Source organism: Parazoarcus sp. PS-13 R2A (assembly GCF_057621855.1).
On sequence record NZ_JBYEXN010000014.1, the window covers coordinates 56,479 to 112,120 of the forward strand.

The following is a 55,642-nucleotide window of genomic DNA, read 5'->3' on the forward strand; positions in this document are numbered from 1 at the left end:
CTCATGGTCCGGTTGGCCCGTTCCAGCGTGGTCTTGTGCAGGGTGCTGTCGACCGCACGCTGCAACTGGGCGACATGATAGGGCTTGCGCACGTAGTCGTCGGCGCCGCCGCGCAAGGCCCCGATCGCGGCATCGATGGCGTCCTCGCCACTGATGACGATGACGGCTTCTTCGCGCTCATGACCGGTGAGCCAGTCGAGCAGGTCGAGGCCGGTGGCGTCGGGCAGGCGGTAGTCGAGCAGGATCAGGTCGAAGTGCTTGTGCTCAAGTGCAGCAATCGCGTCGGCGATGCTGGCGCACTCTTCGAAGCTGCGTCCCTCGCGAGCGAGCACAAGCGGCAACGTACGACGCAGAGACGCATCGTCATCAACGACGAGGATGCGGCAGACGTCTGCGTCCGGTTGCGACCCGGCAATACTCGCGTAGAAGGGCTGTTCTCCCGGTATGACCATGCGCTCCCGGTTTGCGGCGATCCGCTGTAGCACTTTCAGGATAATGCAACAGTCAGGCGGAATGTTCCAGTGGGATGAAGATCTGGAAGCTGGTCCCGCTGCCTGGCTGGCTCCGGCACAGTATGGACGCGTGCCATTTCGTCAGGATTTCGTGCACGATCGACAGACCCACGCCTTGGTGCTGTCCCCCTTTCTGACTGGTCGCGGGGGCGAACAGATTGGCTGTACGCTCGGGCGGAAGCCCGGGGCCGTTGTCGATCAGGCGTAGTTCGGCGCAGGCGCGACCGTCGGCGATGATCTGGCCTGCGAAGGAGAGCGACAGGCGGCTACCCGGCTGCAAGGCTTCGGACGCGTTGCGCAGCAGGTTGAGCAGCACCTGCTTCAGTGCTGATGCCGGCATTGCGACGCTGGGCGTGCCGGCCACGGCACGAAGCTCGAACTGTATGTCGCGCTGCGCGAACAGCGTGTCGGCGTACAACGCCCGCATTTCATGCAGCAGATCGACGATGCGACAGCTCGGTGCCTCGGCATTCTCTTGCGGCAGATTGCCCGCCGAACGCAGCAGATTGCCGATGCGATCCAGTTCGGCGTTGAGCAGGCTCATGTCCTCCTGCAGCGAACTGTCGTCGGCATGACTCTGAACGAGCAGGCTGAGCCGGTTCTTGATCACGGTCAGCGGGTTGGTAGCTTCGTGGGCAATGCGACGAACGTGCTCACGGAAGCGTGCATGCAGTTCGGCTTCGCGGGCGGCGACGGCGGCGTGCTGGCGCTGGCTGGAGAGGATGTTGCGGGCGGCTGAAGATAGCAGCTCCTTGATCATCCAGTGCGCCGCGTCGCTCAGCGCCTGTTCGTGCGCCAGGCCGATCAGTGCCACGCCGCGCAGCGGCCCGAGTTGCAAGGGCTGGCAGCAGAAGCCGTGTTGCCCGAGCCAGCGCACCAGATGCCAGTCGGCCATGCTGCGTCCGGGGGCATTGCTGGCAGGAAAGCAGCTGGTGCGTTCGCCGCTGCGCAGTGCAAGGGAAACGCAGCTGGCTTCATCGTCTTCGCGCAGTGACAGCTCCTGCAGCCACGCAGCGGCCGAGCCGGGTGCGGCCTTGAGCAGCGGCAGCAACACTCCCTTATTGTTGGGAATCAGCACGATGGGCATTTCACAGCGGCCGAGCAGAGGGCACGCAATTGCCAGCCGCGCGGCGGTGGAGTCCAGGTCGAGCTCGGTAAAACCGGCAACGATCAGGCCATGCAGGGCGGCGGCCCGAAACGGTTCGTCCTCCATCAGTGCAGGCAGCCCCCGGCTCGCGACCAGCGCCGTGGCGTTGCCCGGCGGGGCCGGATAGGCGGCGTGGCCGGCGACGATGTAGCCAACGTCCGAGCGCAGGCTGATGAGGCTTGTCGATGGCAACCCGGTCAGGGATTCGATCCGGGGAATGCGTTCTTCCCAACCGTCGCCGGCGAGGCGATGTGCGGCTGCCAGCAGGCCGACGAGCGGGTGGGCGCCGCGCAATTGTTCGTCGAGCAGGTCGCCAAGTTCGAGCGCATCGGCGAGGGTGCCGGGCAAGCCGCAGCTGCGGACGAGCTGTGCAAGGTGCTGGCGGCCGTTGTCCAGCTGCAGCGCACCGGGCGCGGCGCACGCTTCGCGCGGGCGGGCAAAGAGCGCGTGCCACAGTCCTCCCAGATAGGCTTCGTCAGGCCTGGGGTAACGGGTTTCGAGCGCAAGATGGAGCGCACATTCAGCCACCACCAGCGCCTGCACACTGCCCGTGCTCATATCGGCGTACCCCTGGCTCAGCAGCCAGGCACGCAGCAGGTCCGGCCCAAGGGTTTCCAGCCGGTGCCGCAGCGCGGTATTCAGCCCTTGTTCGAGCTCATCCCGCTCCAGCGGTGCGGACGACAGCAGCAGCAGACACAAGGCCGGGTCGCGCGCAGCAACCAGCGCCACCTCGGGCCAGTTCGGCGAGTTGGCTGCGAGCAGGCGCAGCACGGTCGCGCCGCTTTCTGGCAGGGGGTGGAGGCTGGACGGTCCGGGCAAAGCCTGGGTCATGAATACGGGCGAACTGGATTGGCTGCGGTGAGGCGCATTCTAGGGCCTGCGCGCACGCTTGGATGTGAACGAATGCGCGCTGCGATCAGGCTTGCAGGCTGTCTGCAAAGCCCAGTGCGACGAGCTGGGCGCGGTTGATCTGCTCGGCAGACAGGTGCAGCTCTGCCGCAGCCTTGATCAGACCGCTGCCATCGAAGTTTTCACAGTGGCGTGCGAGTCTCAGGAAGGGGGCGAAGTCGCCCTCGTCGGAGAGCAGGGCGTCCGTTACCGATGCCGGCAGATGCATCTCGTCGAGCAGGGCCTGCATCGACGTGCCCAGCAGGACGTGCAGCAGCGAAAAGGCGCCGGTAATGAAGAGATTGTCGCGCTCCGACTTGTCGAAAAAGCCGCCGCCGATCTCCTCCATCAGCCGTCCGCGGGCGATTGCGGTCTGCATCATCGCGGGCGCGCCGGGGTCGCGGCTGGCGGTAACCAGCAGCAGAGAAAGCCACTTGTGCAGGTTCGAGTAACCGAGAATGCTGACCGCGTGGCGGAAGGACTGAATCTCGCACATCAGGCCGAAACCGGCCGAGTTGATATAGCGCAGCAGCTTGTAGGACAGTGCGACGTCCTGCTTGAGCACGGCTTCGATATCGCGGATCTCGCCATTGTTGCGCACCAAGTTCAGCAGCCTGACGATCTGCGCGTGGCCGGGCGAGAGTTCCTGTGCCGGTGGGTTGCCGTGCAGGAAGAACCAGCCCGAAGCACCATCGTATCCGGCCCCCACCGCCTGGCGGAAGGCCGGTACATCCTTGAGCCCCCAGGCCATGCTGAGGCCGGGCGAGCCGGTGGGTGCCGGATGCTTGCGTGCATCCATCAGGACGAAGCGCCAGTCGATACCCGGCGGCAGGACGGTACCGCTGGAAAACCAGGTCAGACAGACGCTGATGCCCGCTTCCTGCAGTTTTGGCAGCAGGGCCTGGGTCTGCGGATGGGGCAGTGCCTGGGCGGGAATCTCGATCATTGCGTTCGCCGGCGCAGCCCAGTCCATGAGCGCCAGTGTTGGCACAAGGCGACCGAGGCTGACAAAGACCGGGTGGTGGGTCGGCCACTGGTCGACGAGATCATTCAGGGTCTCGACCACCTCGCCGATATTCGGGCCATGCGCGATCAGGCGGTTCGCGGTGATCGCCCGGCTCTTGTTGACCACGGGTTCGCGGGTAATGAAGGTGGTCTGGTTCATGGTCCTGGCTCAGGCGTTCTGCGTGGCGAAGGTGAAAGCGTCGGCGAAGAAGGCGTCCTCGGCAAGGCCGCGTGCCTCCACGAAACTGCTGCGCGCTGCGTCGATCATCGGCGGTGCCCCGCAGGCATAGACCTCATGGGCGGACAGATCTGCGAAGTCGGCCAGCACGGCTTCGTGCACGAGTCCGCGGCGGCCGTCCCAGCCGTCGTCGGGGAGGCCGTCGGAAATCACCGGGACATAGCTGAAACCGGGCAGGCTTTTGCTCCAGCTCCGTGCAAGCGCGTCCATGTACAGCCCCTCGGGCTGACGCGCGCCCCAGTAAAGCGTGATCGGGCGCGTGATGCCGGCGTGAATGGCGTGTTCGATCATGCCCTTGATGGGGGCGAAGCCGGTGCCCCCGGCCACCATCACGATCGGGCGTGTGCTGTCGCGCAGCCAGAAGCTGCCGAGCGGTCCCTCGAAGCGCAGGATGTCACGCTCCTTCATGGTGCTGAACACCTGTCCGGTGAAGCGGCCGCCCGCGATCAGGCGCACATGGAGCTCGATGTGGCCGTTGTCGTGCGGGGCATTGGCGATCGAGAAGCTGCGGCGCGCGCCATCGGGCAGCAGAATGTCCACATACTGACCGGCATTGAAGCGGAATGGCTCGCTGGCCGGCAGCTTGAGCTCGAGCACGATGACGTCGTCCGCGACCCGGGTCAGCTTCTGCACCCTGCACGGCAGCTTCTTGACCGGGATGTCGCCCGCACGGCTGACGTTGCGTGCCTCGAGAACCATGCTCGAGTGCGCCCGCGTCCGGCAGAACAGGGTCATGCCGGCTTCGCGCTCGGCGTCGGACAGGGCGCTGGCGGAATAGCCGTCGACGTCGAATTCGCCGCTGATCACCCGGCCCTTGCAGGCGCCGCAGGCGCCGTCACGGCAGCTGTAGGGCAGCAGCAGGCCGGCCTCGAGTGCGGCTTCGAGGATGGTCTGGTCGGCATCGGCGGAGAAGGTCTGGCCACCGGGCTGGAGCGAAATCTGATACGGCATGGGGCGTGAGATAATGTACGAATGAAAAGAATTCTTGTCGTCGGATGCGGCGATGTCGCCCTGCGTGCGATTCCCTGGCTGGTGCGGCGGTTCCGCGTGTTCGCCCTTGTCCGCCGGACAGAGGCTGCCGAAGGCATGCGCCGGCTGGGTGCGGTGCCAGTGCTGGCCGATCTCGATGATCGCCGCAGCCTCGCCCGACTGGCCGGCATTGCCGACGCCGTGCTGCATTTTGCCCCCCCGCCGGCACAGGGCAAAACCGATCCCCGTACCCGCCATCTTCTCGCTGCGCTAGCAAGCCGGCCGAGTCTACCACAGCACCTCATATACATAAGCACGACAGGGGTTTACGGCGACTGTGGCGGCGCCCATATCGACGAGACTCGTCCCGCCAGGCCGCGTTCGCCACGTGCTGCGCGCAGGGTCGATGCCGAACGCCAGTTGCGTGCCTTCGGGCGTCGCTGCGGCGTGGGTGTCAGCGTGCTGCGGGCGCCGGGCATCTACGCGAGCGAGCGCCTGCCGCTGGAGCGCATCCGTCGCGGCGATCCGGTGTTGCGCGCCGAGGATGATGTCTACACCAATCACATCCATGCCGACGATCTCGCACGGCTTGCGGTGCTGGCCCTGTTCCGTGGCCGCAGTTGCCGGGTGTACAACGCAGTCGACGATACCGAGTTGCAGATGGGCGAATATTTCGATGCCGTTGCCGATGCCTTCGGGCTGGCGCGCCCGCAGCGTCTGAGTCGCGAAGAGATCGCGCTCAGGCTGCCGCCAATGACGCTTTCGTTCATGGCGGAGTCGCGTCGCATCGGCAATCGCCGCATGTCCCGGGAACTGCGCGCCCACCTGCGTTATCCGACGGTGCGTGCCGGCCTGCTGGCGGCGCGCCAGTCCTCTGCTCTTCAATCCCCCTTGCCCACCTGATTGTCCGGAGTTTTTTCGATGCTTACCGTGAAGGCGCTGCACATCATTCTTGTTACCAGCTGGTTCGCCGGTCTTTTCTATCTGCCCCGCCTGTTCGTCAACCATGCGATGGTCGAGGATGCGGCGACCCGCGAGCGTCTCGCGCTGATGGAATTCAAGCTCTACCGCTTCATGACCCCGCTGGGCATTCTGGCCGTCGGTCTCGGCTTCTGGTTGTGGTTCGGCTACGGTTTTGCCGGCGGCTGGCTGCATGCCAAGACCGCGCTGGTGGTGGGCCTCATTGGCTACCACCTCTATTGCGGCAAGCTGATGCGCGACTTTGCGGCTGGCAAGAACACGAAGAGCCATGTCTGGTTCCGGGTATTCAACGAGATTCCCGTCGTGGTGCTGCTGGTGGTCGTGTTTCTGGTTGTGCTCAAGCCGTTCTGAAGGGGGTAGCCGCAGGTGATGAGGAGACATGATGCAGCCTGAGACTGCAGTGCCGGCAACGGAGCCGGCGGACAAGCACGAGTTCAGCTGGCAGGCCCATTCGGTGCTGATCGTCGACGACGAGGAGGGCATGCGCCACTTCCTCGAGCGCACGCTCAAGCGCCGTTGCGGCATGGTGGAAGCCGCGGGCTGTGTCGAGCAGGCGGTCGAACTGATGGCGCGTCTGCACTTCGATCTGATCATTCTCGACATCGCCCTGCCGGGCAAGTCGGGCATCGAATGGCTGCACGAGCTGCGTGAGCAGGGCTTTGGCGGCGACGTGATCCTCATCACCGCCTTTGCCGACATGGAAACCGCGATCGACGCTTTGCGCGGCGGCGCGTCCGATTTCATCCTTAAGCCCTTCCGCATCGACCAGATCCTGAACTCGATCAAGCGCTGTTTCGAGCGCGCCCATCTGGCACGTGAAAACTTCGTGCTGCGCCGCGAGCTGGCCGAGCGTGCGACCGACGTCATCGGACTGGTCGGGCATTCGCCGGCCATCCAGCAGTTGAGCGCGATGATCCGGCGGGTCGGGCAGACGCCGAGTACGGTGCTGTTGCTCGGGGAATCCGGGACCGGCAAGGAGGTTGTTGCGCGAGCGCTGCATCAGACCAGCCCGCGTGCGCAGCGCCCCTTCGTGCCGCTCAATTGCGCGGCGATCTCGTCGGAACTGATCGAGAGCGAGCTTTTCGGTCATGTGAAAGGGGCCTTCACCGGCGCGAGCGAGAGTCGCAACGGCCTGTTCTATTACGCCCATGGCGGCACCCTGTTCCTGGACGAGATCAGCGAGCTGCCACTGCCGATGCAGACCCGGCTGTTGCGCGTGCTCGAGGAGCGCAAGCTGCGTCCGGTCGGCTCCGAGCGCGAGATCCCGGTGGATGTGCGCATCATCGCCGCATCCAACCGTGACCTGGCCGCCGAGGTGGCCGCAGGACGTTTCCGCCAGGACCTCTACTTCCGCCTGGCGGTGGTCGATATCCGCATTCCGCCGCTGCGCGAGCGGGTGGAGGACATCCCCGACCTGATGCGGCACTTCATGGAGATGCTGTCGCTGCAGCTCGGGGTTGCGCCGCTGCCGCTGTCGCACGGGCTGGTGAGCGGGCTTGCCGCCTATGCATGGCCAGGGAACGTGCGCGAGTTGCGCAACTTCGTCGAGCGCTCCCTGATTCTCGGCGCATTTCCCGCCGCGTCGCTGTCTTCGGCCAGCACGGCCGCGGCGTCCACAGACGATGACAGCCTGCCGCTGGAGGTGGTGGAGAAGCGCCACATCCTGCGGGTGGTCGAAGCCTGCGGCGGCAACAAGTCCGAAGCGGCGCGCCGTCTGGGCGTGTCGCGCAAGACGCTGGAGCGCAAGTTTGCCGACTGGGGCGAGGACACGCGTCCTGCGGCTGCCGAAGTCTGACGCCGTCACGCTCGATGCAAGTTCCCCGTTTTCTGAGGCCGCCGCTGGCGTATTTCCTCGGCTCGGTCCGTGCCAAGCTGCTCTTCCTCGTGCTGGCGCCGCTGATGCTCGGCTTTCCGATCATCATGGGGCTCACCTGGTACTGGAGCCACACCTATTACAACAAGCTGCTGGTGTTCAAGGTCGGCAGCGACCTGGTCACGGCCAATGAGTATTTTGACCGGGTCGTGGAAGGGGTCGGCATCCGGGTGGGCGGGCTTGCGACTTCGCGGCAGCTTGCGCAGGCGCTTGCCGAAGGCGGCTCAGAGGGTTTGCTGAAGGCGGCACAAGGCGAGCTCGGGCTCGATTTCATCAATGTGCTCGACGTCAATGGCCGGGTTCTGCATTCCACCGGGCATCTGCCCGCAGGCGCGGAGCGTGGCGAGTGGGCCATCGTGTCGCGCGCGATCCGCGAGGGTGCGGGCGAGCGGAGCGTGGTCGAGGTCTTCAGCGCCGACGCACTGGCCGCGATCTCTCCGGAACTGCGTGACCGTGCGCGCCTCGCGCTGGTCGATACGCCGCGGGCGGCGCCCGATTCGCGTACCCGGGAAGACCGCGGCATGGTGATTCACGCTGCGGCGCCGGTGTTCGACGCCCGTGGCAACCTGGCCGGCGTGATCGAGGGCGGGGTGCTGCTCAACGGCAACCTTGGCATTGTCGACACCATCAATGCCATCGTCTATCGCGAGGATTCCCTGCCGCTTGGCAGCAAGGGCACGGCAACGCTCTTCCTTGGCGATGCCCGCATTGCCACCAATGTGCGTCTTTTCGAGGGAGAACGTGCGCTTGGCACCCGGGCCTCGGCCGAGGTGAGCAAGCACGTCCTCACCGATGGAAAGCCCTGGCTGGAGCGGGCTTTCGTCGTCAACGACTGGTATGTGTCGGGGTATGAGCCGATCGTCGATAGCCAGGGGACGCGAGTCGGCATGCTTTACGTCGGCTTTCTCGAGGCGCCTTTCAGTGCGGCGAAGACGGTTGCCCTGCTGGTGATCTTCTGTCTCTTCCTCGCCATCAGCATCATCGGTGCGGTGTGGTCGCTGCATTGGGCGCGCAGCATCTTCCGCCCGATCGAGCGCATGCACGGCGCAATTCGCAGTATCGGCCGGGGTGACAATTCGGCGCGGGTCGGCCCGGTCGACAGTCGCGACGAGCTCGGTCTGCTGGCGCGCGAGTTCGATCGCCTGCTCGATGTGCTCGCGCTCAAGCGTGATCAGCTTGAGCAGCTTGCCGCTTCGCTCGACCGCAAGGTGGAGGCGCGCACCCGCGACCTTGAAACGGCCAACACCGAGTTGCGCGCTGCCCAGCGCCAGTTGCTGATGAGCGAGAAGCTCGCCGCGATTGGCGAGCTGACCGCAGGCGTGGCGCACGAGATCAGCAATCCGACGGCGGTCATCCAGGGCAACCTCGATCTCTTGCGCGAAGAGCTCGGGGCGCAGGCTGCGCCGGTGATGAGCGAGATCCGCCTGATCGACGAGCAGGTCAACCGCATCCGGCTGATCGTAACCAAGCTGCTGCAGTTTGCCCGCCCCGGGGAGTTCGCGGGCTATGTCGAAACGGTCGACCCGGCCACGGTGATTGCCGATTGTCTGGTGCTCACCCGGCAGCATCTGACCAGCCGCGGCGTGAAAGTGGTGCAGCATCTGCAGACCACGCGGCGGGTGGAGATCAACACCCAGGAACTGCAGCAGGTCCTGATCAATCTGATCGTCAACGCGGTGCAGGCGATGCCCGACGGCGGCACGCTGACCCTGAGTTCGACGCCGTGGGATGAACATGACATGCCCTGCGGGGTGTGCATCACGGTGAGCGACACCGGTCAGGGTATCCGCGAGGACGATCTCGCGCGTATATTCGACCCCTTTTTCACCACCAAGAAGACGCAGGGCACCGGGCTTGGGCTGTCGATCAGCTATTCACTGATCGAACGCTACGGTGGCCGCATCACGGTGGATAGCATCTATGGCAAGGGGGCGGCCTTCACCCTGTGGATTCGCGCCGAGCCGATGTATCGCAACGAACACGCAGAAGCGGCCCGCAACAGCGGTGGCTGACAGGAAAGAGACGATGAAAGTGATCGGATTCGCCGGCTGGTCCGGCAGTGGCAAGACGACGCTGGTCGAGCAGGTGATCGGCATCCTGTCGCAGCGCGGTCTCGCGGTGTCATTGGTCAAGCACGCCCACCATACCTTCGATATCGACCACCAGGGCAAGGATTCCTGGCGTCACCGCCACGCCGGTTGCCGCGAGGTGCTGATCAGCTCCGGTCTGCGCTGGTCGCTGATGCACGAGTTGCGCGGCGAGGACGAGATGTCGCTGGACGAGCTGCTCGGAAAGCTGTCGCACTGTGATCTGGTGCTGGTCGAGGGTTTCAAGCGCGCGGCGATCCCGAAGATCGAGGTGCATCGCGATGCGGTCCCCGAGCCATTGCTGTTTCCGGACGATCCCAATATCGTTGCGCTTGCAACCGACGTGGCGGTGAGCACGACCCTGCCCTGTCTCGACATCAACGATCCGCAGGCGGTGGCCGACTTCGTCGTCGACTTCGCTTTTAATCGCTGCCCAGCACCTGCCCAAGCGGGCTGAGGTCGTAGCCGCCCAGGCGTGTGGCCAGGCGCTGCATGTCGGCGCTGCCGTAGCACCGCAGCAGTTGCTGGAACAGTTTGCGGAACACGATTTCGCGTGGCAATGCGAGGTCGAAGGCTTCCCAGCCGAGGCTGATGAAGCCGAGACCGAACTCGGCCGCGGCGGCGCGGGTGCCCGGCGCGCAGTCGGCTTCTTCGCGCGCCAGCAGGCCGGCGGCCTCGCGTTCGGTGCGGGCTTCGGCGACCACGCTGCAGTCATCGGGTCGAAAGCCGCGACTGGCCAGTGCCGATTCAAGGAAGTGACGTGAGCCGGCGCCGGGCTGGCGCATCGCCCAGCGGTAGTCGAAGGCGGCGAGCGTCTCGATGCCGTCGATGCTGAGCTCGCGGCGAAGCATCACGCCCTGCTCGCGGTGCGCGAGACGCACCAGGGTCCATTGCGGGTGCTGACTGAAGCGGCGCAGCAGCATGCTGTGCTGGGCTGCGCTGGTATCGACGCCGCCCCAGTGCAGGGCGCAGATGTTGGCGCGGCGCCGGGCCAGCAGCTCCAGCCCCGGCAGGGTGCCGGTGGGGCTGTAGGCCACATAGGCTTCGCCGCCGAGTTGCGGGACCAGCGAGGTGACGACGGCCGCGAGCAGCGGGTCGTCGCTGCCGGTGATCAGCAGGCGGTCGGTGAGCACGCCGCCATGCGCCTGTTCGCGCAGCCACTCCTCCAGCAAGGGGCGCGGAAAAAGCCATTTGCCGCCGACCCGCACCGCGGGAATCTCGCGCGCATTGGCGAGCTCGTAGAGCTTCTTCTCGTTCAGGTGCAGGTAGGCCGCGGCCTGACGCGCGGTCAGGTTGGGGCTGTCTGCTGCAGCATCGCCGGCCGGGCGGGGCAGGTCGCGATCAGTCACGGCCACCGGGCAGGGTGCCGCTTGCGGCCGCGCTGAGTTCATCGCGGGTATTGATGTTGCGAAACGCTGCTTCCTCGTCGTCGAAGGGGACTTCGACGATGTTGAGGCTGCCGTACCAGCGGTCGATCTTGCGCCCGCCCCCGGCAAGGAAGGCGTGCAGGTGATCGGCCAGCGTGCGCCGGCACAGGCAGAACACCGGATGCGCCTGGTCGAAGGTCTTGGCGACAGCGAGGTCGGCTGCATTGGCGTGCAGCGCGGTCGCGAGCCGGGCAACGAGGTCGGCGGGCAGAAAGGGCGAGTCGCAGGGGGCGGTGACCACCAGCGGATGGCTGGCGCGCACCAGCGCCGCATGCAGACCGGCGAGCGGGCCGGCAAAGTCGGGGATGTCGTCGCCGAACACTGGGTGGCCGAAGGCCGCGTAAGCCTCGGTGTTCTGGTTGGCGTTGATCATCAGCTCATCGACCTGAGGGGCGAGCCGTGCCAGCACATGGGCGGCCATCGGTTTGCCGTCGAGTTCGACCAGGCCCTTGTCCACGCCACCCATGCGACGGCCCATGCCGCCGGCAAGAACGACACCGGTGATTTTCTCGGCGCTCATCGCTTGAAGTACTCCTCGCCGCTGAACAGCAGATAGTGTTTGCCCTGGGCGCGACCGATCATGGTCAGGCCGAGTTTCTGCGCGATGTCCCAGCCCATCTTGGTGAGACCGGAGCGTGAAACCAGGAAGGGGATGCCCATCTGTGCCGTCTTGATCACCATCTCTGAGGTGAGGCGGCCGGTGGTGTAGAAGATCTTGTCGCTGCCGTCGAGCCCGTCCAGCCACATGTGACCGGCGATCGCGTCCACCGCGTTGTGACGGCCGACGTCCTCGACAAACATCAGCACTTCGCTGCCTTCGGGCGTGGCGTGTGCGAGGGCACAGCCGTGTACGGCGCCGGCCTGTTTGTAGATGGATTCGTGATGCCGCACGGCGTCCATCAGTGCATAGAGCGTGGCCTGCGACAGGCTGCGCTGGGCAGGCAGTCGGATGTTGTCGATTTCGTCCATCAGTCCACCGAAGACCGTGCCCTGGCCGCAGCCAGTGGTGACGGTGCGGGTGCCGAGACGCTCGTCGGCGTCCTGCAGGCCATTGCGGGTGGTGATGGAGACCGCTTCGACCTCCCAGTCGACCTGTACCGAGGCGATTTCGTCCAGGCTCTTGACCAGGCGCTGGTTGCGCAGCCAGCCAATGGCCAGCGCTTCGGGGGCGGCGCCCAGGGTCATCAGGGTGACGATCTCGCGCTTGTCGACGTAGAGCGTGAGCGGGTGCTCGCCCGCAATCGCGGTGGGCACTGCCTCGCCGAGTTCATTGACGGCAGGGATGGTAACGGTAAGCGGACGGCTGGCGCTGCTGAGCACAGGGCGTCGGGCGGTCGGGAGATTCATGCGGGCCTTGCCATGGGGTGGAGCGGGGATTGTAGCCTCATCGTTCAAAGGGGTCAGAGTCGTTTGATCGGCGTTCAAACGACTCTGACCCCTTTGAACTGCCTGAGATGTCGGCGCGGGTGAGGCCGTTGTCGGGCGGGGCCAGGTTGAGCGCCACCAGCGACAGTGCGCGGTAGGCTTCGCCCAGCTCGGGGTCGAGGTCTGTGGTCGCGTCGATCTCGTCGCGGATGGTCTGCTTGTCGCCGCGTGCCACCGGTCCGGTCAGTGCGGCGCGGGTGCCGTTACGGTCGACGTTGGCGAGCGTGCCGGCGACCAGTGGTTGCAGTGCGGACCATGCGGTGTCGCGGTTCACGCCGGCGCCTTCCATGCAGCGCAGTGCGGCCTCCATCAGCGCGACGAGGTGGTTGCAGGCCAGTACGGCGGCGGCGTGGTATCGCAGCTTGTGTTCGGACATCACCGCAAAACGGCGGGCGCCGATGGCGTCGAACAGGGGGGCGAGGCGCTGCACGGCTTCGGGCTCGCCTTCGCAGGCGCAGAAGGTGCCGTCGAAGCTTGTGATTGCGGTGTCCGGGCTGGCGAAGGACTTGAGCGGGTGGATGCTCGCAGTGTGGGCGCCGCCTGCCTGCAGGGGGGCGAGGACGGCCGAGGCGAGCGCGCCGCTGCAGTGAAATGCGATGTCGCCCGGGCGCAGTGCAGCGTCTGCGGCGAGACGTGCGGCGACGCCGGCGATGGCGTCGTCCGGCGTGGCGATCAGCCACAGCTCGGCGGCTGGCAGCGGGCCTTCGACAATGGGCGTGCCTCCGCCGATGAATTGGCATGCGCTGCTGCAGCGTCCGGCATCGCGGCCGGCGACGGCGCCAATTCGCACCAGGCCCTTGTCCTGCCACAGACGGGCGAGGGTGCGCCCGAGGCGGCCGGGACCAATCAGGTTGAGCGTTGGAATGAGCATGGATCGATTGTATGTGAGGGCGGTCCACAATGCAGGGCAGTGGCGGCGGCGCGGAGTCTGCGCTGCGATGCGCGCGGCCGCTGGCTGACGTATTCTGTAAACGAGATTCGTACCCATCCAAGGAATGTCCGCATGCACCACTTTCCCGTAGCCGTGATCATGGAGCGTCGACGCTTGCAGAATCGCTGGGTCGATGAGGCCTGGGAGGCAGTGGGCGTGGTGCCGGCGTTCGATGCAGAGGCGCAGTCCGAGCCGGGCGCGCCGAGGCCGGCGCCGCGCCAGATCCTGAACGAAGACGATCGCGATCAGTGGCTGTTTGACGGCTTCCGGCTGGAGCTTTTTCGCGACGAGGTCGACAACTACTTTCTCAACATGAGTTCGCCGATCCCCAAGGTCTTCGTGATGTGGCGCAAGGAGGGCGAGATTGCAGCGCCCGAGGTCACTTCCGTAAGTTACGGCGAGGCGGCGCGCTGGCTGGATTCCGGCGAGCAGGTGGATGGCATTCCGATGTCGCGCGAGGTGGCCGACTGGGTGGGCGACTTCGTCAATACGCATTACAAGCCGGCGCCGCGCAGGAAGGTGCGGCGCAATGACCCGCTGGCGCAGGACAGGGGGCGGGCATGAGCACACCGGGACGGTTCCTGTCGCGCTGGTCACGCCTGAAGCTGGCACCGGTTGGGGAGACCGGGGTCGAGGCTGAACAGCAGGTCCCCGCGGCAACGGTTCCGCCCGCGGCCGCTGCGGCTGTCGAGGGTGGGTCGCCGGCGGGTGTCGATCAGGTCGCGGAGCCGGCAGCGTTGCCGGATATCGCCTCGCTTGCACTCGACTCCGATTTCACCGCCTTCCTCAAGGATGAGGTGAGCGAGGGGCTGCGTCGGCAGGCGCTGAAGAAGCTGTTCAATGACCCGCACTTCAATGTGATGGACGGGCTGGACATCTACATCGACGACTACTCCGTGTCGACGCCGATTCCGCCGGAACTGCTGGCCAAGCTGCGCTCGGCGGCCGAATGGCTGGCCGATCGCGATGAGAAGGAGGACGCCGACGCCGCTGCCGAGTCGACGTCGCAGCAGGTGGCGCAGACCCCGGACGAGCCGTCAGCGGGCGACGCCTTGCTGCCGGAAGCGGGCGCGACCGAGCCTGCGCCGACCGAGCCAAGCCAGTCCTGCCCTGCGGCAGCGGGGGGCGAAGCATCTTCTGCCGGCGGCGTCGAAGCCGCACCCATCGATCATGCTGCGTCTGCCGGGCGCTGAAGGTCCACCTCCGGTTTCCCGTTTCTGTCGCATTTGCTGCCAGTGAGCTCAGGCAAATGGCTCAATCATCGGGCATGAACTGCGCATTCCAATATTGCGCCGCAATAAATCAAGTTGATGCGACATATTGGCTCGACTGAGACATTTTGTCCTTTCGATGCGTTGATCTCCGTTCTGTTCAGGTGTTCTGGTTTCTTTTTGCGCTTATGAGGTGGATTGCATAGGCCCGGAGACTGCTTTAAGTCCACACCTCAAAGGATGTGGGCCAATGCGCAACAGCAGCAAACAGATCCGTCTTTGCGATTGCAATCGCAGCTTCGACCTCGACGCCGAGCGGCTGAGCGGACTTTCGTCCGGCGCCGGCGTTTCGGTTCATCACGAACTCTGCCGCCGCGAACTGCCGGTGCTGGAGGCTGACCTCGCTGCCGGGTGCGACGTGGCAGTCTCCTGTACGCAGGAGTCGGCCCTGTTCTCCGAACTCGCCGACTCCATTGATGCCGCCCGCCCGATCCGCTTCTTCAACGTGCGCGAGAACGCCGGCTGGTCGGACGAGCGCGCAGCGGTGACGCCGAAGATGGCGGCCCTGATCGCGGCAGCGACCACCCTGCCCGAAGTCGAGCCGGTGACCGGCGTGCAGATGCAGGCCGGCCGCGCCTTGCTGATCGTCGGCGAAGCGGGTGCCGCGCTGGGTTGGGCCGAGCGCCTGTCCGGCAGTTTCGAGGTCTCGGTGCTGATGACCGAGCGTGCGGGCGAAGTTGAATTGCCGGCCGAGAATGCGTATCCGGTATGGTCGGGCAGCCCGCTGGTGCTCAAGGGCCATCTGGGCGCCTTCGAGCTGAGCTGGACGCAGCAGAACCCGATCGATCTCGATCTGTGCGTACGCTGCAACGCCTGTATCAAGGCCTGTCCGGAAGGTGCGATCGGTTTCGATTTTCAGGTCGATGCGAACAAGTGCAAGAGCCATCGCGCCTGTGTCACCGCCTGTGGTGAGATTGGCGCGATCGATTTTTCCCGCAAGGATGTTGCACGCAGCGAGCAGTTCGATCTGGTGCTCGATCTGCAGGCCGAGCCTCTGCTCAAGCGTGTCGAACTGCCCGACGGCTATGCCGCGCCCGGTCGCGATCCTTTCGATCAGGCGCTGGCGGTTCAGGCCCTCGGCGAATGCGTCGGCGAGTTCGAAAAGCCGCGTTATGTGGCGTTCGAGTCCGGGCTGTGCGCACACAGCCGTTCGCGCAAGTCGGGCTGCAACAACTGTATCGAGGTCTGCTCCACCGAGGCGATCCGCAGCAACGGCGACGTGATCGCGGTCGATCCCTATCTGTGCAAGGGCTGCGGCACCTGCAGCACGGTGTGCCCGTCGGGTGCGCTCTCCTTCCAGTATCCACGGGTGCCTGACGTCGGCCTGCAGGTCAAGACCGTGCTGAGCGAATACGCGCGCGCCGGTGGCAGCGATGCCTGCGTGCTGTTTCATGCGGCCGATGCCGGCGGCAAGCTCATCGAGCGGCTGGCGCGCCGCGGTCGCGGCCTGCCGGCACGGGTGATTCCGGTTGAAATCTGGAGCGCCGACGCGATCGGCCTCGACCTGATGCTCGGCACCCTGGCGATGGGTGCCTGTCAGGTGGCCGTACTGACGGCCGGCAGCCACGATCCCGCGCCGCTGCAGGCTCAGGCCGGACATGCTGCGGCGATTCTCGGTGCGCTCGGCTATGCCGGCGAGCCGGTGCGTATCGTCGATGCAGCCGATGCCGACGACTGGCAGAAGCTCGAGCGCGCGCTGTGGGACTGGACCCCGGCAACGGCCGTGGGCCGGCCGGCGAGTTTCCGCCTGCTGCCGAAGAAGCGCGAAACCCTCGAGCTGGCGCTGCGGCATCTGGTCGCCGAAGCGCCTGCGGCGCGTACCGAAGCCGGTGTGCCGGCGATGGTGGCACTCAAGGCCGGGGCGCCCTTCGGCCAGGTCATGGCGAGCGATGCGTGTACCCTGTGCATGGCCTGTACCGGCGCCTGTCCGGCCGGTGCGCTGCGCGCGTCCAACGATTCCTACCGCCTCGATTTCATCGAACGCAACTGCCTGCAGTGCGGACTGTGCGTGAATGCCTGTCCGGAGTCGGCGCTCAGTCTCGAGCCGCGTTTGCTGTTCGGTGACGAGGCCCGCCGCGCGCGCAAGCTGCGCGAAGCCGACACCTTCCACTGCGTGAGCTGCGGCAAGGCGATGGGCGCCTCGCCGATGATCGAGGCGATGATTTCCCGCCTTACCGGTCACTCGATGTTTGCCTCGGCCACCGAACTCGGCCGCCTGCGCATGTGCGGCGACTGCAGGGTGATCGACCTGATGAAGAACGAGAAGAGCACCAAAGCCTGGGACATGACCGAATGAACGCACCGATGAGTTCCGATGCCCGCAGTCTGCAGCCCGCACCGGCGTGGTCGGATGAGGACCGTGCTCGTGCCGAACACTATGCGCTGCTTGCCCGTCTGTATTTTGCTGCGCCGGATGCAGCCCTGCTGGAGGGTCTGAGCCGGACTGCGCAGGTGCTGGGTGCAGGCAAGGGGGCGTTTCCCGAGGCCTGGGCGGCCCTTGGCGAAGCCGCGGCAGCGACCACGGCCGAGGCGGTGGCCGCCGAGTATTCCGCCCTGTTTCAGGGCGTGGGCCGTGCCGAAGTCATGCTCAATGGCTCGTGGTACCTGACCGGTTTCCTGCAGGAAGAACCGCTGGCGGAATTGCGCGAGGACCTGATCGAACTCGGGCTCGGTCGTCGCGAAGGCGTGGCCGAAACCGAGGACCACATCGCCGCACTGGCCGAAGTGATGCGGCATCTGGTGGTGACCGGTCCGGACGACGAAGGCCTGATGCGGCAACAGGCGTTTTTCAGTCGCCACCTGGCGCCGTGGTACGGCGCTTTCGTGGCAGAGGTCGCGGCAGCGCCGTCGGCCAGTTTCTATGTACGGGTCGGCAGCCTGCTGCAGGCCTTTTTCGATATCGAGCGCCAGGCGTTCGACATGGTGTGATCGGGCCGACCAAGGCCCGCAGTCCGTCTAATTGATGGGGAGAACGAGGATGAGCGAAAACAAGACCAAGCTGTCGCGGCGGAATTTCCTGCTGTCGCTCGGGGCTGGCGGTGCCGCGGGTGCGGCAGCGGTGGCCACGGTGGCGAGCGGGCCGGCTGCACCGGCAGTTGAGCAGGCGGTGAAGAGTGCCGCCTCCAGCGAGCGCGTCGGCACCAGCGAGCACATGCGCAACTACTACCGCACTGCGCGCATCTGAAGGAGAGCAAACGATGTTGACCAGGAAAAGTGCCGTCGCGAGCGGCAGCAGCAACCGGCGTTTGCGCAGCTCGGCCGCCCGCATCATGGGCAAGACCATGGACCGCCGCGCCTTCCTCAAGCATTCAGGCCTTGGCATGGGTGCCGGTGCGATTGCCACCCAGCTGCCCTACAACCTGATCGGTAGTGCCGAAGCGGCGGCACCGGCTGAAAACCGCATGGCCGGTGGCGAGGAAATCAAGCGCACCGTGTGTACCCACTGTTCGGTGGGCTGTGCGGTGGATGCGGTGGTGAAGAACGGCGTGTGGGTGCGCCAGGAGCCGGTGTTCGACTCCCCGATCAACCTCGGCGCGCACTGTGCCAAGGGTGCATCGGTGCGCGAGCACGGTCACGGCGAACATCGCCTGAAGTACCCGATGAAGCTGGTCGACGGCAAGTACCAGAAGATCAGCTGGGAGCAGGCCCTGAATGAAGTGGGCGATCGCCTGCTGAAGATCCGCGAGGAAAGCGGTCCGGACGCGGTGTACTGGGTGGGCTCGTCCAAGCACAACAACGAGCAGTCCTATCTGCTGCGCAAGTTCGTGTCTTTCTGGGGCACGAACAACTGTGACCACCAGGCTCGCATCTGCCACTCCACCACGGTGGCCGGCGTTGCGAACACCTGGGGTTACGGCGCGATGACCAACTCCTACAACGACATGCAGTTCGCCAAGGCGATGCTGTTCATCGGCTCGAACGCAGCCGAGGCGCATCCGGTGTCGCTGCTGCACATCCTGCACGCCAAGGAAAACGGCGCCAAGATGGTCGTGGTGGATCCGCGCTTCACCCGCACTGCGGCCAAGGCCGATTACTACGTCCGCATCCGCTCCGGTACCGACATCCCCTTCATCTGGGGCATGCTGTACCACATCTTCAAGAACGGCTGGGAAGACACCAAGTACATCAACGATCGCGTCTTCGGCCTGGAAAAGGTCAAGGAAGAGATCATGACCTGGACGCCGGAGAAGGTGACCGAGGTCACCGGTATCTCCGAAGAGCAGGTCTTCAGGGTCGCCGAGGCGATGGCGAAGAACAAGCCCTCGACCGTGGTGTGGTGCATGGGCCAGACCCAGCACACCGTCGGCAACGCCAACGTGCGCGCAATGTGCATCCTGCAGCTGGTGCTGGGCAACGTCGGCAAGTCCGGTGGCGGCACCAACATCTTCCGCGGCCATGACAACGTGCAGGGCGCGACCGACGTCGGCCCCAACCCCGATTCGCTGCCGGGCTACTACGGTCTGGCTGCCGGCTCGTGGAAGCACTGGGCCACGGTGTGGGGCGTGGACTACGAGTGGATCAAGGGGCGTTATGCCTCCGAGGCGATGATGACCAAATCGGGCATCACCGTGTCGCGCTGGATCGACGGCGTGCTCGAGGACAACGAACTGATCGACCAGGATTCGAACCTGCGCGCAGTGGTGTACTGGGGCCATGCGCCCAACTCGCAGACGCGTGGTGCGGAAATGGTCGAGGCGATGAAGAAGCTCGACACCATGGTGGTGATCGACCCCTATCCGTCGGCCACCGCATCGATGGCGGCGATGGTGCGCAAGGACGGCGTGTATCTGCTGCCGGCCGCGACCCAGTTCGAGACCTACGGCTCCTGCACCGCGTCGAACCGCTCCATCCAGTGGCGCGAGAAAGTCATCGAGCCGCTGTTCGAGTCCAAGCCCGACCACACCATCATGTATGCCTTCGCCAAGAAGTTCGGCTTTGCCGACGAGCTGGTGAAGAACGTCAAGCTCAACAAGGACAAGCAGGGCTGGGACGAGCCGGAGATCGAGGACATCCTGCGCGAGATCAACCGCGGCACCTGGACCATCGGCTACACCGGCCAGTCGCCAGAGCGTCTCAAGCTGCACATGAAGAACATGCACACCTTCGATGTGAAGACGCTGAAGGCTTCGGGCGGTCCGTGCGACGGCGACTACTTCGGTCTGCCGTGGCCCTGCTTCGGCACCCCCGAGATGAAGCACCCCGGTACGCCCAACCTGTACGACACCTCGAAGCACGTCATGGACGGCGGCGGCAACTTCCGCGCCAACTTCGGCGTCGAGCGCGATGGCGTGTCGCTGCTCGCCGAGGACGGTTCGGCCTCCAAGGGTGCGGACCTGCAGATGGGCTATCCCGAGTTCGACCATGTGCTGCTGAAGAAGCTCGGCTGGTGGGATGAACTCACCGACGAGGAAAAGGCACTGGCCGACGGCAAGAACTGGAAGACCGACATTTCCGGCGGCATCCAGCGCGTGGTGATGAAGAATCACGGTTGCCACCCCTTCGGCAACGCCAAGGCGCGTGCGCTGGTGTGGAACTTCCCCGATCCGGTGCCGCTGCACCGCGAGCCGATCTATTCGCCACGTCCGGACATGGTCGAGAAGTACCCGACCCACGCCGACAAGATGGCCTTCTGGCGTCTGCCCACGCTGTACAAGTCGCTGCAGGACAAGGTCAAGGACATCTCCAAGGAGTATCCGCTGATCATGACCTCGGGACGCCTGGTCGAGTACGAGGGCGGTGGCGAGGAAACCCGCTCCAACCCGTGGCTGGCCGAGCTGCAGCAGGAGATGTTCGCCGAAGTGAACCCGAAGGACGCCAACGACCAGGGCATCCGCAACGGCGATTACATGTGGGTCGAGTCACCGACCAAGGCCAAGCTCAAGGTGCGTGCCCAGGTCACGGAGCGGGTGGGTGCGGGCACGGTATTCCTGCCCTTCCACTTCTCCGGCTGGTGGCAGGGTGAGGACATGCTCAAGTACTACCCGGAGGGTGCGGCGCCAATCGTGCGTGGCGAGTCGGTCAACACCGCGACCACCTACGGTTATGACTCGGTGACGATGATGCAGGAAACCAAGACGACCCTGTGCCGGGTCATGAAGGCCTGAGGGGGAGGAGAGAATAATGGGACGCATGAAATTTCTGTGTGACGCAGAGCGCTGCATCGAGTGCAACGGCTGTGTCACCGCCTGCAAGAACGAGAACGAGGTGCCATGGGGCGTCAACCGACGCCGTGTGGTGACGATCAACGACGGTGTGCCGGGCGAGCGCTCGATGTCGGTGGCCTGCATGCACTGTTCGGACGCGCCGTGCATGGCCGTGTGCCCGACCAACTGCTTCTACAAGGCAGACGGCGGCGTGGTGCTGCACGACAAGGACATGTGCATCGGCTGTGGCTATTGCTTCTTCGCCTGTCCGTTCGGCGCGCCGCAGTTCCCCAACGGCCCGAGCGCCTTTGGCGAGCGCGGCAAGATGGACAAGTGCACCTTCTGTGCCGGTGGTCCGGAAGAGACCGGTTCCAAGGAGGAGTACGCCAAGTACGGCTCCAACCGTCTGGCCGAAGGCAAGCTGCCGGCCTGTGCCGAAATGTGCTCGACCAAGGCGCTGCTGGCGGGCGATTCGGCTGCCGTGTCCGACATCTTCCGCGACCGCGTGCTGCGTCGTGGCAAGGGTCTGGAAGCCTGGGGCTGGATGACGGCCTACGGTGAAGAGCAGAAGGAGGGCGCGAAATGAGCGCACGAGGCTTGATGTCGATGCTGGCCGCGGTCGCGCTGGCCGGCGGGCTGGCGGGCTGTGGCGAGCAGCCGCAGGTGGTCACTTACGAGCAGGGCAAGTATCAGGGCAAGGCCGACAGCCAGCCCTGGGACAACCCGGTGTTCAAGGGTGACAAGGCGGCCTGGGAGCTGGCGATGAAGAATCGCGCCCGCGCGCAGAACGAATACAACCGCACCCAGTGAGGAGGCTCACCATGAAGACATTCTTCATGCGTCGCGGCAGCGCCCTGCGGCTTGTCATGCTGTGCTGGATGATGGCGCTGTTCGGCGCCTTCATGCCTGCACACGCGGCAGGCGAGGCGGCTGCCGAACAGGTGGCGCGCGAGCAGTCGCAGCCGCTGAACAACGCGCCGGTGTGGCGGGAAGTGCGCTCGGGCCAGGAGCACTTCACTTTGGCAAAGGGGCCGGAAGCCGGCGTCCTGATCCAGAGCGAGGGCAATACTTGGCGGCAGTGGCGCAACGGCCCGATCACCCAGTACGGTGGCTGGCTGCTGATCCTCGTGCCGTCTGCCATTGCGCTGTTCTGGCTGGTCAAGGGCACGATGAAACTGCATGACAAGCCGACCGGTCGCAAGATGAAGCGATTCTCGGGCTTCGAGCGTTTTGCGCACTGGGGAACAGCGATCACCTTCTTGCTGCTCGCAGTTACCGGTGTTGCAATCCTGTTCGGCAAGCACGTGCTGGCGCCGATCTTCGGGCCGGAGTTCTTCGCGTCCCTGCTCGTGGTCGGCAAGCTGATCCACAACTATGTCGGCCCGGTGTTCGGCGTGTTCGTGCTGCTGATGATCCTCACCTTCCTGCGCGACAACGTATGGCAGGCGTGCGATGCGATCTGGATCAAGCGCGCAGGCGGGCTGCTGGGCGGCGATCATGTGCCTTCGAGCCGCTTCAACTTCGGCGAGAAGACCTGGTTCTGGTTGGGCGTGACCTTTCTCGGTCTGACGGTGGTGCTGTCCGGACTGGTTCTGGATTTCCCCAACTACGGCTGGACACGGTCCGACATGCAACTGGCCAACATGGTGCACGGCGTGGGCGCACTGGTCCTGCTCGCCTTGTCCTTCGGTCATATCTACATGGGCACGATCGGTGTCGAAGGTGCGTATCAGTCGATGAAGACCGGTTACGTGGATGAGACCTGGGCCCGGGAGCATCACGAGTTCTGGTACGACGACGTCAAGGCCGGGAAGTCCGGTCATCCTCAGGATTCGGTTACAGGAGCACGTTCATGAAATCCATGCTTAGCGCAGTGCTGCTCGTCGCCGGCCTCGGCCTGGCGACCGGCCCGGTGTGGGCCAAACTGCCCGCGCCTTCGGAAGAAGCTCAGGCCAAGGCGGCCGAGGCCAAGGAAAAGGCCGCGGAGGCAGCCAAGGTCGCTGGGGACCAACTCGCTGCGGCGCAGGATCGTGTTGCCGCCGCATGGAAGCTCAAGGCGGGCAAGTAAGCCTGCTGGTGCGATTCGCAGTAACAGGGCCCGGACACCGTTTCCCCTCCAGTATGGGTGTCCGGGCCTTCTTCAGGCCCCGTCTGGCGCGAGTCGGACGGGGTTTTTCTTTTCCTGCGGGCGGCACCCGATGCAGCTGAGTCGGGACAAGCGTGTGGCACACGTTACAATGCGCGCATTCCGCCCCGCCCGAGCGTGAGCCCTGTGATCCACAGCGGCCGCTTGTGGCATTTCCATTCATTCCGGAGCGCTTCATGGCCGAAACATTCTTTTCCCCCTGCCCACGTGGCCTCGAAAACCTGCTGGCTGACGAGTTGCGGGGTTTCGGTGCGGCAAGCGCAGAGGTTCTTCATGGCGGGGTGATGTGGAGCGGTGACTGGGCGAGCTGCTATCGCGCCAACCTCGAGAGCCGCCTGGCGACGCGCGTGCTCTGGCGTGTGGGGCGCAGCCGCTATCAGGGTGAAATCGACATCTACAAGCTCGCCTACAGCGTGACCTGGGCCAAGTGGTTCACGCCGGACGACAGCATCCGCGTATCGGTGACGGCGCAGCAGTCGCCCCTGAAGAGTCTCGAATTCATCACGCTGCGCATCAAGGATGCGGTGTGCGACCACTTCCGTACCGTGGTGGGACGTCGACCCGACGTGGACACTGCGAATCCCGCGATCCGCATTCATGCCTTTCTCACCAAGGACATGGTCACCCTGTACATGGATACCTCGGGTGAGCCGCTGTACAAGCGGGGTTTCAAGACGGCTGCGGTCGAGGCGCCGCTGAAGGAAAACATCGCGGCCGGCATCCTCAAACTCAGCGGCTGGCAACCCGGTGAGCCGTTGATCGACCCGATGTGCGGCAGCGGGACTTTCCTGCTCGAAGCGGCGCAGATGGCGCTCGGGATTGCGCCGGGACTGGGCCGCAAGTTCGGCTTCGAGCGCTTCAAGAATGTGGACGAGGCCACCTGGTCGGCCGTGCGCAGCGCGGCAGAGGCACGGCGCAAGCCGCTCGCGCCGCAGCCGATCTTCGGTTCGGACATTGTTGGGGATCAGGTGCGCCGAAGCCGCGAGAACCTGGCCGCCGCCGGACTCGACAAGTGCGTGACCCTGGACCGGGCCGACATCCTCGACCGGGTGGCGCCGTTCGCTGCCGGGGTGATGGTGACCAATCCACCCTACGGAGTGCGGATCGGCGAGGCAGAGGAGCTGGCGGCCTTTTATCCGCAGCTCGGTGATGCACTGAAAAAACACTGGGCCGGCTGGCGCTGCTACTTCTTCAGCGGCGACATGATGCTGGCCAAGCTGATCGGTCTCAAGGCCAGCAAGCGCACCCCGCTGTTCAATGGTGCGCTCGAGTGCCGTCTGTTCGAGTACAAGGTGATTTCCGGCAGCATGCGCGACAAGCCGCGTGCTGCGGATGACGCACAGAAGGATCCCTCCTGAGGCCTGGCCAGGCCGGGGCTTCGGCGACGTGGTTCGCCGCCGGAGCCTCTTGCGTCAGACGATGTCGAGGTGCTGGATGCCCGAGCTCATGTCCTTGTCGCCCAGCTTGCTGTTGAGCTTGATCTGCAGGCGCAGGTCGTTGACCGAGTCGGCGTTTCGCAGTGCATCCTCGTAGGTGATCATGCCTTCCTCGTAGAGGTCGAACAGCGACTGGTCGAAGGTCTGCATGCCGAGCTCGCGCGAACGCTTCATGATGTCCTTGATGCCCGGCACCTCACCCTTGAAGATGAGGTCGGAGATCAGCGGCGAATTGAGCAGGACTTCGACTGCCGGGATGCGGCCCTTGCGGTCCTTGAGCGGCAGCAGGCGCTGCGAGATCATCGAGCGCAGGTTCAGCGACAGGTCCATCAGCAACTGCGAGCGACGTTCTTCCGGGAAGAAGTTGATGATGCGGTCGATTGCCTGGTTGGCGCTGTTGGCGTGCAGCGTGGCCAGACACAGGTGACCGGTTTCGGCGAAGGCAATCGCGTAGTCCATGGTCTCGCGGTCGCGGATCTCGCCCATCAGGATCACGTCCGGCGCCTGGCGCAGGGTGTTCTTCAGCGCGGCCTCCCAGTTCTCGGTGTCGATGCCCACTTCACGCTGGGAAATGATGCAGTTCTTGTGCTGATGCACATACTCGATCGGGTCTTCTACGGTGATGATGTGCCCGTAGCTGTTCTCGTTGCGGTAATCGACCATCGCCGCCAGCGAGGTCGTCTTGCCGGTACCCGTCCCGCCGACGAAGATCACCAGGCCGCGTTTGGCCATTGCGATGTCACGCAGCACGGCCGGCAGGCCGAGTTCGTCGAAAGTGGGAATCTTCAGCGCGATGGTCCGCAGGACCAGGCCGACGCGCCCCTGCTGGATATAGGCATTGGCGCGGAAGCGGCCGATGCCGGCCGGCGAGATCGCGAAGTTGCACTCCTTGGTGGCCTCGAACTCGGCAGCCTGGCGATCGTTCATGATCGCGCGGGCGAGTTCGGCGGTGTGAGCGGGGCTCAGCGCCTGATTCGACTGCGGCACGATGCGGCCGTCGATCTTGATTGCTGGCGGGAATCCGGAGTTGATGAAAAGGTCGGAGCCGTTCTTCTGCAGCATCAGCCGCAGCAGGTCGTGCATGAACTTGAGTGCCTGATCGCGTTCCATTTTCCGCTCCCTTTAGCCGCATGCATGCGCATGCGGGCAGAATGAGTGTCTCGTCCGGTTGCCGCCTGCGGCCGACGCGCGGCGCAGGCGTGCTGCATCAGCCGGCGAAGCTTTCCTTGTTCTGTGCCTTCAGCCTGGCTTCGGCGTTGGACACGATATTACGCCGCACCAGATCGGACAGGCACTGGTCGAGGGTCTGCATGCCGACGTTCTGTCCGGTCTGAATCGCGGAGTACATCTGTGCGATCTTGTTCTCGCGGATCAGGTTGCGGATTGCAGGGGTGCCGATCATGATTTCGTGCGCCGCCACGCGGCCGGCGCCGTCCTTGGTCTTGAGCAGTGTCTGCGAGATCACCGCACGCAGCGACTCGGAGAGCATCGAACGTACCATGTCCTTCTCGGCCGCCGGGAACACGTCGACGATACGGTCGATGGTCTTGGCGGCAGACGAGGTGTGCAGGGTGCCGAACACGAGGTGGCCCGTCTCGGCCGCGGTGAGCGCCAGACGGATGGTTTCGAGGTCGCGCATTTCGCCCACCAGAATGACGTCGGGGTCTTCACGCAGCGAGGCGCGCAGCGCATTGGTGAAGGACATCGTGTCACGGTGCACTTCGCGCTGGTTGATCAGGCAGCGCTTGGATTCGTGCACGAACTCGATCGGGTCCTCGACGGTGAGGATGTGGCCGTATTCGTTTTCATTGACGTAGTCCACCATGGCCGCCAGCGTGGTCGACTTGCCCGAGCCGGTGGGGCCGGTGACGAGCACGATGCCGCGCGGCTGGTTGGCGATGTCCTTGAAAATCTTCGGGCAGTTCAGCTCTTCGAGCGTGAGCACCTTGGACGGAATGGTCCGGAACACGGCGCCCGCGCCGCGGTTCTGGTTGAAGGCGTTGACCCGGAAGCGCGCCAGGTTGGGAATGGCGAAGGAAAAGTCGCACTCCCAGGTTTCCTCGTACTGCTTGCGCTGGCCGTCGTTCATGATGTCATACACCATGGCATGGACGTCCTTGTGTTCCATCGGCGGCAGGTTGATGCGCCGGACGTCTCCGTGCACCCGGATCATCGGCGCCAGGCCTGACGAGAGGTGAAGGTCGGAGGCCTTGTTCTTGACCGCAAAGGCGAGGAGTTCTGTGATGTCCATGATGTCGGTTCTGACGAGCTTGAGGAAGGGGCGTCCGGAGCCGCCGGCGGGGCCGGTGCTATACTTTCGGCGCAGTGCTCCGAGAGAAAAGGCTTTGGCAATATGACATCAATCTCCGCCAACTTGCAAGCCGTTAGCGCACGGATTGTAGCGGCTGCGCGCGCCGCAGGACGGGATCCGGCCTCGGTGCGCCTGCTGGCGGTGAGCAAGACCAAGCCCGCAGAGGATGTTCGTGCCGCGGCAGCGGCCGGACAGCGTGCTTTCGGCGAAAATTACGTCCAGGAAGGCGTGGATAAGATCGCCGCGCTGGGCGACGCCGGGCTCGAGTGGCATTTCATCGGACCGCTGCAGAGCAACAAGACGCGTCCGGTGGCGGAATCCTTCGACTGGGTGCACGGCATCGACCGGCTGAAGATCGCAGAACGGCTGTCTTCCCAGCGCGGGGGCGATCTGCCGCCGCTCAACGTGTGCATTCAGGTCAATGTCAGCGGCGAGGCCAGCAAGAGCGGCGTCACGCCTGCAGAGGTGCCTGCGCTGGCGAGGGCGATCGCTGTCCTGCCGCAGCTGTGCTTGCGCGGCCTGATGTGCATTCCCGAACCCAGCACCGACCAAAGCCTGGTGCGCAGCCGCTTTGCCGCGCTGCGCCTGCTCCGGGATGCGCTGGTGGCGGAGGGAATGACGCTCGACACCCTGTCGATGGGCATGTCGCACGATCTCGAGGCAGCGATTGCAGAAGGGGCGACGATCGTTCGCGTCGGTACGGCAATATTCGGCGAGCGGCAGTTGCCGCCGCATCAGGACAGGACGGCATCTCATTGATGCCGGCCCCTCAACACTTACTCCATGGTTCGGACAACAGATGAAAATTACCTTCCTTGGTGGCGGCAACATGGCCATCGCACTGATCGGCGGCATGATCGAACGCGGCTTCGCTGCACAGGACATCCAGGTGATCGAGCTTGATGCCGACAACCGCGAGCGCCTGCACAAGCGCTTCGGTGTCCGCGCGACCGGCGTGGCCGATGCGCAGGCGCTGGGCTGCGATGTGCTGATGCTGGCGGTCAAGCCCCAGCAGATGAAGGCTGCGCTCACGCCGCTGGCGGGTGTGCTGAAGGACGTGCTGGTGATCAGCATTGCAGCGGGGCTGCGGCTCGGCGACATCGGCCGCTGGCTTGGCGGCGCGGCGGCACCCTATACCCGCATCGTGCGCTGCATGCCGAATACCCCGGCGCTGATTGGTGCCGGCATCACCGGCCTGTATGCCGATCCCTCGGTCGATGTGGCGGGCAAGGAAGCCGCCGGCCGGATTCTCGCCGCGGTCGGCTCCACGGTGTGGATCGAGGACGAGGCGCAGATGGATGGCGTGACCGGCGTGTCCGGCAGCGGCCCGGCCTATGTATTCCATTTCATCGAAGCGCTGGAGGCTGCGGGACGTGCGCAGGGCTTCGACGAGGCGACGGCGCGCAAGCTAGCGATCGACACGGTGCTGGGTGCTGCGCGCCTGGCTGCAGGCTCCGAGGATGCGCCTTCGGTGCTGCGCGAGAAGGTGACCTCCAAGGGTGGCACGACTGCCGCGGCACTGGCCCATCTCGCCCAGGCTGGCTGGCACGATACCCTGGTGGACGCCGTGGCGGCCGCTGCAGACCGTGGCCGTGCGCTCGGCGACGAGCTTGGAAAGGACTGATCGCGCATGCTCAACAACGTCCTGTTACTCATCGTCGATACGGCGATCAGCCTGATCACCCTGGTTTTGCTCGCGCGCTTCTTCATGCAGTGGCAACGGGTATCGTTCCGCAATCAGATCGGACAGTTCGTCGTCACCGCCACCGACTGGGTGGTGCGACCGCTGCGGCGCGTGGTGCCGGGGCTGTTCGGTCTGGACATGGCAAGCCTGCTGCCGGCGTGGGCGTTCCAGACCTTGCTGGTGGTGTTCGAGATCCTGATTCGCGGCGTCGCCCTCGGTGGCGACGGTGCCGGCATCGCACTGGGCGTGCTCGGCCTCGGGCTGGTCGAGATGCTGCGCATGATGGTGTATCTGGTGTTCGGCGTGGTGCTGATCTCTGCGGTGCTGTCCTGGGTCAGCCCGCATGCGCCGGCTGCGGCGCTGTTCGACGCGCTGGCGGCGCCCTTTCTGCGCCCGTTCCGTCGCGTGGTGCCGACCATCTCCAATGTCGACCTGTCGCCGCTGGTCTTGCTGCTGGTGCTGCAGATCCTGCTGATGGTGCTCGGGGGCATGCGCAACAGTTTCGCGCCCCTGCTGTTCGGGCTGTGAGCGACTGGCTGCGTGAAGCTGCCGATGGCAGCCTGACGCTGACCCTGCACATTCAGCCCGGGGCCAAAAAGACCGGCTTTGCCGGTCTGCACGGCGAGGCGATGAAGATCCGGCTCGCCGCACCGCCGGTCGATGGCAAGGCCAATGCGGCCTTGTGCGCGTTTCTGGCGGACTTCTGCAAGGTGCCGAAATCCGCCGTGAGCCTGATCAGCGGCGAGACCTCGCGTGCCAAGCGGGTGCGCGTGGATGGTGCCGCAGCTGTGGCGGCAGCCAGGCTGCGTGAGCAGGCCTGAGCCGCCTTCCCCGGTGTGGCTGTTCAGCCAATAAACATCAGCTGCCCTTCGACCAGCGTGTAGCGCACCTTGCCCGGGAGTTCCAGCCCAAGGAAGGGGGTGTTCTTGCCCTGGCTGCGCAGGCTGTCGCGGTTGATGCACACCTGCGCTTCCGGGTCGAAGATGCACACGTCGGCGCGCGCGCCGGGCGACAGGTGGCCCGCCTTGGTGATGCCGATGATGGCTGCGGCGTCCGAGGTGACGCGTGCCAGCGCGTCGATGAGCGGCAGTCCGGCGCGCTCAGCCCATTTCAGCGTCAGCGGCAGCAGCAGTTCGAGGCCGGTTGCACCCGCTTCGGATTCGCTGAAGGGGGTGAGCTTGCCGTCGTCGTCGACCGGAGTGTGGTCGGAACACAGGGCGTTGATGCGGCCCTCGGCCAGGCCACGGCACAGTGCGTCGCGGTCGCGCTGGCTGCGCAGCGGCGGGATCAGGTGGCAGTTGGCGTCGAAGTAGCCGATATCCATGTCCGACAGGTGTACATGGTTGATCGACACGTCGCAGGTGACATCCATGCCGTCCGCGCGCGCCTGGTCGATCAGATGCAGGCCTTCGGCACTCGACAGGCGGGTGATGTGCAGTCGGGTCTGGGTGATGCGTGCCAGTTGCAGATAGGTAAACAGGGCGACGGTTTCGGCTGCGACCGGGATGCCGGGCAGGCCGAGCCGGGTGGCAACTTCACCGTCGTGGGCGTAGCCGCCGCGCGACAGGAAGGGGGCGATCGGCTGCAGCCAGACGCGGAAGTCGAAGGTGGCCGCGTACTGCATGGCCCGCATCAGCACGGTGTTGTCGACGATCGGCACATTGGCCTGCGAGAAGGCGACGCAGCCGGCCTCGACCAGCTCGGCCATTTCCGACAGGCGCTCGCCCTTGAGGCCGAGCGTCAGTGCTGCGACCGGATACACATGGGCGCGGTTGAGTTTCTTGGCCCTGTAGCACAGCATTTCGACCAGGCCGGGTTCGTCCAGCACCGGGTCGGTGTCGGGCGGGATGGCCAGGCTGGTGATGCCGCCAGCCATCGCAGCATCCATCTCGGATTCGAGCGTGGCGCGGTATTCGAAGCCGGGCTCGCGCAGGCGGGCAGAGAGGTCGATCAGGCCGGGGGCGACCACCAGTCCGCTGGCGTCGATCGTCTTTTCGGCCACGAAACCATCGGGGGCGGTGCCGAGGGCGACGATCTTGCCGTCGGCAATGAACACGTCCTGGACGCAGTCTGTCTTGTTGGCGGGGTCAATCACCCGGCCGTTGGCAATACGGATCTTCATCGAATCTTCCTTACTGGCCGGCTAGCATGCTCATGACCGCCATGCGGACGGCAATGCCGAAGGTCACCTGGGGCAGGATCACGGCCTGCGCGCCATCGGCGACGGCGGAGTCGATCTCGACGCCGCGGTTCATCGGTCCGGGGTGCATCACGATGGCGTCGGGCTTGGCCTGCGCGAGCTTTTCCGCAGTCAGGCCCCAGACCTTGTAGAACTCCTGCGGCGTGGGCAGCAGCGCACCGTTCATGCGTTCGTTCTGCAGGCGCAGCATCATCACGACATCGACACCGCGCAGACCTTCGTTCATGTCGTGAAAGACGCGCACGCCCATTTTTTCGATATCGGTCGGCAGCAGTGTCTTGGGGCCGATGACGCGGACTTCGGGCACGCCCAGCGTGGTCAGCGCGCAGATCTGCGAGCGCGCCACCCGCGAATGCAGCACGTCGCCAACGATGGCCACCGTCAGCTTGGTGAAATCCTGCTTGTAGTGGCGGATCGTGTACATGTCCAGCAGACCCTGGGTGGGGTGGGCATGACGTCCGTCGCCGGCATTGACGACGTGGATGTCGTTGCGGCCGTTGGCGCGCAGGTGCTGGGCGATCAGGAAGGGCGCGCCGCTGGCGGCATGGCGAACGACGAACATGTCGGCCTGCATCGCGCACAGGTTATCGACCGTATCGAGCAGGCTCTCGCCCTTGGCGGTGGAGCTGGTCGAGACGTTGAGGTTCACCACGTCGGCCGACAGGCGCTTGGCGGCGATCTCGAAGGTGGTGCGGGTGCGCGTGGAGTTCTCGAAGAACAGGTTGAAGATGCTCTTGCCGCGCAGCAGCGGCAGCTTCTTGACCTCGCGCTCGGCCACTTCGGTGAAGGGCGCAGCCGTATCGAGAATGGCGTTGATGATGTCGCGCGGCAGGCCGTCCAGCGTAAGCAGGTGCTGCAGCTCGCCGTTCTTGTTGAGCTGGGGATTAAGCATCGACTGTCCTCAGGTTGAGGCTGCCGTCTTCGTCGCGCTCAAGTTGCAGGTTCCGCGACGGGGGCAGGGGTTCGGGCAGGGTCAGGGCGCAATAGCGCGCGGCGACCGGGAGTTCGCGCCCGCCGCGGTCCACAAGCACGGCCAGCTCTACACAGGCAGGACGGCCGAAGTCGAACAGCTCGTTCAGCGCGGCGCGGGTGGTGCGGCCGGTGAACAGCACGTCATCGACGATGATCACGTGCGCAGCTTCGACGCTGAAGGGAATCTCGGTGCGCTGCGGCTTGGTGTGCAGGCCGCGCGCGCCATAGTCGTCGCGATAGAAGGAGACGTCGATTGCCCCCAGCGGCTGGCTGATGCCGAGCATCGCATGAAGGCGTTCGGCCAGCCACAGGCCGCCGGTACGAATGCCAACCAGGGCAGTGGTGGGGGTGATGTGGGGGCGCAGCTGTTCGGCGAGCTGCCGGCACAGGTTTTCTGCATCAAGACTTGGCATGTCGGATGGAGTCCAGAAAGTGTTGCAGGATCAGTTGAGCGGCGACCGCGTCGAGTTGCTGCTTGCGTTCGCGCCATTGCTTGACGCCGGCTTCGCGCAGTTGCTGTTCGGCCTCGACCGAGGACAGGCGCTCGTCAGTCAGCATGACCGGCAGGCCGAAGCGGCCGTGCAGCTGATTGGCAAAGCGGCGGCAGCGTGCGCTGAGCTGGTGTTCGTCGCCATCGAGATGACGGGGCAGGCCGACGACGAGGGCCACCGGCTTCCACTCCTCAATCAGTCCGGCGATGGCGCCAAAGCGGCCGTTGTTGCTTTCTTCGTGCACGGTGGTGAGCGCCGTCGCATGGCCGGTTTCGAGCTCGCCGCTCGCCACGCCAATGCGTGCCAGACCGAAATCGAAGCCAAGCAGGCTGCCACGCTCGGGCAATGCAGGCGGCGTTGCAGCCGCCGCGCTTTCAGGCATGCCCGGCAACCTCGCTCAGTTTTGCGAAGTCCACCCCCAGCTTCTGCATCGCGGCGGCCAGGCGCTCTTCGGGGGGCAGGTCGAAGACGATGGCCATGTCGGCGGGCACCGTCAGCCAGGCATTGTCCGCCAGCTCCTGCTCGAGCTGTCCCGCATCCCAGCCGGCGTAGCCGAGGCTGACCAGCACTTCGCTGGGTTCGCCGGTGGCGCCGATAACCTGCAGGATGTCGCGGCTGCTGGTGAGGCCGACCTCGTCGTTGACGCGCAGCGTCGAGTGCCATTCGCCGCTCGGCCGGTGCAGCACGAAGCCGCGGTCGGTCTGCACCGGCCCGCCGAAATACACCGGCTGGTCGGCGAAGCCTTCTGCGTCGAGCGGCAGTTCGATGCGCTCGAACAGGGTCGCGAGCGTCATGTCGATCGGCCGGTTCACGATCACGCCCAGCGCGCCCTGGTCGTTGTGTTCCGCGATATAGGTCAGCGCACGGGCGAAATGCGGATCCGCCATGCTGGGCATGGCGATCAGGAAGTGGTGCGTGAGATTGCTCGAGACGGTATCCATTCGCGTATTTTACGCCGACACTGGGCGGCTTGCGCGGGGAACCTCATCGCTCGACCTGCGCTCTTACCAGGCCCTTGTTCATCCCGGATGTTCGATCTCATGCATGCTGCACTTGTCTGGTTTCGCCGCGATCTGCGCCACTTCGACCATGCGGCCCTGCATCACGCCCTGCGTCATGCGCAGAAGGTCTATTGCGTGTTCGTGTTCGACCGCGACATTCTCGATGCACTGCCCTCGAGGGAGGATCGCCGGGTTGGCTTCATTCATCATGCGGTGACCGAGCTCGATGCCGCGCTCGACGCCCTGGCGCGTGCGACGGGTGGCCGGGGCGCGGGTCTGATCGTGCGCCATGGCAGGGCTGTTGAGGAGATTCCGCGCCTGGCGCGGGCGCTCGGTGTCGATCAGGTGTGCGCCAACCGGGACTACGAACCGGCGGCGATCACGCGTGACAGCAAGGTGGCCGAGGCGCTGGCGGCGGACGGCATCGGCTTCGTCGACTTCAAGGATCAGGTGATCTTCGAGCGTGACGAGGTGCTGACCCAGGGCAACACGCCCTTCAGCGTATTCACGCCCTACCGCAATGCCTGGCTGAAGAAGCTCGACAGCTTTTTCGTCCAGGCATATCCGGTGGAAAAGCACGCTGGCGCATTTGCGCCGAAGCCGGAGGGTGAGCGTATTCCGGCGCTCGACGAGCTCGGCTTCGGTGCAGGAAATCTCGCCGAGCTGCGCATGCCGCTGGGCGTGACGGGCGGACGTGAGCTGTTCGAGGCCTTCAAGGGCCGCATCGACCGCTACAAGCGGACGCGCGACTTTCCGGCAGTGAAGGGCGTGTCGTATCTGTCCACCCACCTGCGTTTCGGCACGGTGTCGATACGCGAGCTGGTGGCCTACGCCTGGCAGCACGGCGGGGAGGGGGCGGAAACCTGGCTCAGCGAACTGGTGTGGCGCGACTTCTACCACATGATCCTGTGGCACCACCCGCGCGTGGTGGAGACCACCTTCAAGCCCGAGTACGCGCGTGTGCAGTGGGACGATGCGCCCGAGCTGTTCGCCGCCTGGTGTGAAGCCCGTACCGGCTACCCGCTGGTGGATGCCGCGATGCGCCAGATCAACCAGACCGGCTACATGCACAACCGCCTGCGGATGATCGTGGCCTCCTTCCTGACCAAGGATCTCGGTATCGACTGGCGTCTGGGCGAGCGTTATTTCGCCGACCACCTGATCGACTTCGATCTGGCCGCAAACAACGGCGGCTGGCAGTGGGCGGCGTCGACCGGTTGCGATGCGCAGCCCTACTTCCGCATCTTCAACCCGGTGACGCAATCGGAAAAGTTCGATCCCGAGGGGCGCTTCATTCGTCGCTACGTGCCTGAGCTCGAACGGGTACCGAACAAGTTTGTCCATGCGCCGTGGACGATGGGCGGCATCGACCAGTCCGCCGCGGGTGTCCGGATCGGCACCGACTACCCGGCACCTGTCGTCGATCACGCCAGCGCGCGAGCACGCACCCTGGCGCGGTTCGGCATCGTCAAGGGCGGCTGAAAACGGGGCACGGCCCTGCCGCGGCCGGCCCCGGCGCCGCTCAGTTGCGTCGCGCGTAGCCCGCGATGAGCGCGAGCAGCTCCTCTTCCTGATAGGGCTTGCCCAAGTAGTGGTTGGCGCCGACTTCCATCGCGTAGCTGCGATGTTTGTCCGCCAGCCGCGAGGTGATCATGATGACCGGCACGTCTTTCGTGCGTGCGTCCGCGCGGACGTTGCGCACCAGGTCGAAGCCGTCCATGCGGGGCATCTCGATGTCGCACAGCATGACGTCCGGCACCGTCTCGATCAGGGCCTCCAGGGCGTCCACGCCATCCTTGGCGGTGATGACGCGGTAACCCTCGCGTTCGAGCAGGCGGCCGGTAATCTTGCGTACGGTGAGTGAATCGTCGACCACCATCACCGTCGGGACATGCAGTGGCTCTGCGGCGGGCTGGGGCGGCAGTTCATGTGCATCCGTCACCGCAACGACATCATTGCCGCTCAGGCCGCGACTGGCCAGCGCGACCGGGTTGAGGATCAGCACGATCTCGCCGTCGCCTAGCACCGTCGCGCCCGACATGCCCACGATGCGGGTGAGCTGCGGGCCGGCATTCTTGACGATGATTTCCTGGTTGCCGCGCAGGGCGTCGACATGCAGCGCAAGCGTCTGTGCGCCGGCGCGCAGCAACAGCACCCAGTTGTAGCGCTGGACCTCGGGCTGGCTGACCGGGTCGCCGAGCAGACGCGGCAGATAGCGGTACGCATAGTGCTGCCCCATCCAGTCGGTGCCGCCGTCCTTGCACAGGCGATCGAGTGCATCGGCCTTGAGCTCCATGACCTGGGCCACCATGCTCGACGGAATCGCGAAGTGGCGTCCCGCTGCGCGTACCAGCAGGGCCTGGGTGACGGCCAGTGTCAATGGCAGGTAGATGCGGAACACGGTGCCGGCATCCGGCGCGCTGCTGACGTCGATGCGGCCGCCGACCGCTGCGGTCTCCGCCTTCACCACGTCCATGCCGACGCCGCGCCCGGAGACTGCCGACACGGTGCCTGCGGTGGAGAAACCGGGCACGAAGATCAGGTTCGTCAGGCGACGCTCGTCGGTGGTTTCGTCCGCTGCCAGCAAGCCGTTGGCGCGCGCCCTTGCCGCGATGCGCTCGAAGTCGAGACCGGCGCCGTCGTCGGCAAGCTCAAGCACGATTTCGTTGCCTTCCTGGCTGACGCTGAGGGTGATCTGACCGATTTCGGGCTTGCCGGCGGCGCGTCTCTGCTCGGGGGCCTCGATGCCGTGGGCGAGCGAGTTGCGCAACAGGTGCTCGAGCGGTGCCACCATGTGTTCGAGCACGCTGCGGTCGACTTCAATGCGGCCACCGCGCAGGTCGAGGTTGGCGCGCTTGCCCAGCTCCTTGGTGCCCTTGCGCACGATGCGGTAGAGGCGGTCGGCGAGGCTGTCGAAAGGCACCATGCGGACCTGCATCAGGGCCTGCTGCAATTCCCGCGACATGCGGGCCTGGCTGTGCAGGGCGATGTCGGCGCCGTCGAGGTTCTTCAGCAGACTCTGCTGTACCGTCGTGACGTCGTTGACGCTCTCGGCCATCATCCGGGTGAGTTCCTGCAGCCGGGTGTAGCGGTCCATCTCAAGGGGGTCGAACTCGGTGTGTCGCGATTCCGCCTGCGCCATGCGCGACTGCATCTGGACGTCGGCCTGGATCTCGACCTCGCGCAACTGATTGCGCAGGCGAATGACGTTCTCGGTCAGGTCCAGCATCGAGCGGCGCAGGTTACGCAGCTCGCCCTCGATACGGGTGCGGGCAACCCCGATCTCGCCGGCCTCGTTCACGAAGCGGTCAACCAGCTCGGCACGCACCCTCAGGGTGCCGGACGCCGCGGCGTTGTCGGTCTCGCCCGGGGTGGTGTCGATGCTGACGGCCGGGCCGGTGTCGGCGGCGGTTTTCTGCGTCTCGGGCGTTTCGGGCACCTGGCCTGTTTCGCCGCCCGCCAGACCGTCGACCATCTGTTCGGTATGGTCGAGGCTGGTGACCAGCTCCTCGATCAGGGCCGGCATCTCGCGGCCGCTCTTGAGCGATGCTTCGAGACGCGATTCGAGCTGGTGAATCTGCTCGCCGAGCAGCATTGCACCGGCCATGCGTGCGCTGCCCTTCAGGGTGTGGAGCAGGCGCGCAACGCTCTTCGGGTAATCGGCATTGCTGGCATCGGTCTGCCAGGTACGCAGCACGGCGTGCAGTTCGCTGAGCAGTTCGCCGGCTTCATCGAGGAAAATCGGCAGCAACTGCTCGTCGATCTCATCGCTGACGCGCGTCGCCGGGACATCTTCCGGTATCTGTGCCGGTGCGGGGCTCGCGGCAGCCGGGGCCGCCTCGGGTGCGATGCTGCGGCCGGGGGCGTTTGGGTGACGACACGCGTGCTCGAGCTGCTCGACCAGGTCGGGCACCTCAAGCGGCATGCGTTTGTTGACGACCTCTGCGAGCATGGCCTCCAGCGTGTCGACGCTGGTTCTGAACAGCGCCAGATCATCGGCTGAAGGGGCCGCGGACTGGTCGCGCAGACGTTGTTCGGCATGTTCGAGTGCGCGCGCCAGGGCGTGGAGCGGATCGATGCGGGCCGTCCCCGAAATGCCGGCAAAGGTGTGTGCGGCGCGCAGTGCGACCTCGGGCAGCTGAAGCGTCGGGTTGGCCTTGAGGCGCGCGAACTCCTGGTGCAGGGTGGCGATGTGATGGCGGGCTTCCGCCACATACAGATCGTAAAGCGGGCGGGAGATCTCGACATCGTCGATGCGGACGAAGTCGGCGTCCTGCTGCGCTTCGCGCTCCGACACGGTCTCGCCCACCGCTTCCTCTTCGGGAATCGGTGTGGCCGGAGCAAACTCTGCAGGCTCAGGCTCAGGCTCAGGCTCAGGCTCAGGCTCAGGCTCAGGCTCAGGCTCAGGCTCAGGCTCAGGCTCAGGCTCAGGCTCAGGCTCAGGCTCAGGCTCAGGCTCAGGCTCAGGCTCAGGCTCAACGGCTGCGGGCGCCTCAGCGGGGAGGTCTGTCGCTTCCTCCGCGTCGAGCTCGATGGCGTCGGTGTCCATGCCGGCTTTGGTCAGGGCGTCCGCCTGGTCCTCTGCGGGCTCGGTGCCAGCCTCGTTGGGGTAAGTCGCGGATTCGTCCTGTGGGATGGCGCCGTGTTCGTCGGGCACTGCTTCGGTTGCGTCTGTGCTTGCCCAGTCCGGGGTGTCGCCAGCGCCGGTGGGCGCGTCCACCTCTTCGGCGGGCAGCCACGATTCATCGAGGGCCGTGATCTGCAGCAGATCGGAGGGGCTTTCGGTGGTGTCGGGCGGTTCGACGGGCGGCACTTCGGTCGCCGGTTCGAGCACCTCTTCGGGCGGCATCCAGGTTTCGTCGAGCGCGGTGATCTGCAGCAGGTCGAGCGGGGTGTCGGCGTCGGCCGGTTCTTCCCCGGGTTCCGGTGCAGGGGTTGCCTCGAAGTCGAGTTCTTCGACTTCCGACAGCTCGAGATCCAGTGCGTCGCCCTGGTCGGCGTCCTCGCCTGTCGGCCGGGCCTGCTCTTCGGATGGGGCGCCGATCGTGTCCGACGCATCATGCGCGAGCTCGACACCGCTGTCTTCGTCGATGAGGGGGAAGTCCTCAAGTGAGGTTTCTTCCGGCAGGAAACCGGACACCTCGACATCGCCAGCGAAGGGCAGGACCTCGCCGTCCTCGGACAGCGTGAGGTCAAAGTCGAGCGTGGTTTCGATGATGTCGGCTTCGTCCGCGGCATCCGCGGTCGGTGCGCGGGGCTCCGCCTGTCCGACGGCCGATTCCTGTGTCGGTTCGTCGCTCTCGTTGAGGCGTCTGGCCTCGGCGAGCAGGGCCGACACATCGCGATGCTGAGAGCCACCGCTTTCGAGCTGCACAACCCAGGCCGAAAAGTGCTGGTGGGCCTCGTCGATCAGGTGGTGCAGCGCGGATGTGGGTGGCCACTCAAGCTGGAGCCAGCGATTGAGGGTTTGTTCAAGCGCCCAGGCAGCCTCACCGAAATCATGCAGCCCGACCATCCGTCCGCTGCCCTTGAGGGTGTGGAAACCGCGACGGATTGCGGTCAGGCATTCACCGTTTGCCGGCTCGGTGCGCGACAGCTCCAGCTGTTCGGCAACGGTTGCCAGCACTTCGTATGCCTCTTCGATGAAGATGCACAGCAGCTCGGCGTCGATTTCCTCGTCGCTCGACTCCATCAGGCGGCGGGTATCGTCCGCAACCTGCTGGATGGCCGGCGCGGCAGGGGGCTGATCTTCGTGCGTCTCTTCCGCGCTCGCAGCCGCCATGGCGTCTGCGTCGTCAGGGCCGGTGTCTTCGAGGTCGATCTCTTCGAGCTCGGCGTCCTCGGGAGCGACTCCCGCGACGTCTGCACCCTCGGGGACCGGCGTACCCGTGTCGGGTACCGCCTCGTCGGCTGCTTCGGTGACGTGTGCGTCGGCTGCGGCAGTGCCGGCGTCGGCTGCCTGCGCCGGGACGACTGCCTCGTCAGCCTGTGCCGGGGAGGGGGTCGCGTCGCCGTTCAGGAACTGCTGCAGCGTGGACTTGCCGTGCTGCAGCGACTGCACGAAAAAGCCCAGTGCCGACAACTGATGGGCGAGGGCTTCGAATGCTGCGCTGTCGGCCGGGCTGTCGTCTTCGGCAAAGCCGGCAATGGTCTCGCCGGCTGCGTGCACCAGTTCGATGGCATCAGTTTCGCCGAGCAGGGACAGGGCGCCCTCAATCTGGTGCAGCGGGCCCGAAAGCTGGGCCAGCGGTGCGCGCTTGTGCTGATCGCGGAAGAAGTCGTCCAGTGTCTGTTCAATGTTGGCCAGGCTGGACAGGATCTCGCGCGAGACATGCCCGAGTGCTTCTTTTTCCTGCGCGCGTCGCGCCGCTTCGAGGCCGGGAGAGCTGTCGACCGCCTCAACCTGCTCGCCTCTGCTGAGCGCGTCGAGCCGTTCGATGGCTTCCTTGACCTGCTCGGAGAAGCCGGCGTCGGGCACGCTGCGGTCGAGTGCGGCTTCCGCCAGCAGCAGGGCCGTTGCCATCTCGATGGCGATGGCTTCGGAGAAATGCAGCGGGTCCTTGCGCAGCCAGGCGGTGAACTGACGGATGCCGCCAATCAGACGGTCTACCGCAGGGCGGCCGAGCCGGCTGACCGGGGCGGAGAATTCGTCGAGTGCGGTCTCGAAACGTTGCAGCGCAATCGCCGTGCCGGCGCTGAAGGCGTCCCATTCTTCCTTGAGCTCGGAGAGGCGGCCGCGAAGATCCTGCAGCAAGGGGGCCAGCGGCAGTTCGCTGACGCGCGCGCCCGGCTCGGGCAGCATGGCGTCGAGTTGCCAGTTGTCACGGACGGCCTGCTGAACACTTGTGAGGGCCGGCTGCGTCGCCACCTGATAGAGCATTTCGCGCAACAGGCGCTCGGGTACGGGTTGCGGACCGTCACCTGCACGGCGCAACTGCGCTTCCAGCCGGGACAGCAGGCGTTTGACCTCGACCCTGTCCGATTCCGGCGTGCTACCCAGGGTGCCGACCATGGCCTGACCAACCCACCACAGCGCGCGTGCCGGCGCACTCGGCTCGATTGTCTCGAGTTCGTCGAGTGCGGCACGCATCGATTCGGGGCCGTTATCGGCCGTCGGGTTCTTGAGCCATTCGAGCAGGCCGCGCTGAAAGCGGGCTCGCAGGCCGCGGATGGCGGGCTGCAGGGCGTCCGGCGCGAGCGGTGCTGACGACTGACGCCGCGGTGCGCGCAGGCTGGTATCGGGGAAGAACAGGTCTGCAGCCGAGGGCGCCTCGAGGCCGCGTGCAGCGACGATCTCGCGGTAGAGCGGCAGCAGACGCAAGGGCTGGTCCGGCGTGCCATGTGCGAGCTCCTCGAGATAGTTGCCGATGCTCGAGAGCGCGCGACCGACCAGCTCGATGCTGTTTTCGTCAATCACCGCGTCGCCGCGGCTCATGTCGCCGAACAGCTGGTCGACGCCGGTTGCAAACTGGGTCAGCCCGTCAAGGCCGACGATGGACAGCGCGCCGCGGACCTGGTGCAGGTGGGTCTGCGCGAACTGAATGCGGGCAGCCGCATCGCTTGCGCGACTTGCTTCGCCCAGGCTTTCTGCAGCGCGGGCGAGGGCCAGATCGATTTCGCTCTTGACCCAGGTCAGTGGCCCCAGATCCAGTTCCTTGGCTTGCGTCATGAATGGGTTCTCGTGCTTAGACCTTGAAGCCGGAGACAGAGCCCTTGAGCTCGACTGCGAGGTCGGCCAGCTGTCCGATCGAGACTGCAGTCTGCTTCGTGCCGCGGGTCGTCTGCTCGGTAATGGCGAGAATTTCCTTCATCGTTCCTGCCACCCGGCCAGCGGTTGCGGCCTGATCCTGGGTGTCGGTGGAAATCTGTTCGATTCGCTGTGCGGCGTCCATCGACACCTGACCGATCTCGGCCAGCGCCTGACCGGCTGCATCGGACAGCTGAGCCCCTTCGACCACGTCGCGGGTCGCGTTTTCCATTGCGCCCACTGCATCCTGCGTGTCGGTCTGAATTGTTTTCACAATAGCCGAGATCTGCTTGGTTGCTTCGGCCGAGCGCTCAGCCAGTCGCTGCACTTCTTCTGCGACGACGGTGAATCCGCGTCCCGCCTCGCCGGCCGAAGCGGCCTGAATGGCGGCGTTGAGCGCGAGCACGTTGGTCTGTTCGGTAATGTCGGAAATCAGCTCGACGATCTCGCCAATCTCCTGCGACGACTCGCCCAGGCGCTTGATCCGCTTGGAGGTTTCCTGAATCTTGTCGCGGATGGCATTCATGCCGCGGATGGTGTTCTCCACCGCGTCGGCGCCCTTGCGCGCAGAGTCCAGCGAGCGGCGCGCGACCTGTGCGGATTCCAGCGCGCGCTCGGACGATTCGGTCATCGACTGCGCCATGCGTTGCACGGTGGCGCCGGCCTCTTCGATCTCGCGCGTCTGGCGCTCGGTCGCGTCGAGCAGTTCGTTCGACGTCTGCTGTGCGGCCTGGGTGGCGGTCGTCACCCGGCTGGCTGCGTCGTTGATGCGTCGCACCAGCACCGAGAGTTCTTCAATGGTGTAGTTGACCGAGTCGGCAATGGCGCCGGTAATGTCTTCCGATACCGTGGCGCGGATGGTGAGGTCACCGTCGGCGAGGTCGCCCATCTCGTTCATGAGGCGCAGAATGGCCTGCTGCGTGAGGTTGCGCTCGTCCTCGGCGCTCACCCGCATGCGCTCGGCGTCGGCGCGGCGCTGAGAGACGTCGTCGTTGTAGATCTTGGCCATCATGCCGATGGCTGCGAGCGCCGCAAGCGCGGTCAGGGCGATCAGGGCCGACAGCGGGTTGAAACCGCGCACGGCGCTGTTGAACGCTTCGCTCAGCTCGGTGCTGCGTGCGAGCAGCGCCGACGAGTCGTCGAACAGCCGGCTGCCTGCCTGCTTGGCCTGCACCAGAAGCTGGATGTTGCCGAGCACGTTGCCGACGGCTTCCTGGGTTTCCTTCGAGCTGGCGAGCAGTTGCCGGATGCGCGTGCGGACTTCGCTGTCGCCGCCCATCTGCTCCATGGCAGCGAGCTGTTCGCGGAAGGTGTTGGTGTCCTTGCCCAGCAGGAATGCAATCTCGGGGTCGATGGCATCGGCCACGCGCAGCGCGTTGACGTTCTTGGCGATGCGCTGGGTCAGCATCACTGCCCGGTTGGCGGTGGCGATGTCGGTGGGGCTGGCGCCGGCCTGCAGCTTGAGCGCAGCAATCTGCTCGGTGAGGTCAAGCAGCGCGTCGTTGCCCTTGTTGATCGTTTCCACCGCAGCATTGAGCGTCAGCAGGGTCTGCTCCTGGCCGATCAGCTGCTGCGCATCCTTTTCCATTTTGGCCCAGCTCTCCTTGACCGCGTCGAGCTGGGTGCGCGCACCGCCGCTTGCGGCCGGGAACGCGGCGCCTTCGAGTTCGCCGCCCTGATCGAGCGCGAGCGCGAGGGTGGCGAAGCGGCTGCTGCCGCGCTTGAGTTCGGCAAAGGCGGCCGCATTGCCCTGAAGGGCGAGCTGGGCGGACTTCGCGATCTGCTGGGACAGGGTCTGCATTTCACCCGCGGCCGCAACCTGCCGGGTTGCGTTTCCGGTTTGCTGGTTCTGGTAGATCACCAGGCCGACCGTGGCGACGACGAGTGCGCCGAAGACGAAGCCGAGGCTGCGTATCCTGCTGCTGACCGGGCGCTCGTTGCCATCGGCCTTGGCGCCGGCGGAGGCCGGTGCAGGTTGATTGTAGTTTTCCATGATCGTGGTGTCGGACGCCGTATCGTGCCCGGAAGCCTTGTCCTTGCCTAAGGAGAGCTTGAATGCCATGTGCCGTGCTCCGCCGCTGTCTGAATTAAGCTTTGAGTGATGGTGAGGCGCCCGGGTCAGTCTGCCCCGGCGTCGAGAAACGCACCCTGCGCGAGCAGTTGCGGAATATCCAGTTTGAGCCAGGGGTGGTCCTGCATGTCACGCATGCGCTTGCTGACCCAGGGGCGCGCGTCCGGAGGCCCGTGATCGGCCTCGAAATCCTCTTCGCTGCGCAGACCCAGTACCCGGGTGACGAGCAGCGAACTGTGCACGCCATGCTTGGCGCCGACCAGCAGCAGGCGCGCGTGACCGCCTGCAACGATTGGCACGCCGCCGTGAAAGCTCGAAAAGTCGATGACGCCGAAGAGGGTGCCACGCACATTGGCCAGTCCGCGATACCACTCGCGGGTCAGCGGAACATGGGCAAGCGGCGGCGGTGCCAGGATCTCGCCGGTTTCGGCGAGGTTGAGGAGCCAGTTCTCGTTGCCTGCCTGCACGCCGAGCAGGCCACGGCGTTCGCCGGTCTGCGCTTCGGCCAGGCGATGCGCGAGGTTTTCCTGGAATTCGCGCAGGCTGATCCGTCTGGACATGATGGATCAGCCGATGCTCTTGATGCGCGCGAGCAGTGCGTCGTGCTCTACCGGCTTCACCATGTAGTCGTAGGCGCCCTGGCGCATGCCCCAGATCTTGTCGGTTTCCAGTCCCTTGCTCGTGCACATGATGATCGGGATGCTGCGGGTCTCATCGGTGCGCGAGATGGTGCGGGTCGCCTGGTAACCGTTCATGCCGGGCATGACCACGTCCATGAGGATGAGGTCGGGCTTTTCGCTGCGGCTCTTGGTGATCGCCTCTTCGCCGCTTTCGGCAGTCACGACGTCATAGCCGTTCTTGCTCAGCACTTGCGAGAGCGCGAGGCGCTCGGTGGGTGAATCATCAACGACGAGTATCTTCTTGATCGGCATGGAGCGTTTCCATCGAGAGAATCAGCGGGGGCGATTGCTGGCGTGCACTGCCACCGCCTTGATCAGGCTGTCCTTGGTGAATGGTTTGGTCAGGTATTCGTCCGACCCCACCATGCGGCCGCGCGCACGGTCGAACAGTCCGTCCTTGGACGACAGCATGATGACGGGCGTGGATGAGAGGCGCGGGTTCTTCTTGATCAGCGCGCAGGTCTGATAGCCGTCGAGGCGAGGCATCATGATGTCGACGAATATGACATCGGGGTGGTGATCGGTGATCTTGGACAGTGCGTCGAACCCGTCCTCGGCCAGCAGCACCTGGCAGCCCGCCTGGCTCAGAAAAATTTCGGCACTACGACGAATGGTATTGCTGTCGTCGATGACCATCACCTTGAGTCCGCTCAGGTCCATGCAGAATGTCCTCGGTGACGCAGCGAAGAAGCTTGCGTGACTGCGATCAAAATTCGGTTGGCCGGAAGCATACTCCAAAAGACATGTCGCAGCACATCACTTGTCATATTTCGATGAGCTCGAAGTCTTCCTTGCGGGCTTCGCATTCCGGACAGGTCCAGTTCGGCGGAACGTCTTCCCAGCGGGTGCCTGGCGCAATGCCTTCGTCCGGCAAGCCGGCGGCCTCGTCGTAGATGAAGCCGCAAATGAGGCACATATAGGTCTTGAAGGGCTGATCGGACATGGCAGAGGCGGAGAGGAATGGCAGTAAAATGCGGTTAATCTTACCGTATTTCAATGGATGCGCCATGTCAGGCGCACGACCCCAATGCCTGTTGCGATTCCCGACGTACCTCCCGTCGTGCTCTGCCTGTCTGCTGCCGATGCCACCGGCGGAGGCGGCCTGCCGTCGGACATCCTGACCCTTGCCAGCATGGGCTGCCATCCGCTGGCAGTGCAGACCGCAATGGTCGTGCGCGACACCCGTGGCGTGGACGACTGCATCGCCATCGAGCCGGATGTGCTTGCGGCCCAGGTCCGCACCGTGCTCGAGGACATTCCTGTTCATGCGTTCAAGTTCGGTTTCTGCGGGAGTGTCGAGAACACGGCGACCGCCGCAGAAATCCTGTCCGACTATCCCGATATCCCGCTCGTCGTCGAGCCTGCCCTGTACACCAGTGTTGATCAGGCTGCGGACGACGACCTCGTGGCGGTGCTGGCCGAACTGATCCTGCCGCAGACGACCCTGCTGGTGGCGAGCCGGCACGAGGTGCTGCGCCTCGCCGGCTTCGACATCGACGAGGACGGCGAGGAGCCGCTTTCGCCCGAAGAGGCCGTGGCCCGCCTGCTCGAACTGGGGGTCGAGTACGTACTGCTGACCGGAGGGGGCGACCATGGCCCGCAAGTTGTGAATATGCTGGTTGGCGAACAGGGCGTGATTCGTACCGACGCCTGGGAGCGCCTGCCCGGGCGTTATCTCGGGGCAGGTGCCACCATGGCCGCCGCGGCAGCGGCAGGGCTGGCACACGGCATGGCGATGCCCGAGGCGGTGCGTGAAGCGCAGGAATTCACCCAGCAGGCCTTGCGCCATGCCTACCTTCCGGGCATGGGGCGGGCGATCCCGGACCGGTTTTTCTGGGCACGTGGCAAGGGCGAAGCGGATGACTGAGACTGCAGGCATCATGCCCGCGCCGGGGCTCTATGCGGTGACGCCGGACGACGCCGACAGTGCGCGTCTGCTGGCGCTGGTTGAACAGGTGCTGCGCGGACGCCCGGCGTTGATGCAGTACCGCAGCAAGCTGGCGTCCGCCGCCTTGCGCAGGACGCAGGCCGAGGCGGTGCTGGCCTTGTGCCGGCAGGCGGGTGTACCGCTGGTGGTCAATGACGATCTCGAGCTGGCGCTGGTGATCAATGCAGATGGTGTGCATCTGGGCCGCGACGACGGCGATCCCGCGCAGGCGCGGCTGGCGCTGGGCGCGAACCGCATCATCGGCGTCACCTGCTACAACGAATGGGCGAGGGCGCAGGCTGGCGTTGCGGCCGGTGCGGACTACGTGGCCTTCGGGGCCGTATTCGTGTCGCCGACCAAGCCGCATGCGGTGCATGCCCCGTTCGAGTTGCTGGCGCGCGCGCGGCGCGAACTGCGCGTACCGGTGGCTGCAATCGGCGGCATCACGCTCGACAACGTGGCCGAAGTCATCGCGGCGGGCGCCGACTATCCGGCGGTGATCAGCGATGTTTTCGGAGCCCCGGATCCGGCTGCCCGCGCGCGCGATTTCGCCGCCCGCTTTGCCTGAGCGCGGACCGCCCCTGAATTTTTCGCGCGCGGTGTCCGGTTTTGATGTCACGGGTGGACCCGGCAGGCGCTGGCGGGCGACAATTACGGATTCCGTGCCCAAGTAAGAAGATCCTGCCATGACTAGCCGAAACCAAGCGCTCTTCGAGCGTGCCCAGCGCACCATCCCCGGTGGCGTCAACTCGCCCGTCCGTGCTTTCCGTTCGGTCGGCGGTACGCCGCGCTTCATCGATCGCGCTGAGGGTGCGCGGGTGTGGGATGCCGATGGCAAGTGCTACATCGACTACGTGGGTTCGTGGGGCCCGGCCATCACCGGTCATGCGCATCCGGCCATCATCGAAGCCGTGCGCGAGGCGGCGCTCAAGGGCCTGTCCTTCGGAGCACCGACCGAGAGCGAGGTCGAGATGGCCGAGCTGATCTGCGAGATGCTGCCATCCGTTGAAATGGTGCGCCTGGTCAGCTCCGGCACTGAAGCGACGATGAGCGCGATCCGGCTGGCACGCGGCTTCACCGGTCGTGACGCGATCATCAAGTTCGAGGGCTGCTACCACGGTCATGCCGACAGCCTGCTGGTGAAGGCCGGTTCCGGTCTGCTGACCTTCGGCAACCCGTCGTCGGGCGGCGTGCCGGAAGACTTCGCCAAGCACACCATCGTCCTCGACTTCAACGACCTCGAGCAGATCGAGGCCGTGTTCAAGGCCCGGGGCGATGAGATCGCCGCGATCATCGTCGAGCCGATGGCCGGCAACATGAACCTGATCAAGCCCAATCCCGGCTTCCTCGAAGGCCTGCGCCGCATCTGTACCGAGTACGGCACCGTGCTGATCTTCGACGAGGTGATGACCGGTTTCCGTGTCGGGCCGCAGGGTGTGCAGGGTCTGTTCGGCATCACGCCCGACCTCACGACGCTGGGCAAGGTGATCGGCGGCGGCATGCCGGTGGGCGCATTCGGCGGGCGTCGCGACATCATGGAGAAGATCGCACCGCTGGGCTCGGTCTATCAGGCCGGCACCCTCTCCGGCAGTCCGGTTGCAGTGGCTGCGGGCATGGTGTCGCTGCGCCTCACGCGCGAGGCGGGCTTCTACGACCGCCTGGGTGCCAGCACCACCGCACTGGTGTCGGGTCTGAGCGCCGCTGCGCGCGATGCAGGCGTCGTGTTCAGCGCCGACTCGGTGGGCGGCATGTTCGGGGTGTATTTCAGCGACGCCGTTCCCACCTCCTTCAAGGACGTGATGATGTCCGACACCGAAGCCTTCAACCGCTTCTTCCATGCGATGCTGGACGAGGGCCACTACTTCGCGCCGTCCGCGTTCGAGGCCGGATTCGTGTCCGCTGCGCATGGCGAGGCCGAAATCGCCGCAACGGTGGATGCGGCGCGACGCATCTTCGCGTCCTGGCGCTGACTTCCCACCCCGGGCGGATGGACAGCGCTCGGGGCGCTGCGTAGAATTCCGCCCGTCATTGGGGAGTAGCCTCCTTTCGCACGAAAGGGCCTGCGTCAACATGCTTGGTCGTCCGGCCATGGCGCAGGCGGTTTCCCAGCTTGGCAAGACCTTTGACCACCACCTTCGGACTTGGCCGGAAAGGTGAGTGGTCATTCGTCTTTTCCGGCCAGGAGACCGATTGTGGACGCATTCCTCGTATCAACCGGCATCGTCGCCCTCGCAGAAGTGGGCGACAAGACCCAGCTGCTCGCCTTCATTCTTGCAGCAAAATTCCGCAAGCCGTGGCCGATCATCGCCGGCATCCTGTTGGCCACGCTGGCGAATCACGGATTTGCCGGCGCCGTCGGCGCGTGGATCACGACCCTGATGGGGCCGGATACGCTGCGCTGGGTACTCGGCATTTCCTTCCTCGCGATGGCGGTGTGGACCCTGATTCCCGACAAGTTCGATGAGGAGGACGCCAAGCTCGCCCGCTTCGGCGCTTTCGGGACGACCCTGATTGCCTTCTTTCTCGCGGAGATGGGCGACAAGACGCAGATCGCAACGGTGGCGCTTGCAGCCCAGTATCAGAGCCTTGCGCTTGTGGTTGCTGGTACGACGGTCGGCATGATGATTGCCAACGTTCCCGCGGTGATTCTTGGCGGCAAGATCGCAGACCGCATGCCGGTGCGTCTGGTGCATGGCATTGCTGCCGCCATCTTCGCCATCCTCGGCATTGCCACCTTGCTGGGCGCAGCGTCCGCCTTCGGCCTGTAGCCGCCGGTTCTCAGAGCAGGAACAGCGTGGCCAGGCCGAGGAAGATGAAGAAGCCGCCCGAGTCGGTGAGCGCGGTGATCATCACCGAGCCGCCGATCGCCGGATCGCCACCGAGGCGCTGACGCAGCATCGGAATGGTGACGCCGGCGAAGGCTGCGAGCAGCAGGTTGAGCGTCATCGCCGCGGTCATCACCATGCCGAGCGAGGCGTTGTCGTACAGCCACCAGGTGAGCACACCGAGCAGGCCGCCCCACACCACGCCATTGAACAGGGCCACGCCGAGTTCCTTCTTGAGCAGGCGCTGCATCGCGCTTTGCTTGACCTGACCCATGGCGATGGCGCGCACGATCATGGTGATGGTCTGGTTGCCCGAGTTGCCGCCGATGCCGGCGACGATGGGCATCAGCGCGGCCAGCGCCACCAGGCGCTCGATCGAGCCCTCGAAGGCACCGATCACGCGCGAGGCGATGAAGGCAGTGACCAGGTTCACCGCCAGCCAGGCCCAGCGGTTCTTCACCGAATCCCAAACGGAAGCGAAGATGTCCTCTTCCTCGCGCAGACCGGCGTGGCTCAGGATCTCGGCTTCGGATTCCTCGCGGATGAAGTCCACCACGTCGGCCACGGTGACGCGGCCGATCACGCGCTTGTGACGATCCACCACCGGCGCGGAGACGAGGTCGTAACGTTCGAAGGCCTGTGCCGCGTCGTCGGCAGGATCGTCGGGTGAGAAGCTGATCACGGTCTCGTCGCGCATGACCTCCGAGACTTCCTTCTCGGGATCGTTGATCAGCAGCGACTCGAGCGACAGGATGCCCATCAGGTGATCGTCGCGGTCGATCACGAACAGCTTGTCGGTGTGGTCGGGGAGTTCCTCGAAGCGGCGCAGATAGCGCAGCACCACCTCGAGGGTGACGTTTTCGCGCACCGTCACCATGTCGAAGTCCATCAGCGCACCGACCGAATCCTCCGGGTAGGACATCGCTGCGCGCAGCTGCTCGCGGCCCTCGGTGTCGAGCGACTGATAGACGTCCTGGATGATCTCGGGCGGGAGGTCGTGCGCAAGGTCGGCAAGCTCGTCGGCATCCAGGGTTTCCGCAGCGGCCTTGAGCTCGTGCGGTTCCATGGTCTCGATCAGCGACTCGCGGACCGCGTCCGAGACTTCGAGCAGGATGTCGCCGTCGCGCTCGGCCTTGACCAGGTTCCAGACGTAGAGACGCTCTTCGAGCGGCAGCGCTTCGAGAATGTAGGCGACGTCGGCCGAGTGCAGGGTGTCGAGCTTGTTGCGCAGCGCAGCTTCGTGCTGCTTGTGCACCAGGTTCTCGACCAGCTCGTGGCGCGGCATGTCCTGACGGTGGACGAGGTCTTCCGCGACCTTCTGGCGCGCGAGCAGCGCCTGCACTTCGCGCAGGTGCTGCTGGACATCGTCGGGGTGCAGTTCCTGTTCCGTATTCATCGCGCGGCAGGTGGGGACGGATGGGTGAAACGCGGATTCTACGGACTTGGCGCCAGCCGTGCGACCCCGAATCCGTTACCGCATGAGAAATCGCCGAAGCACGCTTCGATGCGGCTTCTCAGGGAATCTGCGAATACCCCATGCGTGCCCGGATCCGCTCGGCATGCGCCGCGAGACGGGGGCCGAAGCTGCGCTCATATTTGCGCGGGTTGGGCAGCATGACCGCGAGGCGGGCACTCTCGGCTGGCCCAAGGCGACCGGCGGACAGGCCGAAATAGCGCTGTGCGGCGGCTTCTGCGCCAAACACACCGTCGCCCCACTCCACGACGTTCAGATAGACCTCGAGAATCCGACGCTTGCTCCACAAGGCCTCGATCATGACCGTGATCACGGCCTCCTGCGCCTTGCGCAGATAACTGCGCGATGGTGACAGGAATAGATTCTTCGCCAGCTGCTGGCTGATGGTCGAGCCGCCGGAGACAGCGCGCCCCTTGCGTTCGTTCTTTTCCAGCGCACGCTGGATGCCCACCCAGTCGAAGCCCTCATGGTCGACGAAGCGGTCGTCCTCTGCTGCCACCACCGCACGTTTCAGATGGGAGGAGATCTTCGCGTAAGGCACCCAGGTGTGGCGCAAGCTGGCCTTCGGGTTCGTCTCGCGCATCTCGGACAGGCGCAAACGCATGAAGCTCGTGCTGCCCGGGTCGAACTGACTCCACCACGCCACATGGGCGAAGAACCACAGCTGCCAGAGCAGCAGCAGTGCAATGATGGCAAGCAGGCCGCGACCGGCCCAGCGCAGGGGCTGCTTCATGCAGCAGCCAGTTCGCGGCGCAGTTCGGCCAGCACCGGCGCGGTGTGCGGGCGGACGCCGCGCCACAGGGCAAAGCTTTCCGCGGCCTGTTCGACCAGCATGCCGAGTCCGTCGGCGAGATGCTTCACGCCGGCTTCGCGCGCTGCGCGCAAATAGGCGGTTTCGCTGCTGCCATACATCATGTCGTAAGCCAGTGCGTCCGGCGCGTAGATTCCGGCAGGAAGTGGCGGGGCCTCGGCTGCAAGGCTTGCCGAGGTGGCGTTGATGACCACGTCGAACTGCTGCCCGGCCAGCCCGGCGAAGGTGCTTGCGTGAAGGGTGGTGCTGGCTGCGTACTGCCGGAAGGCGTCTGCCAGCGCGTGTGCCTTCGCTTCGGTGCGATTGGCCAGGGTCAGGCTTGCCGGCCCGGCCTGCAGCAGGGGCAGCAATGCGCCACGCGCGGCGCCCCCTGCGCCCAGCAGCAGCACACGCCGTCGCGCCAGCGGGCACTGCAGATTGGCGACGAGATCGCGCACCAGTCCGGCGCCGTCGGTGTTGTCACCGAGAATCCCGTCGGCGTCGAACATCAGCGTATTCACAGCGCCGGCCGTTGCGGCGCGATCGGTACGGCGGCTGGCCAGGGCGAAGGCCTCGAGCTTGAAGGGCACGGTGACGTTGAGCCCGCGCCCGCCCGCCTCGCGAAACTGCGTAACCGTGTCGACGAAGCCGTCCAGCGGCGCGAGCAGCGCTTCGTATTCGAGTTGCTGGCCGGTCTGGCGGGCGAAGGCAGCGTGAATCCGGGGCGATTTGCTGTGGGCGATCGGATGGCCGATGACGGCGTAGCGGTCCATGGTCGGGCTCGTTTGGCGGCAGTTAGCGTCAGTTGGCGCGCACCTGGTCCCTGTTGGTGAAGGTCCAGGTACGGGAGATTTCAAGGATGTCGGTGTCCTTGCGGATGTCCGGCGGAAACGGGGCATAAGGCGCGGCCATGTTGACGATGCGCACGGCGGCGTCGTCCAGGACCTTGTGGCCTGAGCTCCGGTGCACCTGCACCCGCTCGAGGCTGCCGTCGGCGCGGATCGTCACCGACAGCAGCAGGCTGCCGTAGAGTTTGCCGCGCGCAGCCTCCGGGTAGTTCAGGGTGCCGATGCGTTCGATCTTCAGCCGCCAGTCCTCGACGTACTGCGCGAAACGGTATTCGCGCGCCCGGGCGCCAATGATGCGCTTGCGCGGGCGCTGCGAGTATTCCTCCAGCGTGCGGTCGATCTGGGCCTCGACGCGGGCAATCGCCGCCGCGCTGTCGAGCAGGTCCAGTCCGCTGGCGACCTCAGGTGTCGTCGGGCTCTCGACCACCGGGCGCTCACTGGCGACGACTGCGGGCGCTTCCTTGCGGGTCAAGACCTTCTGCTCGGGGCGTACCTGCTCCTGCGGCTGGCGCCGTCTGGCCTCGACCAGCGCGCTGCCGTCCTTGCTCGCGTCCTGCGGCGGCAAGGGCGACTTTGGTCTCACCTTCTCCTCGCTGGTGCCACCGCCGTCCAGGTTGGCCTGTGCGAGCACCTGTGCTTCGGCGGGCGGCCTGGCATGACGGGCGTTGACCAGCACCACCTCCAGCCCGGCGTCCCGCACCGGCTTCGGGTCCGGCATGCGGATGCCGATGCTCAGCACCAGCCCGTGCAGCATGAGCGACACGGCAAAGCCGAGGGCCAGGATGGCATTGCTGCGATGCCTCGCAGCGGCCGCCATGGAGGCGATGTACAGGGAGGGGGGCTGGGCCATGGGTGCGCGGGCGCCGACTCAGTACTCGGCTTCTTCCTCTTGGTCCGGATCGGGCTCGGACAAGGTAGTGAGGTAGCGCGCGCTGACTTCGACGTCGACCAGATCGCTGCCTTCGATGATCAGGCGTACGCGTGAGCCCGGCAGCTGCGGCGGCAGCGAGGGCACCTTGAGGATCAGCGGGATCGCTTCGAGGCGAACGAGATTGTCGCGCATGACCTTGGCTTCGACCGCCTCCGGTTTTGCCTGGCGCAACCAGCGCAGGCACCAGTAGCGCTCCATGCGGCGCTGGAACTCGTTGTACTCCGCGTAGGTACCCTCGAAGTCGCGCAGGGTTGCCATCAGATCGGTGGATTTGGGGGCGAAGGGCGCCTCGGTGCCGGTCAGCACGGCAATGATCTGCCACTGGTTCACCATGTCGACGTAGCGGCGCAGCGGCGAGCTCGACCAGGCATAGCAATCGACCCCGAGGCCTTCATGCGGTGCGGCGACGGTGGTCATGCGCACCTTGCCGCCACCCTGGGCGCGGTACAGACCGGGCACGCCGGCTTCGTCGAGCAGTTTGCCCCAGGTGCTGTTGGCCAGGATCATCATTTCGGCGACCAGCTTGTCCATCGGCGAGCCACGCAGGCGCTGGCCAATGGTGATGTAGCCGGGGCCGTCTTCCGTCTGCTGCTGCCAGTCGACGTAGAAGTTGTTGTCGACCTGGTTGTTATGTGCGGAAGGCTTGCCGCGTCCGGCCTCGAGAATCGTCGCCAGGTCCCACAGCAGGGTCAGCTCGCGCTTCCACTGGAAGTCGGGGCCGCCATCGTGAATCGTGTCCTCGTTGAACACCGGTTCGATGTCGTGGTGACGCAGGTTGGCGACGATGGGCACGATCTCCACCCGGCTTTCGTGGGCGGTGATGGTGAGATCGGACCTGACATCCAGATAGAGCGAAATGGCCGGGCACTCGCGGCCAGCGGCCAGCGTGAAGGTCTCGACCACTTCATCGGGCAGCATGGTGATCTTGTTGCCCGGCATATAGACGGTGGACAGGCGCTGACGGGCGATGGCGTCGAGCTTCGAGCCGCGGCTGAAGCCCAGCGCCGGCGCGGCGATATGGATGCCCACGCGCCAGCCGCCCTCGAGCCTTGGCGTGACCGAAAAGGCGTCGTCGATCTCGGTGGTGGTGGCGTCGTCGATCGAGAACGCTGCGACGTCCGCACGCGGCAGCCCGGTGGGAACCGTCAGCGGGTCGATCTCGGGGAAATGCACACCGTCCGGGAACTGCTCGAACAGGAAGCGGTTGTAGTGATACTCGTAGCTTGAGGACAGCGCGCCGCACTTGAGCAGCAGGCGGGCGGCACTGAGGCCGGTGTCGACGCAGGCGGCCTCGAGCGCCTTGACCTCGCTGCGGTTGCGGTCGGGGCGGTAGAGGATCTGCGGCAGCATGCCCTCGAACTCGGCCGGCAGGCGGCCGTCGACCAGTTCGTCGCGCATCTTGTCGATGGCAAGCGCCTGCAGGCGCTTTTTCTCCATGCCGGCGAGTGCGGCCTGCAGGATCTCGGCCGGGGCCTTGCGAAACCGCCCCTTGCCCTTGCGATGAAACCAGATTGGCGCCGAATGCAGGCGCAGCAGCACCGCGGCGGACTCCACCGGGCTGGGTGTGTGACCATAGTATTCCGCAGCGAACTCTGCAAAGCCGAACTCGTCGTCACCGCATACTTCCCACAGGAATTCGGTGTCGAGTTCTTCGGCCGCGCTTTCGGCGCGGCTCAGCAGGTCCGCTGGCGCAGGCTCGCGAAAGTTGAGCAGGACATTCGCCCGCTTGATCTTGAGCCGCTTGCCATGGGTATTTTCCACCTGCAGCGAGGCATCGTTATCAGCGAGGATTGTTCCAGCCTTGAAAGCCCCGTCCTCTTCAAACAGCACAAACATCAGCGACCGCCAGCAATTGAGCAAGCCGCACAGTTTACTGGATTCGGCTCTCAGGCCCTAAACCTTCATTGCTTCCGGCGGCGGTCGCCGGTGTGGCGCAGCATGTCGACGGTGTAGATCGCGAGTGCAGCCCAGATCATCAGGAAACCGATGAGCTGTCCGTGGTCGAAGGGCTCGCGAAACAGCAGCACCGCAATCAGGAAGTTGAGGCTGGGGGCCAGGTACTGCAGGAAGCCGAGGGTGGCCAAAGGCAGGCGTCTGGCGCCGACCGCGAACAGCATCAGCGGGATCGCGGTGAACACCCCGGCCAGCGGCAGCAGCAGGTCGAGGTGCAGCGAGGTGCCAAAGCTGAGTTCGCCCTGGTTGCTGAGCCACAGCAGCCAGACCACGGCGATCGGCGCGGTCACCAGAGTCTCGATGAACAGCCCGCCGACGGCATCGACCGGCATGCGTTTTCGCAGCAGACCGTACAGCCCGAAGGTACCGGCGAGGAAAAGCGCGATCCAGGGCAGATCACCCACCTGCCAGATGCGCCAGCACACGCCGCCGGCAGCAATCGCGACCGCCAGTTTCTGCAAGGGACGCAGCTGCTCGCCCAGAAACAGGCGGCCAAGCAGAACGCTGACCAGCGGGTTGATGAAGTAGCCGAGGCTGGCCTCGATCAGTCGTCCGGCGTCGACCGACCACACGAACACCAGCCAGTTGCTGCCCGTGAGTGAGGCGGTGAGGGCGAGCATGGCGGTCAGACGCGGCTGACGCAGCACCATGGTGACCGTGCTGAAACGACTGGCGCCGGGCACGAAGGCGATCAGGACTGCGAGAAATACCAGCGACCACAGGACTCTGTGCGCAACGATCTCAAAGGGCTGGACCTCGCCCACCGCTCGAAAATACAGGGGCATCAGCCCCCAGATGGTGAAGGCGAGGAGGGCGGCAAGGGTGCCGCGCCGCAATTCGGCGGCGGCTTCGGCAGGTGGGGTGGTCATCGCAGGGTGGGGTCAGGGCTTGCGTGCTGCGGTCGCGATCAGTGCGCGTGCGGGAACGGTGCAGCCGGGACGACCGTCTGCACGCGGATGTTGCGCAAGGTCGGCCGCGACTTCGTTGCGCAGCGCCTGCTGGGTGGCTTCCGGCAGACGCGAGAGCGCCTCGGCTGCACCGCCGGCCAGATCGAGGAAGGCCTGCCAGTAGCTTTCGGCATCGTCGAAGCTGCAAGTGAAGTCGCAGGCGGTGATGCTGACCTCGGTGAAGCCCGCATCCTCTAGGATGGCCTGGAGGACGGCCGGGTCACCAAAGCGGAATACCGAAGGGCGTGCGACCTTGGGTTTCGGGAGCAGGCGCGCGATGCAGTCCTGGGCACGGCTGATCAGCGGCACGC

53 protein-coding genes and 1 riboswitch (2 of these 54 running past the window's edge) are annotated in these 55,642 nt (G+C 65.3%); of the genes, 25 read left to right on the forward strand and 28 right to left on the reverse strand.

Translation table 11 applies throughout. From position 1 onward, the window contains the following. The 4 genes from AC22G6_RS13945 to AC22G6_RS13960 form a co-directional block, all read right to left on the reverse strand. Positions 1 to 452, reverse strand: the start of a protein-coding gene (locus AC22G6_RS13945) for an EAL domain-containing response regulator (protein WP_487367265.1). Its footprint begins 1,732 nt before the window's first position; the window shows 452 of its 2,184 coding nt (coding positions 1–452); it begins with the start codon at positions 450 to 452; its stop codon lies beyond the left edge, outside the window. 52 nt (positions 453 to 504) lie between these two features. Continuing rightward, positions 505 to 2,490 (reverse strand): ATP-binding protein, encoded by a 1,986-nt coding sequence (locus tag AC22G6_RS13950; RefSeq protein ID WP_487367266.1) that lies wholly within the window; start codon positions 2,488 to 2,490, stop codon positions 505 to 507. Between the two features lie 85 nt (positions 2,491 to 2,575). Then, positions 2,576 to 3,712 carry an EAL and HDOD domain-containing protein gene (locus AC22G6_RS13955; RefSeq protein WP_487367267.1) on the reverse strand — a complete coding sequence of 379 codons (1,137 nt, stop codon included), beginning with the start codon at positions 3,710 to 3,712 and terminating at the stop codon, positions 2,576 to 2,578. A 9-nt stretch (positions 3,713 to 3,721) separates the two neighbouring features. Further along, positions 3,722 to 4,741: a CDP-6-deoxy-delta-3,4-glucoseen reductase gene (locus AC22G6_RS13960; RefSeq protein WP_487367268.1), complete on the reverse strand. Its 1,020-nt coding sequence runs from the start codon at positions 4,739 to 4,741 to the stop codon at positions 3,722 to 3,724. A 21-nt stretch (positions 4,742 to 4,762) separates the two neighbouring features. On the opposite strand from AC22G6_RS13960, the gene AC22G6_RS13965 reads away from it, so the two are divergent. From AC22G6_RS13965 to mobB, 5 genes are read left to right on the forward strand one after another with little or no spacing between them, the layout of a single operon-like run. Then, positions 4,763 to 5,662: an NAD-dependent epimerase/dehydratase family protein gene (locus tag AC22G6_RS13965; RefSeq protein WP_487367269.1), complete on the forward strand. Its 900-nt coding sequence runs from the start codon at positions 4,763 to 4,765 to the stop codon at positions 5,660 to 5,662. 18 nt (positions 5,663 to 5,680) lie between these two features. Then, positions 5,681 to 6,091 carry a CopD family protein gene (locus AC22G6_RS13970; protein WP_108949804.1) on the forward strand — a complete coding sequence of 137 codons (411 nt, stop codon included), beginning with the start codon at positions 5,681 to 5,683 and terminating at the stop codon, positions 6,089 to 6,091. Positions 6,092 to 6,122: 31 nt separating this feature from the next. After that, positions 6,123 to 7,535 (forward strand): sigma-54-dependent transcriptional regulator, encoded by a 1,413-nt coding sequence (locus tag AC22G6_RS13975; RefSeq protein WP_487367270.1) that lies wholly within the window; start codon positions 6,123 to 6,125, stop codon positions 7,533 to 7,535. Between the two features lie 14 nt (positions 7,536 to 7,549). After that, positions 7,550 to 9,625: a sensor histidine kinase gene (locus tag AC22G6_RS13980; RefSeq protein WP_487367271.1), complete on the forward strand. Its 2,076-nt coding sequence runs from the start codon at positions 7,550 to 7,552 to the stop codon at positions 9,623 to 9,625. 13 nt (positions 9,626 to 9,638) lie between these two features. After that, positions 9,639 to 10,157 carry a molybdopterin-guanine dinucleotide biosynthesis protein B gene (gene mobB / locus AC22G6_RS13985; protein WP_487367272.1) on the forward strand — a complete coding sequence of 173 codons (519 nt, stop codon included), beginning with the start codon at positions 9,639 to 9,641 and terminating at the stop codon, positions 10,155 to 10,157. On the opposite strand, the gene AC22G6_RS13990 is transcribed toward mobB, so the two are convergent. Genes AC22G6_RS13990 through AC22G6_RS14005 form a run of 4 tightly spaced genes read right to left on the reverse strand, consistent with a single transcriptional unit; the run spans position 10,123 to position 13,423 of the window. Then, positions 10,123 to 11,049: a substrate-binding domain-containing protein gene (locus AC22G6_RS13990; RefSeq protein ID WP_487367273.1), complete on the reverse strand. Its 927-nt coding sequence runs from the start codon at positions 11,047 to 11,049 to the stop codon at positions 10,123 to 10,125. The two genes, mobB and AC22G6_RS13990, sit on opposite strands and share 35 nt — an antisense overlap. Next, positions 11,042 to 11,647, reverse strand: coding sequence for a molybdenum cofactor guanylyltransferase MobA (gene mobA / locus AC22G6_RS13995; RefSeq protein WP_108949800.1), 606 nt, complete (start codon positions 11,645 to 11,647; stop codon positions 11,042 to 11,044). The genes AC22G6_RS13990 and mobA overlap by 8 nt, the downstream gene beginning before the upstream one ends. Beyond that, on the reverse strand, positions 11,644 to 12,474 hold the full coding sequence (locus AC22G6_RS14000) for a formate dehydrogenase accessory sulfurtransferase FdhD (RefSeq protein ID WP_487367274.1): 831 nt from the start codon (positions 12,472 to 12,474) through the stop codon (positions 11,644 to 11,646). The genes mobA and AC22G6_RS14000 overlap by 4 nt, the downstream gene beginning before the upstream one ends. Positions 12,475 to 12,511: 37 nt before the next feature. Next, positions 12,512 to 13,423 (reverse strand): Rossmann-like and DUF2520 domain-containing protein, encoded by a 912-nt coding sequence (locus AC22G6_RS14005; protein ID WP_487367275.1) that lies wholly within the window; start codon positions 13,421 to 13,423, stop codon positions 12,512 to 12,514. Positions 13,424 to 13,555: 132 nt separating this feature from the next. On the opposite strand from AC22G6_RS14005, the gene AC22G6_RS14010 reads away from it, so the two are divergent. The 11 genes from AC22G6_RS14010 (at position 13,556) to AC22G6_RS14060 (ending at position 24,401) form a co-directional block, all read left to right on the forward strand. After that, on the forward strand, positions 13,556 to 14,047 hold the full coding sequence (locus AC22G6_RS14010) for a DUF3305 domain-containing protein (RefSeq protein ID WP_108971676.1): 492 nt from the start codon (positions 13,556 to 13,558) through the stop codon (positions 14,045 to 14,047). Continuing rightward, positions 14,044 to 14,676, forward strand: coding sequence for a DUF3306 domain-containing protein (locus tag AC22G6_RS14015; protein WP_487367276.1), 633 nt, complete (start codon positions 14,044 to 14,046; stop codon positions 14,674 to 14,676). The genes AC22G6_RS14010 and AC22G6_RS14015 overlap by 4 nt, the downstream gene beginning before the upstream one ends. Before the next feature lie 268 nt (positions 14,677 to 14,944). Beyond that, the gene (locus tag AC22G6_RS14020; RefSeq protein ID WP_487367277.1) at positions 14,945 to 17,050 is read left to right on the forward strand and encodes a 4Fe-4S binding protein; all 2,106 of its coding nucleotides are present in this window, start codon (positions 14,945 to 14,947) and stop codon (positions 17,048 to 17,050) included. Further along, entirely contained in the window at positions 17,047 to 17,682 is a 636-nt protein-coding gene (locus tag AC22G6_RS14025; protein ID WP_487367278.1) for a TorD/DmsD family molecular chaperone, read from the forward strand. Before AC22G6_RS14020 ends, AC22G6_RS14025 begins: the two co-directional genes overlap by 4 nt. 49 nt (positions 17,683 to 17,731) lie before the next feature. Beyond that, a complete protein-coding gene (locus AC22G6_RS14030) occupies positions 17,732 to 17,938 on the forward strand; it encodes a hypothetical protein (protein ID WP_108949794.1) in 207 nt (68 codons plus the stop codon). 13 nt (positions 17,939 to 17,951) lie between these two features. After that, positions 17,952 to 20,858, forward strand: coding sequence for a formate dehydrogenase subunit alpha (locus AC22G6_RS14035; RefSeq protein WP_487367279.1), 2,907 nt, complete (start codon positions 17,952 to 17,954; stop codon positions 20,856 to 20,858). A gap of 16 nt (positions 20,859 to 20,874) precedes the next feature. Then, entirely contained in the window at positions 20,875 to 21,483 is a 609-nt protein-coding gene (gene fdh3B, locus AC22G6_RS14040; protein ID WP_108949792.1) for a formate dehydrogenase FDH3 subunit beta, read from the forward strand. Continuing rightward, a complete protein-coding gene (locus AC22G6_RS14045) occupies positions 21,480 to 21,707 on the forward strand; it encodes a hypothetical protein (protein WP_108949791.1) in 228 nt (75 codons plus the stop codon). Before fdh3B ends, AC22G6_RS14045 begins: the two co-directional genes overlap by 4 nt. A gap of 11 nt (positions 21,708 to 21,718) precedes the next feature. Continuing rightward, positions 21,719 to 22,753: a formate dehydrogenase subunit gamma gene (locus AC22G6_RS14050; RefSeq protein ID WP_487367280.1), complete on the forward strand. Its 1,035-nt coding sequence runs from the start codon at positions 21,719 to 21,721 to the stop codon at positions 22,751 to 22,753. Further along, complete coding sequence (locus tag AC22G6_RS14055; protein WP_487367281.1) at positions 22,750 to 22,965, forward strand: hypothetical protein; 216 nt, start codon at positions 22,750 to 22,752, stop codon at positions 22,963 to 22,965. Before AC22G6_RS14050 ends, AC22G6_RS14055 begins: the two co-directional genes overlap by 4 nt. Positions 22,966 to 23,219: 254 nt before the next feature. Continuing rightward, positions 23,220 to 24,401, forward strand: coding sequence for a THUMP domain-containing class I SAM-dependent RNA methyltransferase (locus AC22G6_RS14060; RefSeq protein ID WP_487367282.1), 1,182 nt, complete (start codon positions 23,220 to 23,222; stop codon positions 24,399 to 24,401). Positions 24,402 to 24,455: 54 nt separating this feature from the next. Here the strand turns inward: AC22G6_RS14060 and AC22G6_RS14065 are convergent, their stop codons facing one another. Together AC22G6_RS14065 and AC22G6_RS14070 are read right to left on the reverse strand one after the other, a co-directional pair. Continuing rightward, positions 24,456 to 25,589 carry a PilT/PilU family type 4a pilus ATPase gene (locus AC22G6_RS14065; RefSeq protein ID WP_108949788.1) on the reverse strand — a complete coding sequence of 378 codons (1,134 nt, stop codon included), beginning with the start codon at positions 25,587 to 25,589 and terminating at the stop codon, positions 24,456 to 24,458. A 97-nt stretch (positions 25,590 to 25,686) separates the two neighbouring features. After that, positions 25,687 to 26,730 (reverse strand): type IV pilus twitching motility protein PilT, encoded by a 1,044-nt coding sequence (locus tag AC22G6_RS14070; RefSeq protein WP_108949787.1) that lies wholly within the window; start codon positions 26,728 to 26,730, stop codon positions 25,687 to 25,689. Between the two features lie 102 nt (positions 26,731 to 26,832). Between AC22G6_RS14070 and AC22G6_RS14075 the strand changes: the two genes are divergently transcribed. From AC22G6_RS14075 to AC22G6_RS14090, 4 genes are read left to right on the forward strand one after another with little or no spacing between them, the layout of a single operon-like run. Beyond that, positions 26,833 to 27,549: a YggS family pyridoxal phosphate-dependent enzyme gene (locus tag AC22G6_RS14075; protein WP_487367283.1), complete on the forward strand. Its 717-nt coding sequence runs from the start codon at positions 26,833 to 26,835 to the stop codon at positions 27,547 to 27,549. Positions 27,550 to 27,589: 40 nt separating this feature from the next. Beyond that, positions 27,590 to 28,414 (forward strand): pyrroline-5-carboxylate reductase, encoded by an 825-nt coding sequence (proC, locus tag AC22G6_RS14080; RefSeq protein ID WP_487367284.1) that lies wholly within the window; start codon positions 27,590 to 27,592, stop codon positions 28,412 to 28,414. Positions 28,415 to 28,420: 6 nt separating this feature from the next. After that, complete coding sequence (locus AC22G6_RS14085) at positions 28,421 to 29,002, forward strand: YggT family protein (protein ID WP_487367285.1); 582 nt, start codon at positions 28,421 to 28,423, stop codon at positions 29,000 to 29,002. Then, the gene (locus AC22G6_RS14090; protein ID WP_487367286.1) at positions 28,999 to 29,295 is read left to right on the forward strand and encodes a DUF167 domain-containing protein; all 297 of its coding nucleotides are present in this window, start codon (positions 28,999 to 29,001) and stop codon (positions 29,293 to 29,295) included. The genes AC22G6_RS14085 and AC22G6_RS14090 overlap by 4 nt, the downstream gene beginning before the upstream one ends. Positions 29,296 to 29,318: 23 nt before the next feature. On the opposite strand, the gene AC22G6_RS14095 is transcribed toward AC22G6_RS14090, so the two are convergent. The 5 genes from AC22G6_RS14095 to AC22G6_RS14115 are packed head-to-tail and all read right to left on the reverse strand — an operon-like array spanning position 29,319 to position 33,078. Then, complete coding sequence (locus tag AC22G6_RS14095) at positions 29,319 to 30,596, reverse strand: dihydroorotase (protein ID WP_487367287.1); 1,278 nt, start codon at positions 30,594 to 30,596, stop codon at positions 29,319 to 29,321. Between the two features lie 10 nt (positions 30,597 to 30,606). Next, on the reverse strand, positions 30,607 to 31,566 hold the full coding sequence (locus AC22G6_RS14100; protein ID WP_487367288.1) for an aspartate carbamoyltransferase catalytic subunit: 960 nt from the start codon (positions 31,564 to 31,566) through the stop codon (positions 30,607 to 30,609). Continuing rightward, positions 31,559 to 32,059 carry a bifunctional pyr operon transcriptional regulator/uracil phosphoribosyltransferase PyrR gene (gene pyrR / locus AC22G6_RS14105; RefSeq protein WP_487367289.1) on the reverse strand — a complete coding sequence of 167 codons (501 nt, stop codon included), beginning with the start codon at positions 32,057 to 32,059 and terminating at the stop codon, positions 31,559 to 31,561. Before pyrR ends, AC22G6_RS14100 begins: the two co-directional genes overlap by 8 nt. Then, positions 32,046 to 32,519 (reverse strand): Holliday junction resolvase RuvX, encoded by a 474-nt coding sequence (gene ruvX, locus AC22G6_RS14110; RefSeq protein ID WP_108949779.1) that lies wholly within the window; start codon positions 32,517 to 32,519, stop codon positions 32,046 to 32,048. The genes pyrR and ruvX overlap by 14 nt, the downstream gene beginning before the upstream one ends. Then, a complete protein-coding gene (locus tag AC22G6_RS14115; protein ID WP_108949778.1) occupies positions 32,512 to 33,078 on the reverse strand; it encodes a YqgE/AlgH family protein in 567 nt (188 codons plus the stop codon). The genes ruvX and AC22G6_RS14115 overlap by 8 nt, the downstream gene beginning before the upstream one ends. A 99-nt stretch (positions 33,079 to 33,177) precedes the next feature. Between AC22G6_RS14115 and AC22G6_RS14120 the strand changes: the two genes are divergently transcribed. After that, the gene (locus AC22G6_RS14120; protein WP_487367290.1) at positions 33,178 to 34,620 is read left to right on the forward strand and encodes a cryptochrome/photolyase family protein; all 1,443 of its coding nucleotides are present in this window, start codon (positions 33,178 to 33,180) and stop codon (positions 34,618 to 34,620) included. A 40-nt stretch (positions 34,621 to 34,660) separates the two neighbouring features. Here AC22G6_RS14120 and AC22G6_RS14125 read toward each other — a convergent pair whose 3' ends face one another. The 6 genes from AC22G6_RS14125 to AC22G6_RS14150 form a co-directional block, all read right to left on the reverse strand. After that, positions 34,661 to 40,807: an Hpt domain-containing protein gene (locus tag AC22G6_RS14125; protein ID WP_487367291.1), complete on the reverse strand. Its 6,147-nt coding sequence runs from the start codon at positions 40,805 to 40,807 to the stop codon at positions 34,661 to 34,663. A 16-nt stretch (positions 40,808 to 40,823) separates the two neighbouring features. After that, complete coding sequence (locus AC22G6_RS14130) at positions 40,824 to 42,947, reverse strand: methyl-accepting chemotaxis protein (RefSeq protein ID WP_487367292.1); 2,124 nt, start codon at positions 42,945 to 42,947, stop codon at positions 40,824 to 40,826. Between the two features lie 56 nt (positions 42,948 to 43,003). Beyond that, on the reverse strand, positions 43,004 to 43,516 hold the full coding sequence (locus AC22G6_RS14135) for a chemotaxis protein CheW (protein ID WP_108949775.1): 513 nt from the start codon (positions 43,514 to 43,516) through the stop codon (positions 43,004 to 43,006). A 6-nt stretch (positions 43,517 to 43,522) separates the two neighbouring features. After that, entirely contained in the window at positions 43,523 to 43,888 is a 366-nt protein-coding gene (locus AC22G6_RS14140; RefSeq protein WP_108949774.1) for a response regulator, read from the reverse strand. Between the two features lie 21 nt (positions 43,889 to 43,909). Then, positions 43,910 to 44,296: a twitching motility response regulator PilG gene (gene pilG, locus AC22G6_RS14145; RefSeq protein ID WP_108949773.1), complete on the reverse strand. Its 387-nt coding sequence runs from the start codon at positions 44,294 to 44,296 to the stop codon at positions 43,910 to 43,912. A 103-nt stretch (positions 44,297 to 44,399) separates the two neighbouring features. Next, on the reverse strand, positions 44,400 to 44,552 hold the full coding sequence (locus AC22G6_RS14150; RefSeq protein ID WP_269807785.1) for a rubredoxin: 153 nt from the start codon (positions 44,550 to 44,552) through the stop codon (positions 44,400 to 44,402). A 111-nt stretch (positions 44,553 to 44,663) separates the two neighbouring features. On the opposite strand from AC22G6_RS14150, the gene thiD reads away from it, so the two are divergent. From thiD to AC22G6_RS14170, 4 genes are all read left to right on the forward strand, one after another. Next, a complete protein-coding gene (gene thiD, locus AC22G6_RS14155; protein WP_487367293.1) occupies positions 44,664 to 45,503 on the forward strand; it encodes a bifunctional hydroxymethylpyrimidine kinase/phosphomethylpyrimidine kinase in 840 nt (279 codons plus the stop codon). Beyond that, positions 45,496 to 46,131 carry a thiamine phosphate synthase gene (thiE, locus tag AC22G6_RS14160; protein ID WP_487367294.1) on the forward strand — a complete coding sequence of 212 codons (636 nt, stop codon included), beginning with the start codon at positions 45,496 to 45,498 and terminating at the stop codon, positions 46,129 to 46,131. Before thiD ends, thiE begins: the two co-directional genes overlap by 8 nt. Before the next feature lie 118 nt (positions 46,132 to 46,249). Continuing rightward, a complete protein-coding gene (gene hemL, locus AC22G6_RS14165) occupies positions 46,250 to 47,533 on the forward strand; it encodes a glutamate-1-semialdehyde 2,1-aminomutase (protein WP_487367295.1) in 1,284 nt (427 codons plus the stop codon). A gap of 48 nt (positions 47,534 to 47,581) precedes the next feature. Then, positions 47,582 to 47,751, forward strand: a riboswitch (yybP-ykoY riboswitch). A 4-nt stretch (positions 47,752 to 47,755) separates the two neighbouring features. Further along, entirely contained in the window at positions 47,756 to 48,331 is a 576-nt protein-coding gene (locus AC22G6_RS14170; protein ID WP_487367296.1) for a TMEM165/GDT1 family protein, read from the forward strand. 10 nt (positions 48,332 to 48,341) lie between these two features. On the opposite strand, the gene mgtE is transcribed toward AC22G6_RS14170, so the two are convergent. The 7 genes from mgtE to AC22G6_RS14205 form a co-directional block, all read right to left on the reverse strand. After that, the gene (gene mgtE, locus AC22G6_RS14175; protein WP_487367297.1) at positions 48,342 to 49,784 is read right to left on the reverse strand and encodes a magnesium transporter; all 1,443 of its coding nucleotides are present in this window, start codon (positions 49,782 to 49,784) and stop codon (positions 48,342 to 48,344) included. Between the two features lie 118 nt (positions 49,785 to 49,902). After that, entirely contained in the window at positions 49,903 to 50,595 is a 693-nt protein-coding gene (gene mtgA, locus AC22G6_RS14180) for a monofunctional biosynthetic peptidoglycan transglycosylase (protein ID WP_487367298.1), read from the reverse strand. Beyond that, a complete protein-coding gene (gene aroE, locus AC22G6_RS14185; RefSeq protein WP_487367299.1) occupies positions 50,592 to 51,425 on the reverse strand; it encodes a shikimate dehydrogenase in 834 nt (277 codons plus the stop codon). Before aroE ends, mtgA begins: the two co-directional genes overlap by 4 nt. Positions 51,426 to 51,453: 28 nt before the next feature. Further along, a complete protein-coding gene (locus AC22G6_RS14190) occupies positions 51,454 to 52,350 on the reverse strand; it encodes an energy transducer TonB (RefSeq protein WP_487367300.1) in 897 nt (298 codons plus the stop codon). An 18-nt stretch (positions 52,351 to 52,368) separates the two neighbouring features. Continuing rightward, positions 52,369 to 54,267, reverse strand: coding sequence for a ribonuclease catalytic domain-containing protein (locus AC22G6_RS14195; RefSeq protein WP_487367301.1), 1,899 nt, complete (start codon positions 54,265 to 54,267; stop codon positions 52,369 to 52,371). A gap of 65 nt (positions 54,268 to 54,332) precedes the next feature. After that, positions 54,333 to 55,253 (reverse strand): EamA family transporter RarD, encoded by a 921-nt coding sequence (gene rarD / locus AC22G6_RS14200; protein WP_487367302.1) that lies wholly within the window; start codon positions 55,251 to 55,253, stop codon positions 54,333 to 54,335. 12 nt (positions 55,254 to 55,265) lie between these two features. Continuing rightward, positions 55,266 to 55,642, reverse strand: partial view of a class I SAM-dependent methyltransferase gene (locus tag AC22G6_RS14205; protein WP_487367303.1) — the 3' portion only. 472 nt of this gene lie beyond the right edge of the window; only the last 377 of its 849 coding nucleotides appear in the window; its start codon lies beyond the right edge, outside the window — the gene reads right to left on this strand; it ends in the stop codon at positions 55,266 to 55,268.

Coding starts and splice junctions, on each gene's coding strand:
- AC22G6_RS13950 (WP_487367266.1), bottom strand. CDS start 2,490: ATGACCCAGGCTTTGCCCGGACCGTCCAGCCTCCACCCCCTGCCAGAA.
- AC22G6_RS13955 (WP_487367267.1), bottom strand. CDS start 3,712: ATGAACCAGACCACCTTCATTACCCGCGAACCCGTGGTCAACAAGAGC.
- AC22G6_RS13960 (WP_487367268.1), bottom strand. CDS start 4,741: ATGCCGTATCAGATTTCGCTCCAGCCCGGTGGCCAGACCTTCTCCGCC.
- AC22G6_RS13965 (WP_487367269.1), top strand. CDS start 4,763: ATGAAAAGAATTCTTGTCGTCGGATGCGGCGATGTCGCCCTGCGTGCG.
- AC22G6_RS13970 (WP_108949804.1), top strand. CDS start 5,681: ATGCTTACCGTGAAGGCGCTGCACATCATTCTTGTTACCAGCTGGTTC.
- AC22G6_RS13975 (WP_487367270.1), top strand. CDS start 6,123: ATGCAGCCTGAGACTGCAGTGCCGGCAACGGAGCCGGCGGACAAGCAC.
- AC22G6_RS13980 (WP_487367271.1), top strand. CDS start 7,550: ATGCAAGTTCCCCGTTTTCTGAGGCCGCCGCTGGCGTATTTCCTCGGC.
- mobB (WP_487367272.1), top strand. CDS start 9,639: ATGAAAGTGATCGGATTCGCCGGCTGGTCCGGCAGTGGCAAGACGACG.
- mobA (WP_108949800.1), bottom strand. CDS start 11,647: ATGAGCGCCGAGAAAATCACCGGTGTCGTTCTTGCCGGCGGCATGGGC.
- AC22G6_RS14000 (WP_487367274.1), bottom strand. CDS start 12,474: ATGAATCTCCCGACCGCCCGACGCCCTGTGCTCAGCAGCGCCAGCCGT.
- AC22G6_RS14005 (WP_487367275.1), bottom strand. CDS start 13,423: ATGCTCATTCCAACGCTCAACCTGATTGGTCCCGGCCGCCTCGGGCGC.
- AC22G6_RS14010 (WP_108971676.1), top strand. CDS start 13,556: ATGCACCACTTTCCCGTAGCCGTGATCATGGAGCGTCGACGCTTGCAG.
- AC22G6_RS14015 (WP_487367276.1), top strand. CDS start 14,044: ATGAGCACACCGGGACGGTTCCTGTCGCGCTGGTCACGCCTGAAGCTG.
- AC22G6_RS14020 (WP_487367277.1), top strand. CDS start 14,945: ATGCGCAACAGCAGCAAACAGATCCGTCTTTGCGATTGCAATCGCAGC.
- AC22G6_RS14025 (WP_487367278.1), top strand. CDS start 17,047: ATGAACGCACCGATGAGTTCCGATGCCCGCAGTCTGCAGCCCGCACCG.
- AC22G6_RS14030 (WP_108949794.1), top strand. CDS start 17,732: ATGAGCGAAAACAAGACCAAGCTGTCGCGGCGGAATTTCCTGCTGTCG.
- AC22G6_RS14035 (WP_487367279.1), top strand. CDS start 17,952: ATGTTGACCAGGAAAAGTGCCGTCGCGAGCGGCAGCAGCAACCGGCGT.
- fdh3B (WP_108949792.1), top strand. CDS start 20,875: ATGGGACGCATGAAATTTCTGTGTGACGCAGAGCGCTGCATCGAGTGC.
- AC22G6_RS14045 (WP_108949791.1), top strand. CDS start 21,480: ATGAGCGCACGAGGCTTGATGTCGATGCTGGCCGCGGTCGCGCTGGCC.
- AC22G6_RS14050 (WP_487367280.1), top strand. CDS start 21,719: ATGAAGACATTCTTCATGCGTCGCGGCAGCGCCCTGCGGCTTGTCATG.
- AC22G6_RS14055 (WP_487367281.1), top strand. CDS start 22,750: ATGAAATCCATGCTTAGCGCAGTGCTGCTCGTCGCCGGCCTCGGCCTG.
- AC22G6_RS14060 (WP_487367282.1), top strand. CDS start 23,220: ATGGCCGAAACATTCTTTTCCCCCTGCCCACGTGGCCTCGAAAACCTG.
- AC22G6_RS14065 (WP_108949788.1), bottom strand. CDS start 25,589: ATGGAACGCGATCAGGCACTCAAGTTCATGCACGACCTGCTGCGGCTG.
- AC22G6_RS14070 (WP_108949787.1), bottom strand. CDS start 26,730: ATGGACATCACAGAACTCCTCGCCTTTGCGGTCAAGAACAAGGCCTCC.
- AC22G6_RS14075 (WP_487367283.1), top strand. CDS start 26,833: ATGACATCAATCTCCGCCAACTTGCAAGCCGTTAGCGCACGGATTGTA.
- proC (WP_487367284.1), top strand. CDS start 27,590: ATGAAAATTACCTTCCTTGGTGGCGGCAACATGGCCATCGCACTGATC.
- AC22G6_RS14085 (WP_487367285.1), top strand. CDS start 28,421: ATGCTCAACAACGTCCTGTTACTCATCGTCGATACGGCGATCAGCCTG.
- AC22G6_RS14095 (WP_487367287.1), bottom strand. CDS start 30,596: ATGAAGATCCGTATTGCCAACGGCCGGGTGATTGACCCCGCCAACAAG.
- AC22G6_RS14100 (WP_487367288.1), bottom strand. CDS start 31,566: ATGCTTAATCCCCAGCTCAACAAGAACGGCGAGCTGCAGCACCTGCTT.
- pyrR (WP_487367289.1), bottom strand. CDS start 32,059: ATGCCAAGTCTTGATGCAGAAAACCTGTGCCGGCAGCTCGCCGAACAG.
- ruvX (WP_108949779.1), bottom strand. CDS start 32,519: ATGCCTGAAAGCGCGGCGGCTGCAACGCCGCCTGCATTGCCCGAGCGT.
- AC22G6_RS14115 (WP_108949778.1), bottom strand. CDS start 33,078: ATGGATACCGTCTCGAGCAATCTCACGCACCACTTCCTGATCGCCATG.
- AC22G6_RS14120 (WP_487367290.1), top strand. CDS start 33,178: ATGCATGCTGCACTTGTCTGGTTTCGCCGCGATCTGCGCCACTTCGAC.
- AC22G6_RS14125 (WP_487367291.1), bottom strand. CDS start 40,807: ATGACGCAAGCCAAGGAACTGGATCTGGGGCCACTGACCTGGGTCAAG.
- AC22G6_RS14130 (WP_487367292.1), bottom strand. CDS start 42,947: ATGGCATTCAAGCTCTCCTTAGGCAAGGACAAGGCTTCCGGGCACGAT.
- AC22G6_RS14135 (WP_108949775.1), bottom strand. CDS start 43,516: ATGTCCAGACGGATCAGCCTGCGCGAATTCCAGGAAAACCTCGCGCAT.
- AC22G6_RS14140 (WP_108949774.1), bottom strand. CDS start 43,888: ATGCCGATCAAGAAGATACTCGTCGTTGATGATTCACCCACCGAGCGC.
- pilG (WP_108949773.1), bottom strand. CDS start 44,296: ATGGACCTGAGCGGACTCAAGGTGATGGTCATCGACGACAGCAATACC.
- AC22G6_RS14150 (WP_269807785.1), bottom strand. CDS start 44,552: ATGTGCCTCATTTGCGGCTTCATCTACGACGAGGCCGCCGGCTTGCCG.
- thiD (WP_487367293.1), top strand. CDS start 44,664: ATGCCTGTTGCGATTCCCGACGTACCTCCCGTCGTGCTCTGCCTGTCT.
- thiE (WP_487367294.1), top strand. CDS start 45,496: ATGACTGAGACTGCAGGCATCATGCCCGCGCCGGGGCTCTATGCGGTG.
- hemL (WP_487367295.1), top strand. CDS start 46,250: ATGACTAGCCGAAACCAAGCGCTCTTCGAGCGTGCCCAGCGCACCATC.
- mgtE (WP_487367297.1), bottom strand. CDS start 49,784: ATGAATACGGAACAGGAACTGCACCCCGACGATGTCCAGCAGCACCTG.
- mtgA (WP_487367298.1), bottom strand. CDS start 50,595: ATGAAGCAGCCCCTGCGCTGGGCCGGTCGCGGCCTGCTTGCCATCATT.
- aroE (WP_487367299.1), bottom strand. CDS start 51,425: ATGGACCGCTACGCCGTCATCGGCCATCCGATCGCCCACAGCAAATCG.
- AC22G6_RS14190 (WP_487367300.1), bottom strand. CDS start 52,350: ATGGCCCAGCCCCCCTCCCTGTACATCGCCTCCATGGCGGCCGCTGCG.
- AC22G6_RS14195 (WP_487367301.1), bottom strand. CDS start 54,267: ATGTTTGTGCTGTTTGAAGAGGACGGGGCTTTCAAGGCTGGAACAATC.
- rarD (WP_487367302.1), bottom strand. CDS start 55,253: ATGACCACCCCACCTGCCGAAGCCGCCGCCGAATTGCGGCGCGGCACC.